44 protein-coding genes and 1 pseudogene (1 of these 45 running past the window's edge) are annotated in these 57,671 nt (G+C 42.3%); 20 read left to right on the forward strand and 25 right to left on the reverse strand.

The genetic code is table 11. The annotated features are described in order from the left end of the window. Positions 1 to 198, forward strand: a pseudogene (locus tag AC1DXF_RS20675) (IS110 family transposase); the annotation flags it as partial. A gap of 404 nt (positions 199 to 602) precedes the next feature. Here AC1DXF_RS20675 and AC1DXF_RS20680 read toward each other — a convergent pair. The 5 genes from AC1DXF_RS20680 to AC1DXF_RS20700 form a co-directional block, all read right to left on the reverse strand. After that, positions 603 to 758: a Sec-independent protein translocase subunit TatA/TatB gene (locus AC1DXF_RS20680; protein ID WP_147052303.1), complete on the reverse strand. Its 156-nt coding sequence runs from the start codon at positions 756 to 758 to the stop codon at positions 603 to 605. A gap of 141 nt (positions 759 to 899) precedes the next feature. Then, positions 900 to 2,156 (reverse strand): aspartate kinase, encoded by a 1,257-nt coding sequence (locus tag AC1DXF_RS20685; protein ID WP_477450601.1) that lies wholly within the window; start codon positions 2,154 to 2,156, stop codon positions 900 to 902. Further along, on the reverse strand, positions 2,157 to 2,966 hold the full coding sequence (locus AC1DXF_RS20690; RefSeq protein WP_477450602.1) for a DUF3298 and DUF4163 domain-containing protein: 810 nt from the start codon (positions 2,964 to 2,966) through the stop codon (positions 2,157 to 2,159). 270 nt (positions 2,967 to 3,236) lie between these two features. Next, complete coding sequence (locus AC1DXF_RS20695; protein ID WP_477450674.1) at positions 3,237 to 3,656, reverse strand: N-acetyltransferase family protein; 420 nt, start codon at positions 3,654 to 3,656, stop codon at positions 3,237 to 3,239. Positions 3,657 to 3,830: 174 nt separating this feature from the next. Further along, entirely contained in the window at positions 3,831 to 4,520 is a 690-nt protein-coding gene (locus tag AC1DXF_RS20700; protein WP_477450603.1) for a YggS family pyridoxal phosphate-dependent enzyme, read from the reverse strand. A gap of 43 nt (positions 4,521 to 4,563) precedes the next feature. Between AC1DXF_RS20700 and AC1DXF_RS20705 the strand changes: the two genes are divergently transcribed. The 8 genes from AC1DXF_RS20705 (at position 4,564) to AC1DXF_RS20740 (ending at position 11,807) form a co-directional block, all read left to right on the forward strand. Continuing rightward, the gene (locus AC1DXF_RS20705; protein ID WP_477450604.1) at positions 4,564 to 5,178 is read left to right on the forward strand and encodes a DUF4296 domain-containing protein; all 615 of its coding nucleotides are present in this window, start codon (positions 4,564 to 4,566) and stop codon (positions 5,176 to 5,178) included. Then, positions 5,159 to 7,528, forward strand: a complete 2,370-nt coding sequence (locus AC1DXF_RS20710; protein WP_477450605.1) for an endonuclease MutS2 — start codon at positions 5,159 to 5,161, stop codon at positions 7,526 to 7,528. The genes AC1DXF_RS20705 and AC1DXF_RS20710 overlap by 20 nt, the downstream gene beginning before the upstream one ends. A gap of 22 nt (positions 7,529 to 7,550) precedes the next feature. Then, positions 7,551 to 8,063, forward strand: coding sequence for a hypothetical protein (locus AC1DXF_RS20715; protein ID WP_477450606.1), 513 nt, complete (start codon positions 7,551 to 7,553; stop codon positions 8,061 to 8,063). A 34-nt stretch (positions 8,064 to 8,097) separates the two neighbouring features. Then, entirely contained in the window at positions 8,098 to 8,460 is a 363-nt protein-coding gene (locus AC1DXF_RS20720; RefSeq protein ID WP_477450607.1) for a VOC family protein, read from the forward strand. Between the two features lie 131 nt (positions 8,461 to 8,591). Continuing rightward, complete coding sequence (locus AC1DXF_RS20725) at positions 8,592 to 9,677, forward strand: SGNH/GDSL hydrolase family protein (RefSeq protein WP_477450608.1); 1,086 nt, start codon at positions 8,592 to 8,594, stop codon at positions 9,675 to 9,677. A gap of 184 nt (positions 9,678 to 9,861) precedes the next feature. Continuing rightward, a complete protein-coding gene (locus AC1DXF_RS20730) occupies positions 9,862 to 10,560 on the forward strand; it encodes a CoA transferase subunit A (protein ID WP_477450609.1) in 699 nt (232 codons plus the stop codon). Between the two features lie 163 nt (positions 10,561 to 10,723). Continuing rightward, entirely contained in the window at positions 10,724 to 11,380 is a 657-nt protein-coding gene (locus AC1DXF_RS20735; protein ID WP_477450610.1) for a 3-oxoacid CoA-transferase subunit B, read from the forward strand. Between the two features lie 142 nt (positions 11,381 to 11,522). Then, positions 11,523 to 11,807, forward strand: a complete 285-nt coding sequence (locus AC1DXF_RS20740) for a superinfection immunity protein (RefSeq protein WP_477450611.1) — start codon at positions 11,523 to 11,525, stop codon at positions 11,805 to 11,807. Between the two features lie 189 nt (positions 11,808 to 11,996). Here AC1DXF_RS20740 and AC1DXF_RS20745 read toward each other — a convergent pair whose 3' ends face one another. The 3 genes from AC1DXF_RS20745 to AC1DXF_RS20755 are packed head-to-tail and all read right to left on the reverse strand — an operon-like array spanning position 11,997 to position 14,445. Then, complete coding sequence (locus tag AC1DXF_RS20745; protein WP_477450612.1) at positions 11,997 to 12,629, reverse strand: uridine kinase family protein; 633 nt, start codon at positions 12,627 to 12,629, stop codon at positions 11,997 to 11,999. Further along, positions 12,622 to 13,659: a LysM peptidoglycan-binding domain-containing protein gene (locus AC1DXF_RS20750; RefSeq protein ID WP_477450613.1), complete on the reverse strand. Its 1,038-nt coding sequence runs from the start codon at positions 13,657 to 13,659 to the stop codon at positions 12,622 to 12,624. The genes AC1DXF_RS20745 and AC1DXF_RS20750 overlap by 8 nt, the downstream gene beginning before the upstream one ends. 21 nt (positions 13,660 to 13,680) lie before the next feature. Further along, complete coding sequence (locus AC1DXF_RS20755) at positions 13,681 to 14,445, reverse strand: DUF4905 domain-containing protein (RefSeq protein WP_477450614.1); 765 nt, start codon at positions 14,443 to 14,445, stop codon at positions 13,681 to 13,683. A gap of 95 nt (positions 14,446 to 14,540) precedes the next feature. Between AC1DXF_RS20755 and AC1DXF_RS20760 the strand changes: the two genes are divergently transcribed. Further along, positions 14,541 to 15,020, forward strand: coding sequence for a Dps family protein (locus AC1DXF_RS20760; RefSeq protein WP_477450615.1), 480 nt, complete (start codon positions 14,541 to 14,543; stop codon positions 15,018 to 15,020). A 198-nt stretch (positions 15,021 to 15,218) separates the two neighbouring features. Further along, positions 15,219 to 15,635 (forward strand): DUF6855 family protein, encoded by a 417-nt coding sequence (locus AC1DXF_RS20765; RefSeq protein WP_477450616.1) that lies wholly within the window; start codon positions 15,219 to 15,221, stop codon positions 15,633 to 15,635. Positions 15,636 to 15,656: 21 nt separating this feature from the next. Here the strand turns inward: AC1DXF_RS20765 and AC1DXF_RS20770 are convergent, their stop codons facing one another. From AC1DXF_RS20770 to AC1DXF_RS20785, 4 genes are all read right to left on the reverse strand, one after another. Beyond that, positions 15,657 to 16,328, reverse strand: coding sequence for a DUF4272 domain-containing protein (locus tag AC1DXF_RS20770; protein WP_477450617.1), 672 nt, complete (start codon positions 16,326 to 16,328; stop codon positions 15,657 to 15,659). 7 nt (positions 16,329 to 16,335) lie between these two features. Beyond that, positions 16,336 to 16,692: a hypothetical protein gene (locus AC1DXF_RS20775; RefSeq protein ID WP_477450618.1), complete on the reverse strand. Its 357-nt coding sequence runs from the start codon at positions 16,690 to 16,692 to the stop codon at positions 16,336 to 16,338. A gap of 80 nt (positions 16,693 to 16,772) precedes the next feature. Then, positions 16,773 to 17,705 (reverse strand): helix-turn-helix domain-containing protein, encoded by a 933-nt coding sequence (locus AC1DXF_RS20780; protein ID WP_477450619.1) that lies wholly within the window; start codon positions 17,703 to 17,705, stop codon positions 16,773 to 16,775. A gap of 238 nt (positions 17,706 to 17,943) precedes the next feature. Next, complete coding sequence (locus tag AC1DXF_RS20785; protein ID WP_477450620.1) at positions 17,944 to 19,032, reverse strand: DUF695 domain-containing protein; 1,089 nt, start codon at positions 19,030 to 19,032, stop codon at positions 17,944 to 17,946. A 198-nt stretch (positions 19,033 to 19,230) separates the two neighbouring features. Here AC1DXF_RS20785 and AC1DXF_RS20790 point away from each other — a divergent pair, with 198 nt between their 5' ends. The 6 genes from AC1DXF_RS20790 to AC1DXF_RS20815 all read left to right on the forward strand — a co-directional run bounded on the left by AC1DXF_RS20790 (position 19,231) and on the right by AC1DXF_RS20815 (position 27,540). Next, entirely contained in the window at positions 19,231 to 19,650 is a 420-nt protein-coding gene (locus tag AC1DXF_RS20790; RefSeq protein ID WP_477450621.1) for an SRPBCC family protein, read from the forward strand. A 421-nt stretch (positions 19,651 to 20,071) separates the two neighbouring features. Then, a complete protein-coding gene (locus AC1DXF_RS20795; protein WP_477450622.1) occupies positions 20,072 to 20,659 on the forward strand; it encodes an RNA polymerase sigma-70 factor in 588 nt (195 codons plus the stop codon). A gap of 59 nt (positions 20,660 to 20,718) precedes the next feature. Further along, positions 20,719 to 21,789, forward strand: a complete 1,071-nt coding sequence (locus tag AC1DXF_RS20800; RefSeq protein ID WP_477450623.1) for a FecR family protein — start codon at positions 20,719 to 20,721, stop codon at positions 21,787 to 21,789. 223 nt (positions 21,790 to 22,012) lie between these two features. Continuing rightward, positions 22,013 to 25,360: a TonB-dependent receptor gene (locus AC1DXF_RS20805; protein WP_477450624.1), complete on the forward strand. Its 3,348-nt coding sequence runs from the start codon at positions 22,013 to 22,015 to the stop codon at positions 25,358 to 25,360. An 11-nt stretch (positions 25,361 to 25,371) separates the two neighbouring features. Then, the gene (locus AC1DXF_RS20810; protein WP_477450625.1) at positions 25,372 to 26,820 is read left to right on the forward strand and encodes a RagB/SusD family nutrient uptake outer membrane protein; all 1,449 of its coding nucleotides are present in this window, start codon (positions 25,372 to 25,374) and stop codon (positions 26,818 to 26,820) included. Between the two features lie 27 nt (positions 26,821 to 26,847). Next, entirely contained in the window at positions 26,848 to 27,540 is a 693-nt protein-coding gene (locus AC1DXF_RS20815) for a fasciclin domain-containing protein (RefSeq protein WP_477450626.1), read from the forward strand. A 49-nt stretch (positions 27,541 to 27,589) separates the two neighbouring features. Here the strand turns inward: AC1DXF_RS20815 and AC1DXF_RS20820 are convergent, their stop codons facing one another. From AC1DXF_RS20820 to AC1DXF_RS20845, 6 genes are all read right to left on the reverse strand, one after another. After that, positions 27,590 to 29,413 carry a glycoside hydrolase family 35 protein gene (locus tag AC1DXF_RS20820; protein WP_477450627.1) on the reverse strand — a complete coding sequence of 608 codons (1,824 nt, stop codon included), beginning with the start codon at positions 29,411 to 29,413 and terminating at the stop codon, positions 27,590 to 27,592. A gap of 96 nt (positions 29,414 to 29,509) precedes the next feature. Continuing rightward, positions 29,510 to 30,859, reverse strand: coding sequence for a vanadium-dependent haloperoxidase (locus AC1DXF_RS20825; RefSeq protein ID WP_477450628.1), 1,350 nt, complete (start codon positions 30,857 to 30,859; stop codon positions 29,510 to 29,512). Between the two features lie 4 nt (positions 30,860 to 30,863). Continuing rightward, the gene (locus AC1DXF_RS20830) at positions 30,864 to 34,199 is read right to left on the reverse strand and encodes a VCBS repeat-containing protein (RefSeq protein WP_477450629.1); all 3,336 of its coding nucleotides are present in this window, start codon (positions 34,197 to 34,199) and stop codon (positions 30,864 to 30,866) included. Positions 34,200 to 34,302: 103 nt separating this feature from the next. Further along, positions 34,303 to 36,147, reverse strand: a complete 1,845-nt coding sequence (locus AC1DXF_RS20835; RefSeq protein WP_477450630.1) for a RagB/SusD family nutrient uptake outer membrane protein — start codon at positions 36,145 to 36,147, stop codon at positions 34,303 to 34,305. 10 nt (positions 36,148 to 36,157) lie between these two features. Next, positions 36,158 to 39,463 (reverse strand): SusC/RagA family TonB-linked outer membrane protein, encoded by a 3,306-nt coding sequence (locus AC1DXF_RS20840; protein ID WP_477450631.1) that lies wholly within the window; start codon positions 39,461 to 39,463, stop codon positions 36,158 to 36,160. Positions 39,464 to 39,961: 498 nt separating this feature from the next. Then, complete coding sequence (locus AC1DXF_RS20845; protein ID WP_477450632.1) at positions 39,962 to 44,068, reverse strand: hybrid sensor histidine kinase/response regulator transcription factor; 4,107 nt, start codon at positions 44,066 to 44,068, stop codon at positions 39,962 to 39,964. 531 nt (positions 44,069 to 44,599) lie between these two features. On the opposite strand from AC1DXF_RS20845, the gene AC1DXF_RS20850 reads away from it, so the two are divergent. Continuing rightward, positions 44,600 to 45,628 (forward strand): LacI family DNA-binding transcriptional regulator, encoded by a 1,029-nt coding sequence (locus AC1DXF_RS20850; RefSeq protein ID WP_477450633.1) that lies wholly within the window; start codon positions 44,600 to 44,602, stop codon positions 45,626 to 45,628. Between the two features lie 251 nt (positions 45,629 to 45,879). Continuing rightward, positions 45,880 to 48,462 (forward strand): BamA/TamA family outer membrane protein, encoded by a 2,583-nt coding sequence (locus tag AC1DXF_RS20855; protein ID WP_477450634.1) that lies wholly within the window; start codon positions 45,880 to 45,882, stop codon positions 48,460 to 48,462. Here the strand turns inward: AC1DXF_RS20855 and AC1DXF_RS20860 are convergent. The 5 genes from AC1DXF_RS20860 to AC1DXF_RS20880 all read right to left on the reverse strand — a co-directional run bounded on the left by AC1DXF_RS20860 (position 48,452) and on the right by AC1DXF_RS20880 (position 55,857). Then, a complete protein-coding gene (locus AC1DXF_RS20860; RefSeq protein WP_477450635.1) occupies positions 48,452 to 51,544 on the reverse strand; it encodes an efflux RND transporter permease subunit in 3,093 nt (1,030 codons plus the stop codon). The two genes, AC1DXF_RS20855 and AC1DXF_RS20860, sit on opposite strands and share 11 nt — an antisense overlap. 141 nt (positions 51,545 to 51,685) lie before the next feature. Continuing rightward, the gene (locus AC1DXF_RS20865; protein ID WP_477450636.1) at positions 51,686 to 52,612 is read right to left on the reverse strand and encodes an efflux RND transporter periplasmic adaptor subunit; all 927 of its coding nucleotides are present in this window, start codon (positions 52,610 to 52,612) and stop codon (positions 51,686 to 51,688) included. Between the two features lie 8 nt (positions 52,613 to 52,620). Beyond that, on the reverse strand, positions 52,621 to 53,856 hold the full coding sequence (locus AC1DXF_RS20870; RefSeq protein WP_477450637.1) for a TolC family protein: 1,236 nt from the start codon (positions 53,854 to 53,856) through the stop codon (positions 52,621 to 52,623). 79 nt (positions 53,857 to 53,935) lie between these two features. Beyond that, the gene (locus AC1DXF_RS20875; protein WP_477450638.1) at positions 53,936 to 55,183 is read right to left on the reverse strand and encodes a sensor histidine kinase; all 1,248 of its coding nucleotides are present in this window, start codon (positions 55,181 to 55,183) and stop codon (positions 53,936 to 53,938) included. Next, a complete protein-coding gene (locus AC1DXF_RS20880) occupies positions 55,180 to 55,857 on the reverse strand; it encodes a response regulator transcription factor (RefSeq protein ID WP_477450639.1) in 678 nt (225 codons plus the stop codon). Before AC1DXF_RS20880 ends, AC1DXF_RS20875 begins: the two co-directional genes overlap by 4 nt. 249 nt (positions 55,858 to 56,106) lie before the next feature. Between AC1DXF_RS20880 and AC1DXF_RS20885 the strand changes: the two genes are divergently transcribed. Further along, the gene (locus tag AC1DXF_RS20885) at positions 56,107 to 56,520 is read left to right on the forward strand and encodes an EamA family transporter (protein ID WP_477450640.1); all 414 of its coding nucleotides are present in this window, start codon (positions 56,107 to 56,109) and stop codon (positions 56,518 to 56,520) included. An 8-nt stretch (positions 56,521 to 56,528) separates the two neighbouring features. On the opposite strand, the gene AC1DXF_RS20890 is transcribed toward AC1DXF_RS20885, so the two are convergent. Both AC1DXF_RS20890 and AC1DXF_RS20895 read right to left on the reverse strand, forming a co-directional pair. Beyond that, positions 56,529 to 57,452: a HipA domain-containing protein gene (locus AC1DXF_RS20890; RefSeq protein ID WP_477450641.1), complete on the reverse strand. Its 924-nt coding sequence runs from the start codon at positions 57,450 to 57,452 to the stop codon at positions 56,529 to 56,531. A gap of 3 nt (positions 57,453 to 57,455) precedes the next feature. Further along, on the reverse strand, positions 57,456 to 57,671 hold the 3' portion of the coding sequence (locus tag AC1DXF_RS20895; RefSeq protein WP_477450642.1) for a HipA N-terminal domain-containing protein. The gene runs 108 nt beyond the window's last position; the window shows 216 of its 324 coding nt (coding positions 109–324); the start codon falls outside the window, past its right edge — the gene reads right to left on this strand; the stop codon is at positions 57,456 to 57,458.

Genomic DNA, 57,671 nt, shown 5'->3' on the forward strand with positions numbered 1-57,671 from the left:
AAAAAACAGGAACTTAACCAGGCAGCCAAAACGGCAATGCAATATGATCCAGAGATAAGGGCATATGCAGAGCGAAAAATGAAAAGTAAGGATTACGGATTGGTATTGAACAATATAAAATTCAAGCTGATCTTACGAATGTTTTCCCTGGTGAAAAGAGGCGTAAAATATGTGGAAAACTATAAAAGGGCAGCCTAAAAAATCTTTTTTGAATTAAATTTGGAATTATGCTAAACCTAGAATACGAACGAATCAGGGTGGGCTAAGCAGGAGGGGTGAGGAGAAATCTTGAGCGCCCTGCATTCCGATTGGCTGGTTTTGATGCAGGGCGTTTAAGATTTCTCTTTCGCGCCCCACTCTATGGCTCCCCTTGCTCTATCGAAATGACAATTTTTCTTTTGTTAAAAAGATGTCTCCACACGGTGAACTCAAGGCCTTATGCTAACGTAAAAACAGGGTTTACTTACAGCATAGGGCCTTGTTTGCTTATACGGATAACATTTATTATTAATACTGTAAAAGGTTCTACCGTGCTTTGTAAGCAAAAAAGGCGCATCGAGATAACTCATGCGCCTTTTTGGATTTTCCTTTTTTAAGTTAAATTATTCTTTAATCGCTGCGTCTTTTTCGGTTTTACCGTCATTAAATGCCTTTAAACCCTGGCCCATGCCGCGCATCAGCTCAGGAATTTTTTTTCCGCCAAACAATAACAATACTGCAATAATGATGAGTATTATTTCAGGTGCTCCTAATCCCATAATTTTAAGTTTTTTTGATGAATGTTTTAATTACTAACCCTTTATTAACCTAAAGGTACCAAAGCGCCATATTATTCAGGGCGTTGTATCGGCGAGGCGCTAATTTGTGCCGATGAATTGGTTGTTGGCTTCGAAAATGCCTTACCGCACCACCACTTGTGCCGTATTCCTGCTGATTTGTTCAAGAAGTATGGTCTTTCCGGCAGTTAATTCCTTCAGCGAATTTTCGTCGTAATGCCTGATGGTGATCAGCGATAAACCACTGTTGTATTTTACTTTAAACTCTTGTTTAAGGGTGTTTATCAGTTTTTCAAAACGCTCTTCATAAAAGTCAAAACAAACCGTGAAACTAAGGGCCGAGGTTTGCATTACATTTACCTTCACCTGGTTTTGGGCAAACAGACCGAAGATGCCGCTCAAATGATCTTCGGATATAAATGAGTAATCAATAGGCGAAATGGAAAGCAGCACCTGGTTTTGTTTCAGGATGATAACGGGCTTTTCAAACTTGTTGAAGCCATCTTCTTTAATCACGGTGCCGGGGGCTTCGGGATGGGTAAATGGTTTCACCAGCAAAGGTATTTTGGCGTTTTGTAAAGGCTTTATTGTTTTTGGGTGGATAACGCTGGCGCCGTAATAGGTCATCTCGATGGCTTCGGTGTAAGATAGTTCATCAAATTTTACGGTATCGGCGAAGTATTTGGGGTCGGCATTCAGGATCCCGGGAACATCTTTCCAGGTGGTAACCGATTCGGCACCTAAACAGGATGCAAATATAGATGCAGTATAATCAGATCCCTCGCGGCCCAAAGTGGTGGTAAAATTCTCTGATGTCCCGCCCAAAAATCCCTGGGTTACCACCACGCCTTTTTGCAGCAGCGCCGGAATATCCTTGCTAATGCTTGCCCGCGTTTTATCCCATTGCACAATGCCCTCGCGGTAGCTGTTATCGGTGTGGATATAGCCACGCACATCAAGCCATTGGCTTTTTATGCCGGCTTTGTTAAGGTAGGCAGATACGATACGGGTTGATACCAGTTCGCCGATGGATACTACCTGGTCGTAAATAAAATCGTAGCTATCGTGCGGCTCATCTTCAATGGCCCAGTCAATCTCCACAAAGGTGTTGGCCACATCGTCAAAAACAGGATCGTTAGTATCAAACAGCTCGTGCAAAATATCAAAGTGATATTGTTTGATGCTGTCGAAGATGCCGTGCATGTCCTCGGTTTGATCTACATAAGCTTTAGTGAGCTTCTCCAGCGCATTGGTGGTTTTGCCCATGGCCGATACCACGATAAGTAATTGTTGGCCATCGTATTGTTTAACAACATTGGCCAGATTAATAATACCATCGGCATCCTTAACTGATGCCCCTCCGAATTTAAATACAAGCATTTATTTAATATATTGACTAACCACGGTATTTGGCCGCAGTAAATGTTTAATGGACGAATAGGGGATAAACAGCTCTGTTATACCTGCAGCATAGGGCTTAATTTCATCCTGGTTGTAAACGAACTTAAGGCCTATCGGGGTAGCAGAAAAATTATAGTTCAGTGCGAATTTATTACCTTTAAAAAAATAGTCCCGCGCCAGTGATGATGTGTCGCTTAGTTTTTCATCTTTCCTGAAGATCCTTTCGGCAACAGCGTTAAGTTCGTTACGATAACCGGCAGCAAAAATATCACCAAGCCGAAGGTCTTTTTTGGCTTTAATATCCCAGTTTACAAAGGTGATTAACGCGTCCCCGTGCGCCGCGCCGCCGCGGAAAATGTAGCCGCCAATTTCGAGCGTTGTCAGGTTCGAATCCTGGTAAATTACTTTTGCATAGCTATTCAGCGTATAAAACATAGCCGACTTTGGGTCGCTGTGCCTGAAATCAGCATATAATTGCAGGAAGTTTTTGGTCATTTGCTCAACGGTGCTATCTGCCTTCTTATTTATTGAAAATAAGTTGGCAAGGTCGACGTTAATTAAATTGTTTAATGCTTTGGCACTGTCAAAAAACGGGTAACTAATTTTCACCACAGTACAACCGCTATCCGACTTGTTGCCACAATCGGCAGCCCGCTCATGAATTGTTTTATAAGTATAGGCAAGCGTGTCTTTTACCGTTTGTTTATCTTCTTTAGGTTTAACACTCCATTGGCAGGATGCAAGGGCAAATCCAACTAAAATAAAACAAAGCTTACTGATGGTTTTCATGTTAGATGTTGTTTTATATAGCTTAATAAACCAATATCGTGTTTGGTTTTACAATGGCATTGTTTTGAACGCTGGCTAAGACTCACCCGACGAGGCTTCGCCCGTCACCCTCTCTTCACCTGCGGTGGAAAGAGGGGCTTGAAAAGTAGCTAATGCGACTCATTATAAATAGCTCTCCGCCTTAAAGCCCCTCTTTCCGGCGAAGCTGAAGAGAGGGTGGCCAGCGTAGCGTAGCCGGGTGAGTCTTCGCCGCCATGCAACACCGGTTTATTAATACTGCTCCAACTGCTCTTTCGATAACGACACATTAAGCCATCCCGCTTCCAGGTTAGCCTCGTATTTTTTGTAAAAATTAATAGCCGGTTCGTTCCAGTCCAATACCTGCCAAACCATGCCGCTAAAGCCCAGCTCTTTGGCTTCTACAATCAATCTATCCAGCAAAAGCTTGCCAATTTTCCTGCCACGGTAAGCTTCCGTCACAATTAAATCTTCCAGGTAAAGGCGGCAGCCCTTCCAGGTAGAGTAGCGGATATAATAAAGCGCGAAACCTACTATCAACCCGTCAACTTCGGCCACGTAAGCCTTCCAAACAGGTTTGGCGCCAAAGCCGGCATCAATAAATTCGTCTAAAGTAACGGTTACTTCCTCCGGCGCCCGCTCAAAAAGGGCCAGCTCATGCACCAGTTCCATCAGCCGCGGGCAATCGTCAACGGTGGCAACACGCAGGGTAGCCGCCCCCGCCCCCTGAAGGGGGAGCTTTTGATTGGTATTGTTTGTTATTTCGTTAGTTTCCAATTCTGTAAGTTCTTTAATTCTTTAAGTTGTAAATCAAGCACCCGCACCACGAACCCCGCAACCCGCACCTCAATTGTTCTTCCAATGTTTCACCACCCTTGTGCCAAAAATAGTGCTGCCCAGGCGTACCATGTTGCTGCCTTGTTCAATAGCTATTTTATAGTCGGACGACATGCCCATCGATAAAATGTTAAAACTATCATCTTTTCTGAAATAGCTCACTTTTATTCCGTCAAAAAAGGTCTTCAGTTCGTAATATTCGTCTTTTATTTGCTTTTCGTTATCGGTATTGGTGGCAATACCCATTAACCCACGTATACGAACATTTTTACAAGCTGCAAATTCATCCGATCGTAACAGCTCTATAGCTTCATCAAAGCCCAGCCCAAATTTGGTTTCCTCGTCGGCAATGTAAATTTGCAGCAGGCAATCAATTACACGGTCGGCTTTTTGGGCGTGTTTGTTTATTTCCTGTAACAGCTTCACGCTATCAACAGATTGTATCATGCTTACAAAAGGCGCTATGTATTTTACTTTGTTGGTTTGCAGGTGGCCAATCAGGTGCCATTCAATATCTTTGGGCAATTGCTCCTGTTTTTCAACCAGTTCCTGTACCTGGTTTTCGCCAAATAAACGCTGCCCGGCATCGTATGCTTCCAGCACTTCGGCAGCGGGTTTTGTTTTTGATACGGCTAACAATATTACCTTGCCGGCCTCCGTTTCTTTTTTTAAGCTTTTGATATTATCTGCAATGCTCATTTATCCGTAAATTTGCTTAATTAATCAGCCGCTAAATTACAGAATGTATAAATACTTGACCTTGTTTTTTTCAGTAACACTTTTTTTGTGCGGTTGTAAAAGCGATAGTGTCCCCTCAAAATTTATCCAGCCCAAACAAATGACTGGCTTATTGGTGCAGATACACCTGATAGATGGATCGTTATATAATGGTTTGCAGGGAGGCGATAGCCTGTACAAATACGGCATGGGCAAATATTTAGATGCTTTCAGGAAATTCGATACCGACTCGGCCCAGTTCAGAAAAAGCATGCAATACTACGCCAGTGAACCCGACAAGCTGTTTAAAATATATGATTCTGTTGAGGTTAGGATAAAAACCATGTCAGATTCTGTTAACCTGGCTCAAAACAAACAACGGATGGCTACCCAAAAAGCCGATTCGCTAAAAGCCGATTCGGTAAGGAAAGCGCTCATGAGACCGAAAACCCCTGCCCAAAAAGCCGATTCGGTTAAACAAGCGAAAATACAACAAAAGGCAATCCTCCGGAGAGTAGATTCCTTAAAGGCCGATTCGTATAAAAAACAAGCAGAAGCAAGAAGAACGATGAAATCAAAAATAGATTCAGTAAAAAAATTAAAACATAGACTAAGACCTAATGCTGTACCCATTAAATAGTGTTGATAAGCTTGGGTTTACCGAAGTAAAGGAATTAATAAAAGCTCATTGCCTGAGCGAGATGGGCCAGCAAATGGTTGATAAGATACAGGTGATGAGCAATCACGACCAGATTGCCAAGTTTTTAAGCCAGGCCAACGAGTTTAAAAACATCCTGGTAAACGATGCCGCACTACCCATCCATCATTTTTTCGATATTAAATCCCTGGCCAATAAAGCCCGTATAGAGGGTGTTTTTTTGAGCGAGGAGGAGTTTTACCAGGTGCAGGCATCCCTGCAAACCGTATTTGCTGTAATAGCTTATTTTAGTGAACGGGAAGGCCTTTACCCCAATCTGGAGGCGCTGTTTGAGCACCTGCCTATTGAGAAGGCCATCCTGAAAAAGATTGACGCCGTTATTGACCCCAAAGGAAAAATCCGCCCCAATGCATCGCGCGATTTGCAGGAAATAACATCGGGCATAGCCAAAGCCGAGCAGGAAGCCCGCAAAAAGATTGACCAGATATTTAAAAATGCGTCATCGAGCGGCTGGACGGCCGATGGATCGCTCACAGTACGCGATGGCAGGTTGTGCATCCCGCTGCTGGCCGAAAACAAGCGGAAGCTAAAAGGATTTATTCATGACGAATCGGCCTCGGGCCAAACCGTTTACATGGAACCCGAGGAAGTATTTACCCTCAACAACCGCGTGCGCGACCTGGAATTTGAACGCCGCCGCGAGATAGTAAAGATCCTGACAGCCTTAACAAATGAATTAAGGCCCTACGCGCCGCTTTTGTTATCGTACCATGCCTTATTAACCAAGCTTGATTTTGTACGCGCCAAGGCCCTGTTTGCCATTGATATTGAAGGCGAAATGCCCCAGGTGGTAAACGAGCCAAAACTTAAATTATTTAATGCCCGCCATCCGCTGTTGTTCCTGAATTTTAAAAAGGAGCAAAAAACGGTGGTGCCATTGAATGTGCAGATTGACGAAGGAACACGCATCATTGTGGTATCGGGCCCTAATGCGGGCGGTAAATCTGTTTGTATGAAAACAGTTGGCCTGCTGCAAATGATGGTACAGGCAGGCTTGCTGATACCGGCTGCCGAAGCCAGCGTGATTGGCGTATTTAAGCAGATGTTTGTTGATATAGGTGACGATCAATCTATCGAGAGCGATTTGAGTACCTATAGCGCCCACCTATCCAAAATGAAAAATTTCGTGGAGCAGGCCAATGGCAAAACCCTGATACTGATTGACGAGTTTGGCACCGGTACCGACCCGCAATTTGGCGGTCCTATTGCCGAGGCAGTGCTGGAATCGCTGAACCATAAAAAGGTGAGGGGGATGGTAACCACGCATTACAGCAACCTCAAGATTTTCGCCAGCAATACCGAAGGGATAGAAAATGCATCGATGCTGTTTAATAACGTAGAGATGAAGCCCCTTTACCGGCTGGAGGTTGGCAAGCCCGGCAGCTCCTATGCTTTTGAGATAGCCCAAAAAATAGGCCTGCCGCCAAACGTACTTAACCTGGCCCGGAACAAAATAAGCGAAGGCCAGAAAAAAGTAGATACCCTGTTGGTTGACCTGGAGCGCGAAAAACGCGAGATATTTGAAACCAAACAAAAACTGGACAAGCAGCAGCGCAAGCTTAACGAGTTACAGACCGAGAACGAAAAGTTGAAAAGCTACCTGGACGAAAATAAAAAAGTACTGATACGCGAGGCTAAAGACCAGGCCAAAAACATTATCCTGAATGCCAATAAACTGGTTGAGAATACCATATCCGAAATAAAAAGCAGCAACGCCGATAAAGAAAAAACCCGCACCCTGCGCGAAAACCTGAATATTGAGCTTAAAAAGAATACAGTAAAGGTCGAGCCGGCAAAACAAAGCCTCGCAGCCGCCGCTGAGGAAGAGCTGAAGCCTGGCGACTGGGTAAAATTAACCGATTCGGAAACTACCGGGCAGGTGATAGAGATTATCCGTGATAACGTGGTAATTGCCATTGGCGATTTACGCACCGTAGCTAAAAAGAAAAAGGTGGAGCGGGTGAGCAAATCGTCGGTACCCAAAGAGGTGAGGCGTACCATGAACTCGCATACCAGCGATTTTGCTAATTTTAGTCCGGAGATTGACGTACGCGGCCAGCGTACCGAAGATGCCCTGCACAATATTGAAAAACTATTTGACCGCGCCCTGATGATGGGTTTTGGTAACCTTAAAATCATCCACGGCAAAGGCGATGGTATTTTGCGTAAGATGATTCGCCAATACCTTAAGAAGTATGACCAGGTTGATAGGTTGGAAGATGAGCACGCAGATAGGGGTGGGGACGGGATAACTTATGTTTATTTGAAATAAGTTAGTATATTTTGCAAAAGCTATGGTTAAGTATCAGTTTCTGTTATCAGCTATTTTGTTTTTCTCTTTGGGTGCTAATGCTCAACAACAGTATATAAAACCTAACGAAATAAATGTCATAAGTTTTAATACTCAAAATGGTAAGAAACTTACGGTGGCTATTGATAGCGATAAAAGATATATAGTTTACAGATATGGAACATCGGATAATTTGGAATTTGAATATCCGGGTGACTTAAACAGCAGCTTCTCTAAATTTAAATTATACCATTATGTTAGGAATGGAGGTGCCGATAATGACGGAAAGGGAATCGATCTGTTGCAGTTTGCGAACGCTGAGCATACCTATATCATATATGAGCTTTGGGAAGCAGCTGTTGGTGGTTTTGTTTATAAGAGCGGAATTACTATAACGAATAATAAAACCCATAAAAAGGTAGATATAAAAGGTGACGAAAAGACTAAAAATGGTGCTCTGAGTAACTTGTTTGATGTAAACAAGGTTCAAATATCCGAGGATAGTTTTGGGTATTGAAAAAGTTAGTATATTTTGCAAATATTATAAACCTATGGCCCTAAAAACTATCACTCCAATGTTATACACCCGGCAGGTACGGGAAACGGTTGATTATTATATCAATAACCTGGGCTTTACCTGTATTGGGTATGAAGAACGTTGGGGCTGGGCAACAGTTAGCCGCGATGATATCGAAATCATGTTTGCATTACCCAATGAGCATGAGCCTTTCGGGATGCCAAAGTTTACGGGTTCGCTGTACATTCGCACAGATAAGGTTGACGAGTTGTGGAAAGAGCTGAAAGAACATGCCATTATTTGCTATCCCATAGAAACCTTTGATTTTGGCATGCGCGAGTTTGCCATTTACGATTATAACGGCTACCTGTTGCAATTTGGTACGCCTGTTAATTAGTCATTCGCTGCGCGTCATTAGTCATTTCGCTGCGCTGTCATTGGTCATTGGTTAGCTCGGTGTTTCATAGTATTTGGCAACTTGTTTTGTGTTATCAATTTTCATAAATTAGACGGGTAAACCGGCAAAAAATGCGTAAATTATACTTTGTAGTTCTGTTCCTGGTATCTTCGGGAGCCTTATCAACTTGCCAGGCGCAAAGCCTGGTACTCAAAAGCAAGGATACCCACATCCGCTATACCGGCCGCATTAACATGACCGATGAGGCTGCGGAGTTTTACTGGACAGGTTCATCAGCCCTAATTAACTTTAAAGGTACCGGCGTATCGGCGGTGTTGCAGGACGAGCGAGGCGAAAATTATTTCACAATTATTGTCGATGGCAAGGTAACCAATACTTTACACCTGGAAAATGCCCAAAAAACGTATACCCTGGCCGAAGGCCTTCCCGACGGCAACCATAGCCTGGAACTGTTTAAACGTACCGAATGGGACAAGGGTAAAACCACTTTTGTACAGTTTATTTTGGATAAAGGCGCATCTATATTACCAGCGCCACCTGTTAAAAAACGCAAGATCGAATTTTTTGGTAATTCTATCACCTGTGGTTACGCTGTTGAAGATACTACCGGGCAGGATAGAGGGAGTGCCCCTTACGAAAACGGCTACATTAGCTATGCCGCAATAACAGCACGTCATTATGATGCCGCCTATGTGGCTACTGCTAAAAGCGGCATAGGGGTAATGGTAAGCTGGTTCCCGCTAATTATGCCCGAAATGTATAACCGCCTTGACCCAACCGACCCAACAAGCCTTTGGGATTTTACAAAATATACCCCTGATGTGGTGATTATCAACCTGTTTCAAAACGATTCGTGGATAGTTAAAATGCCTGATAATCCACAATTTAAAGAACGTTTCGGCACAAAACCACCCGAGGCTGATCAAATTATCAAAGCATACCGGGAGTTGGTGAAAAATATCCGCAAAAAATACCCTAAAGCTCAAATCCTTTGCATCCTGGGCAGTATGGATGCCACTAAAGATGGTGCGCCATGGCCGGGCTATATTGAAAAGGCAGTGGCTGGTTTAAACGACAAAGCCATTTATACCCATATGATCCCATTCAAAAATACACCTGGACACCCCAGCGCCAAAGAACAACAGGCTATGGCCGATGATTTGATTGCCTTTATGGATAAAATGGTAAAATGGTAACACGATTGACGAGATTTTATTAGATTGACAGGATTTGTAGCCTATTGGATTGTCTTAAAAAGTGCAAATTTTTTGAGGGGCGATGTTTAGTCTTTTGCTAATTCAGTTCGAAAAAAAAATCTTAATTCCTGACTCTTGATTCTTGGCTCTATTCCCGTAGCTTTGAAATAACCAATTATTGAACATGAACAAAGTAGTTAGTGGTGCCGATGAGGCCATCCGCGACATCCGGGATGGTATGACCTTGATGCTGGGTGGTTTTGGTTTATGCGGATTGCCGGAAAAATGTATAGCCGCGCTGGTAAAAAAAGGGGTGAAACAGCTTACCTGTATCAGCAACAATGCCGGCGTTGATGACTTTGGCATTGGCCTGATGCTGCAACAACGCCAGGTAAAAAAAATGATTTCTTCCTATGTTGGCGAAAATGCGGAATTTGAACGGCAGCTGTTAAGCGGCGAACTGGAGGTAGAACTGATACCCCAGGGCACGCTGGCAACCCGTTGTATGGCCGCAGGTTACGGCATGCCCGCTATTTTTACCCCAGCTGGTGTTGGTACCGAAGTAGCCATAGGCAAAGAAGTCCGCAACTTTAATGGTAAAGATTACCTGATGGAAATGGCCTTTGATGCCGACTTTGCCATTGTAAAAGCCTGGAAAGGCGATACTATGGGCAACCTCATCTATAAATCAACCGCCCGGAATTTTAACCCTGTTATGGCCATGGCCGGAAAGATAACCATTGCCGAAGTAGAGGAACTTGTTGAACCGGGTGAGTTGGATCCCGATCATATTCATACCCCCGGAATCTATGTGCACAGAATTTTTCAGGGCAGGGATTATGAAAAACGGATTGAACATAGGACAGTGAGGACCAAAGGATAACGAGCGAAATAATAATAACCCTGTCATGCTGAGGAACGAAGCATCTATTAGCGAACTTTTCTGGCGTCAAAGCATGTTGGTTAGTAGATCCTTCCTTCGTCACGATGACAAATTTTTGTTATCCTGTACTTCCTCGCATTGATATAATTAAAAAAAAGTTTTTATGCTTGACAAAAACGGTATCGCTAAACGCATCGCCAAAGAAATAAAAGACGGTTACTATGTTAACCTTGGTATAGGTATTCCAACATTGGTGGCCAATTACATCCCTGAAACCATGGATGTGGTTTTACAATCAGAAAACGGCCTGTTGGGGATGGGGCCCTTTCCCTTTGAAGGCGAGGAAGACCCTGATTTAATAAATGCCGGTAAGCAAACTATAACGATGTTACCCGGTTCGGCCATATTTGATTCGGCAATGAGTTTTGGGATGATCAGGGCCAGGAAGGTTAACTTGACTATCCTGGGCGCCATGGAGGTGTCCGAGAACGGGGATATAGCCAACTGGAAAATTCCCGGTAAAATGGTTAAGGGTATGGGCGGGGCAATGGATCTGGTTGCATCGGCAGAGAATATCATTGTAGCCATGCAACATGTAAACAAATCGGGCGAATCGAAGTTATTACCTAAGTGCACGTTGCCATTAACCGGCGTACATTGCGTAAAAAAAATAGTAACCGAATTGGGGGTGTTTGACGTTTTACCGCAAGGCGGCTTCAAATTATTGGAACGGGCACCAGGTGTAACTGTAGATGAGATAATAAAAGCGACTGCAGGAAAGTTAATAATAGAAGGGGAGGTCCCTGAAATACAGATGTAAAAAATACCCGTAATGAAGTGCAGTTTATTTAAAAAATATTCGCATCTTACGATTAAGTTATTGCGTATAAATGACAATATTTAATTAGGTTATGATAGATTATCCCGGACTGATACTAATATTCATTTTATTATCCATTACAATGCCCATTTATCTCCTGCCTGCTATTATGGCCCGCGAGAAAAATAACTTTACTTCGGTTTTGTTGTTGAATGTCCTTTTGGGATGGACAGTAATAGCCTGGATAATTTCGTTAGTTTGGGCGCTCCGCACTGATAAAGACCCGCTGCGATCATACAAACTCAATACCCACAACTGCTGCCCCAAGATAGAAGCTGAACTTACAAAATTGAGAAACCTGTTCAGGGCCGGTGTAATTACCAAAACCGATTACCACAACGAAACCAGGAAAATTATAGGAAACTAAATAATTTGAAGATTTGAGAATTTGAAGATTCGAAAATGACTAAGTAATTTGAAGATTTGAAAATGCCGGGAATATCTGATTAAATTAGGTAAATGATGTTTGTTGATCATTTTCAAATTCTCAAATCTTCAAATTTTCAAATCAAAACGGCTGTTAATCATTTTCAAATCCTCGAATTTTCAAATTCTTTTAAAAGAGCTTCTCTCTTAAATTAGCCGATATCTCTTCTGTTACCGCAATAATGTCATCTGCAACATGTGTGTTGTTGGTAATTACTTTATCGCATTCATCTTTGTAAGGCAGCAGGAACTCTTTATAGGCCGGCACAACGTGGTTTACCCATTTGTACATCACATCATCGTGCGAATAGCCGCGTTCCAGTAAATCGCGTTTAAGCCGGCGCTGCAGGGCTATGTCATCTTCGGCCTCTATAAAAATTTTCATATCCAGCATACCGGCAATCTCTTTAAAGTGCAGTATAAATAAACCTTCTACTATCAGGATTGGTGCAGGCTTTATTTCCAGTACTTTGGGGATGGCATCGGGGTTATTGAAAGTATACTCATGTTTAATGATGGGCTCTTTATTTAAAAGTTTGCCAATATCATCATGAAAGTGCCTGTCATCTATAGTTGCCGGTAAATCGAAGTTATACAGCTTGTTTTCTTCCTTGGTCATGTTATGCGCCACAGGGATATAATAATCATCCTGCGAAACAAGAGATACCTCATCAGCAGTAAAATGCTCCAGGAAACACTTCAAAAAAAAGGTTTTGCCCGATCCGCTTCCACCGGCAATCCCAACAATATAAGGTTTATTCATTCGGGCTTCCGTAGCTGATATTTACGTTAATGCGTTTATCTAAAGCGCCTAATGCGTCGGCGGTGTTCTTGGTCATTACAATGAGCACGTTTTTGGTTGCTTCGCTGTCTGTAAACCTTCCTACTACTTTTGCGTAAGTAGTATGGTTGTTCATAGGATTAGTAATTTTTATCACCGTGCCTATTGGCGCGGTACGGTGTAAAACCAATTCTTTTTTAGGATCAAGGCTGGTATCATATATCCAGGTTGCTACGCCTCTTTCATTTTTTTCGTACAGGCCAAAACGGTTGGCTTTAAATTTAGCGTCGGCACTGTCAACAGGCATCCCTGCCGAGTCTGCTTTCAATCCGTCCTGCTTGGCTACCGGCCTTTCTTCAGGTGGCATGCCGGTGCGTACTTTGATTATCTGATCGGCCTTTAAATCATCCGAGCTTAAGCTATTCAAGCTCCTGATATCTTCAACCGAAGTATTAAATCTTTTGGCAATAGCAAATATTGTTTCGCCGGCCGATACCTTATACTGTTGTACATTGTCCATGTTTACGGCAGCACCTGGTTGTGCTGTTGCCGGTGCCGGAGCAGCCGGTTTTGGCGCTGTTGCAACTGGCTGTTGAACCACAGGTGCGGGCTGTTGTGTTACAGGTTGTTGAACCGCGGGCGTTTGTACAGGTGTTTTGGTAACAGTTGGCTGCACCTGTGGCTTTTGCTGTACTACTGCCGGTTGTACAGCAGGTTTTGTTGGTTGTGTTGTTGCAGCGGTTTGCGTTTCATTAAATGGCAAATCGGTAGGTACTTTAATAGTGCCGCCAATTTTAAGCGGTGCATTGTTGTTAAACTCTATAATAGCTTTTGGGCTTACTTTATAACGCCTGCCTATGGAGTAATAATTGTCTTTTGGGTCTAATTTGTGGAGGATAACTTTTTTGCCGTTCTGGTTTTCAACACCGATAGAATCTTTGGCGGTGTGGGCAAAAAGGGATGCAGAAATGGTGATTAAGGGAGCAATCAATAAAAGGACCTTTAATTTCATAATATTTTATAATACAGTACTTTATAAATTTAAAACTATTAATTCTGACCTGTTTTTAAGATAGATCAGCTTATCATTATGTACTACAAACGCCTCGGGTTGCAATTTTTGTATATCGCTTTGCAACAAATCGTGGTAAACAATAGCGCCTTCATCGTCAAAAATATAAAGGAGCTGCTCAAGTTGCCCGGCCAAAAACGTGTGCAAAGATACAATTCTAAAATTATTGTGCTCCAGGTAATGCACGGTATTTCCGTAGGCATCAACCCCGGCCGGCAGATTCTTAAACGTTTGTGCCGGTAACGTGCGCGGGCTTAAAATGTGATTATTTAAATCGATATCAATAACAGCCTGATAGGTTCTTGCTATTCCCCCGGTTTTGATATCGGCCAGAACGAGCTTTGGGGGCTGTATTTGAGTATTGTAAACCACCGGGCCATTTACCGAAATATGATCAAAGGCCAATGTATAATTACTCCACAATGTTTTCCCGGTGCGGCCGTCAATGGCGGTCAGCCCCTTATGTGCCGGACCTTTTTCTGATTGGTAATTATGCAGCAGCAGTACTCCGTCAAATGCGGTCTCGATGCCTGTAAGCCATCGCTCGGGAGTTGTAAGCCCTTCAAAGTTTATGATTCCGCTATCCAGGCTGATTGATGTAAATGAAACCAATTTGTCGCCACTATTGCGTACCTCCAGAAATATAATATTACCTGGCCCATCAATCTCCATGCGCCACACGGGCCATTTACATTGATGTTGGATGAATGGTAGCAACTTTGTCATAAAGTGTGTAAATATGCTTAATATCTTCAAAACAGTGTTAATTTTACCAAACATTGCCGCTGCGGCGGTATTAAAAGCACTAAATCACCACTACTATGAATGCTGAACAAATTAGCTTAGAAGAAACAAAAGTAAAGCCGGTTGTCGACCATTTGAACGATCTTTTGGCAAACTACCACATCCATTATCAAAAGCTGCGCGGATGCCATTGGAATGTAAAAGGGCCAAGTTTTTTTACCTTGCACCTTAAGTTTGAGGAGTTGTATACCGCTGCTTTATTAACCATTGATGAACTGGCCGAAAGGATCCTGTCGTTAGGTAAACCACCGTATAGTACTTTTAAAGACTATATTGAAACCGCCCAAATCAAAGAAATTCAAACCATTGGTTTAAAGGATACCCTAATGGTAAAGGCCATTATTGACGACATTGCCGCCCTGATAGCCAAGGAAAGGGAGATCCTGGATATTACAGCGGAAGCCGGCGATGATGGAACCAATGATATGGTGAACCGCTTTATGCAATTCAACGAAAAAAACACCTGGATGCTCCGTTCATTTGTGAACGAGGATTAAGGTGTGAATAAAGAGAATCAAGAATTAAGAGTCAAGAATCAAGACAGAAAGCCGCTTGCATTTGTAAGTGGCTTTTTTATGGAATTTTTTTGCTGATGCGTAGCAAAACCTATAAGGGTATCTTATTATCGCCTAACTTTAAAGCCAATAGATCAGTTAATAAAATAGTAAAACAGACGTTAATTTAGCTTTGATACAATGAAAGAACAAATTGGCACTAAAGAAACCCCATTGGCCCTTAAAACACCGCCGCTATCATCAGAATATACCATGCATACCGATGTAAGAGATGGCAAAGAAGTTTTGGTATGCACCGTTGGCAAAACGGTGTTGCTGTATGATTACCGTTGCCTTGCAGATTTACACGCAATGCTTAAGCAACACGGCGATTGGATAGAACTGGGGAGCGCCGACGAACAAAAGCCGGCCAAAGAAGGTACCGTTGAAGCATGGGGGCGTTCCTCCGAAAACCCTGTTGGCGGCTGGTACGGGCTCAAGAAAGGTTTACGTGGCCGTTTTGGCATGTACATTCCGCCCCTAATGGAAGCATTGGGACTTGCCGAGGTAACGCATGAGGCAAAAGGGAATAAAATGCGGGCAAAAATAAGCATGTAAGCGCTGTGGCGTACTACGCTTTTAGGTTGAGGTATCTGTTTCGTCCCACTCTTCAAATCCGGAGAAGCGGCGAAGCCAGTTCAGCGCTTTATGCCTTTCGAAAGAAACGACGCTGTCTACCGTCGATGTGTTTGGGTTGCCGTTAAAATAAATATCTCTCAGGTAAGTGGTAACCAATTCATTAAAAAGGTTTTCGTCGATGATGATTGTTTCGTCGATATAATGCAGTTTGGTTAAAAAATCATTTAAAGGCTCGCCGACCAAAGGAATAACGGCATCAAATTCATTAAATTCCTCATCGTCTATAGGCTGGCAGGAAACCGAAAGTTTCGTAACTAATCCGAGCGACCAGGCCAATACGTAAGCCGCTTCTATTTGCCATGAAAAATTTACCAGTGCCTTTTTGTCTGTAACTTTTCCTTCAAACAATTTTGTTTCCCGTTCACTAACATGTTCCCATAGGCCCTCAGCTTTTAGCCAGTCCATGATTTTTTGACGATATTTTTCATGCTGTGCTGCAATCGAAACTGCATACAAAATGATAATCCGGCGGCCAACGTCAAAAGGTTTTGCAAAACTTTCAGGATCAAAATCAAGATAAGGCAGGTATTGTATTTTGATATCGTTGATGCCGTGATCGCTCAATCGCTTTTCAATTGCTTTTTTTCTACCAATGAATGATTTGTTTATCATAAGTAATTTATCCAAGTGGATATTTCAAATATATTAACACTAATGGGATAAGCAAAAAAGGTATCTCAATTAAAGCGGCTTTGAATTCCCCTACGTAAAAAAACATTACCACCAGGAAAAATATCAGGCCGGCATTTAAAACATTGCCTGCAACAAAAGTTTGCGGCATAAGGATAAGTATTCCGCTCAGCAGTGTCAAAAGCGATATTACTTTTAATGTGGCGGGGCTTAAATTTAATTTGCCAAACAATTCTGCTTCGGGGCCAGTGGCACCCGGTTTCATGGTTAGTCCCTGCCAGCCGTGTTTTATGCTCATAAAGGCTGCAAATATGATAAGGGCGCCGCTAATTAATTTAAGAGCCATGATGTTGCGTTGTTATAGCGCTAAACTACGCGCCATTGTCCATAACATGTTTGCAATCATCAATCAGCTATTTATCAATTTCAAATAATTTTTGCCCGTATTTCAATTGGCGATAGTGATGTTTGTTTTTTAAAGAAGTTTGAAAAGTGCGATAGCTGTTCAAATCCCAGGCTGTAGGCAATTTCTGATATGTTCCAATCGGTTTGTTTGAGCAGGATTTTTGCTTCCTGGATAAGCCGGTTGGTAATATGCTCGGTTGTGGTTTTGCCGGTGTTTTCTTTTAAAACCTTGTTAAGGTGATTACTGTGCACAGCGAGGCGGTCGGCATAATCACTAGCGGTTCGCAAGGTTATTTTTTGCTGCGGGGATGCTATGGGGAACTGCCTCTCCAACAGTTCGATAAACAGGGATGATACCCTTGCCGATGCATTGTGCGCACTGTTATAGGTGGTTAAGGGCTCCAGCTTTTGGCCGTAATGAATTACCTCCATTACGTAATTGCGGATAAGATCATACTTAAACAAATAATCGGAGCTTATTTCCTGCTGCATTTTTTTAAACATCAGCTCCAGTTCGTTTGCCTGCGCATCGGTAACCTGGAAAACCGGGTAGCCACCCGGGCGAAAGATGGGGAGTTCATCTAAAACAGCACCACTTTTTGATTGTATTAAAAAATCGCTGGTAAAAATGCAGAAGTATCCTGCCTGGTCCATATCCTGTGGCACCCAGTTATAGGGTATTTTAGGAGTAGCAAAAAGCAAAGCATTTTTGTCGATGTGGATCACCTTGTCTGCGTACTCCGCAATATTTTTTCCTCTTACCAGGCTTATCTTGTAGTAAGCCCTGCGGTTGTAGGGCATATGACCGGGGTCGTCCTTAAAACGGGGGATTAATTCTTTGAGGTCGAATACGTTAAAGTGCCCTATTTCTTTGTTGATTCCGGCCGGCAACAGCGATTCTGCATCGTCTTTCCCTACCTGTTTATAAAATTCGTCGATGGTGATAGCTTGCATAGCTGGTTGTTAAATACTAAGATAAAGGTATTAATTACCACACAATTAAACCGATTGTGATTTGAATATGATAAATATATGATGATTTTTTTGCTTAATTTATATTCAAATACTATGATTTTAAAACACGAGGCATTTGAATATAGTAAACAAAGGCTTTGCAGATATCCCGCCGTTTTGGTTGTAATTTGTCAAAATAATTCTACGTAAATTAATTGCTGTTCACAGCATGCCATAACTATCTAAACCGCTCGAATGAGCGCCAGTATTTATCTTTATAAACATCATACGTTATGTCAACCTGGCTCGAATACTTCTTTACAATACTATAAGCTACAATGGATGGTTTTCTGAAATCTTTGCAGGCAAAATATATATCCCGGGTGTTTTCAGCAGTTTGGCGGCCAATGTTCAGGTAACCGTCGAAGTCTTTCAATTCACGAAGTATATCCTTTTCAATATTATCCAACAGCTGATAGGTTTTGTTGTCGGGCATGCCGTTATTAGCTGTACCGCCGTATTTAATTTCAATACTCATAATCCAGGGGTGTGATGCTTTGCTGTCCCAGTTAAGTAAATCTGTGTTAATTATAGCCACAACAGGATTTCCATTTTCCAACGTTGCTTCAAGCCCCGAGTAGGAGTCGTCTTCAGTGTTGTGCCTTATTCCTTCGTACTTTTCGATAAATTCTTTTTCGCGCCAGGCTAAGAAATCTTTTAGTTTCGCTATTGGTACTAGTTCTTTTTCCGCCTCGCTTTTATCTATAACATTTACATTATCTATGGTTGTAGCAAAATTTAGTTCGCCAATGAAATTGTCAAGAAAAATGTATACGCCATTGATGATGTTATCTTTATTGTGTTGGGTAAGGTCGTCATGTAAAACGGTGATATCTATTTCATCAGGAAACTCATCCGAAGTATTTGCATAAAAGTGAATGTTTTTATCGCCAAATTTATAGCCGCCCATTTCGATGTATACGTTTGTAATATCTAAAGCGGGTTTCAGTGCAGTAAACTTCCAACCATTTACTTTCGGGGCGGCGTTAACAAGTTCTTCTACAAAGGGAATATTTTTGATAGCGCCATCGGCAGTCAAAACAAGTTCGACGGTATGCTCATCAAATATGCCGGTTAAAAAATAAAATCCATCTTTAAGCTCGTTAAGCTTTGGCGAAAGTTTGTCGAAAAAATCTTTGTGGATATCTCCTTTTTCTTTTACTACTTTGAAAAAAACCTTTTCATTTTTTTGAAACCAGGTCCAAAAATCTGAATAGGATCTAACAGGTTGTTCACCTCCTTTGAATATATTCTTTAGAAAATTCATGGGCTATACTTTTTTTTAATGATAGGGCAGGGTTATCGTGATAAAAAACGTTTGTTGTTGCACCAAATATAAAAACACAATCAATTATATTAAACATTTCCATCAGTAATTAACACCCGTCAATTGTCGCATTTAACTATATTCCTTTTTGAAATATTCTCCTAATTTTATCAAAAGAAAATCAATTAAATAACACAAATGGAAACAACAGCTATCACCGTAGAAGCTACAATAAATGCACCAATTGAAAAAGTTTGGGAATCATGGACTATGCCAGAGCATATTACTCAATGGTGCCATGCATCAGACGATTGGCACGCGCCCTATGCTGATAACGACGCGCAAACAGGCGGCAAATTTAAAACTACCATGGCCGCGAAAGATGGAAGTTTCAGTTTTGACTTTGAAGGCGTTTACAGCAATGTAGAACAATATAGGCTGATTGAATATGGCCTCGGGGACGGCCGGAGGGTAAAAATTGAATTTACCGCCGATGGAGATACCACTAAAGTAACAGAAACATTTGACCCCGAAACGCAGCACCCTGTTGAAATGCAAAGGGGAGGATGGCAGGCTATCCTGGATAATTTCAAAAGATATACTGAAGCCAGCCTTTAACTGTTTTTTTGCTCATTAATGCGATATGTGTTATATTTGCACAGCATGCAGATGTAAATCTTCTTGCTTGTTATTTTCCTATGGTGTAATGGTAGCACTTCTGATTCTGGTTCAGACAATCGTGGTTCGAGTCCATGTGGGAAAACTTTGAGCGGACAAAGACTAAATTTAGTCTTTGTCCGCTTTTTTTTGATACCATCGTTATAGCAAGGAAGTATTTTATCGGGCGCAGCAACTTCCTGATCTTCCCTCCGTATTCGCTTTAAGGCCCGCCTCAACAACCACTGCTTGTTCAAATTGTAAATGCAGATTAGTAATAAGCTATTATAGTTTACTTCTGCTTTGTTTTTCTCAACTAAATTTAGCGTAACCAATTATATGCATTCTCCCCTGTAAATGCACTTACAAAACCTGCTTAAAGATGTTGAACATTGATATCAAAGATCTGTTATTAAAAGTTGCGCATGATAATGATCTGGCATCTTTTAAAAAGATCTACTTTTTATATTACGAAAGGTTGTTAAAATTAGCCTGCTCCTATGTGAAGTTAACAGAGGTGGGCGAGGAGATTGTAGATGACGTTTTTGTGAAAATATGGTCGAACCGGGCCGGATTAGCAGAAGTTAATAATTTAACGGTTTATTTATATGTGGCGGTTAAAAACAGGGCCATCAATCATAATTTGTCAAATCGGATAACTTGTGTTGATATAGAATCGGTTAGTTTTGAGCTTAAGGATATGAGCGGTTCTGTTGAAGATGTGTTAATTACCAATGAACTTGCAAAAATTATTAATTACACCATACAACGGTTACCTGATGAATGTAAAATTGTATTTAAACTGGTTAAAGAGGATAGCCTGAAATACCGGAAGGTGGCGGAGATATTAAATATCTCTGTTAAAACCGTTGAATATCACATGAATAACGCGCTGAAAAGAATAGCCGCTGCAATTTCCGCCTCACCAGATCATCATAAAGGAACAATAAAAAAAGCGTCCTCAAATTAATTTCATTTTTTCACTGGGGTATTTTCATTTTCTCCTGTCCTTGTTTCTGAAGCAAAAAAATGGATCAGGACAATATTTGGACACTTGTTGGAAAAAAACTTAATAATGAGGCTACCCCGGAGGAGCTTCATCAGTTACATCAGTTGCTCAGGCAGCCCTGGGCTGATGTTTATTCCATCCAGGTATTGGAGGCCATGTGGCGGCAAAATCCCAATCAACCACCCCGTTTTATTCCCCATAAGCTTCAGCAAAAATGGGACAATCTTGAAAGTAAACTCGAAACCGGCAGCACCGGAGCCGATACATTTCAAAGCCCTGTCAACGAGGTTGCCTTCGGTCCGAAAAACATAAGGATTATTGTCAAACGTGCACTCATTGCAGCGGCCTGTTTGGTGTTTGGTTTATTATCTTTTTTTTACTGGAAAAGTTATCGGGGTGATGATAGTAAAACCTATCAAATTGTAGCAGCGGGCGGAAACATCAGCAAAATTGTATTGCCCGATGGTACTAAGGTTTGGCTTAATGCCGGCAGCGAAATTTTTTACAAAACAAATTATGGTGATGGTAATAGGGAGGTGCGCCTTGCCGGCGAGGCTTTTTTTGATGTGGTGAAGGACGCCGGACATCCGTTTGTTGTGAATACGGCTACTATGCGCATAAAAGTGCTGGGCACTGCTTTCAATGTCAGGTCGTATGCAAACGATGATGTTTCTGAAACATCGCTGATACGGGGCAGGATAGAATTAACCACAACTTCGGGCCCCGGTCAACGGATTATATTAAAACCCTCCGAAAAGTTGACCATTGTTAACAGCAAAGGGGCCAGCAGCCATAAAAGCAACGCCGTTATTACCTTAAGCACCCTGCATACCACCAAAGCCGATTCGTTGCCATCAGAAGCGCAATGGCTGGAAAACAAACTGGTATTTGATAACGAATATTTTGACGAGGTAGCCAAAAAGATGGAAAGGTGGTACGGTGTTTCCATAGCATTTAAAAATGAGGAATTAAAAGAGAAACGATTTAGCGCAAAATTCGTGGCCGAACCGCTAAACACAGCGTTGGAGGCCCTTAAAATAACCAGCAATTTTAACTTTTTAATCGATAACAAAAAGGTGATTATCTACTAACCAATAAAGCTATAACCTAAAAATATGCCTATGATAAAATTTGATCCTTAAAACTATTAAACCAAAAAAGCGGAGAATGTTGTCGCATCCCCCGCAATAATTGGTACCACAACTACGAGTCTTCTTAAACCAATAATTAAAGTAACCTAAATACTAAATTATGAAAAAAAATGCTTGCCGCACAAGTAATGTGCGGTTGCAACGCCTATTTAAAATATTACTCATGACAAAGTGTACCCTAATCCTGATTATTATATCAGCGTTTCAGGTTTTTGCAAAAGGCTACGCCCAGGATAAAATTAACATTAGCCTTCATGATGTTTCGATAAAAAAAGCGCTTACAGAAATTGAAAAAACAAGCAACTACCGTTTTGTGTACAATGATGACGCACTGAGCGAAAAGCATATTGGCAATATAATGCTTAACAATGCGTCGATAAACCAGGTGATGGACGTGTTGCTGACCAAAACAGACCTGGTATATAAACTGGGCAATAACAACCTGGTTATCATTTCTGATAAGGCATTACAGATGGCGGCCCGTCCCATTACCGGGCGGGTAACAGACGATAAAGGCGGTCCGTTGCCTGGAGTGAGCGTAAAGGTAAAAGGAGCGCAAACAGGTGTTATTACCGATATTGATGGAAAATTTACAATCAATGTGCCGGATAACAATGCGGTATTGACATTTTCGTTCATCGGCTTCACTTCGACGGAAGTAACAGTTGGCGACCGTAAAAACATCAACATCACGCTCAAGGAATCATCTACCGACCTGAATGAGGTAGTGGTGACCGGCTACGGACAATCGGTAGCAAAACGCGATTTAACCGGCGCTATCTCAACCGTAACTGCTAAACAGATTGAGGAACGCCATCCTATCAACCTGATTGATGCTTTGCAATCACAGGCATCGGGCGTACTGGTAATAAACGATTCGGGCGAGCCTGGCGCAACCGGCTCCATCCAAATACGCGGTGGCTCTACCTTTTCAAGTGCCGGCAACTCGCCCTTGTTTGTAATAGACGGTATTTTGAGCCAAAGCGCAGATAATGTGAACCCTAATGACATTCAGTCTATCGAGGTATTAAAAGATGCGGCCTCTGCGGCTATTTATGGTTCGCAGGCCGCCAATGGCGTTATTTTAATTACCACCAAGCGCGGCAAGGCGGGTAAGCCGCTTATAAATGCGCAGTATGCCCGCATTTTTGGTGTAATGGCCCACAAGCTGGAGCAGCCAAATTCAAAGGACCTGCGTGTTGAAAGAAATTTATATAATGGTAATAGTCCCGATAAACCAACTACCACAAACGACTCATTAAATGTGGTTTTTAACTCGGACAATGATAACCAGAGCGTAATTACCCAAACAGCCAAAAGAGATATTCTTGATTTTGGTGTTAGCGGCGGCGAAAAAAGTGTGCAATACTATTCAAGCATAAGGTATATTAATGATGAAGGTTTGATAGTTAACAGCTACTCAAAAACATTGCAGGCCCGTTTTAACCTGGATTACCAGGTATCGCCAAGGTTTAAATACAGCAACCGTTTATCCTTTGGTTATAATACCAACAATAATATTAACGAAGGTAACACCATTAATCAAGCCTTTCAGCGGCCGTCAAATTTAGCTTTGTATTATCCCGATGGTACCTTAACCGGGTACATTAGCGGCCGCCGCAACCAGTTATCGGTTGCATTGCTGGAGGTTAACGTTACCAATACCTACACCGGCGATTTGTTTAACCAGGTTGATTATACCATTACAAAAGATCTGCGGCTAACCAATAACTTTGATTTTGGTTTATCAACGCCGCACAATGTTTTCTTTGATCCTAAATTACTCAGCAGCGCCAACCCGCTGGTAAATGCGGGTAGGGAGAGTTTTGGCCTTAGCACCAACTGGGCATACCAGGGATTTTTAAACTACAATAAAACATTCGGTCAAAATCACTCTATAACCGCGGTGGCAGGTATAAGTGCCGAAAAAACACAAAATAACAGCTTTAAAATAGCGGGTACAAACTATGCTAACGAAACTATATATACCTCAAACGTTGCCGGCACGATAGATTTAACCAACACTGGTACCGATGCCGGGTCAACCAGCCGCGAATCATTTTACGCGCGTGCAGGTTACAACTACAAAAGCCGGTACATCATCAGCGCGGTTTACCGCCGGGACGGATCGTCAAAATTTGGTTCATCCAATCAGTTTGGTAATTTTTACGGTTCATCTGCCGCCTGGCGTTTCTCCGACGAGCCGTTTATGAACTGGTCGAAAAAATTCCTGGGCGATGGTAAGCTGAGGGTAAGTTATGGGCAGGTAGGTAATGATCGTATCCCCGCCAACTCCAACCTGCTCATTTATACTTTTGGCTCATCCTTTTATAATGCCATCAATGGCGTGGTTTTAAGCAACCAGTTTGGCAATACGCAGTTAAAATGGGAGAGTAACATACAAAAGAACATAGGCTTAGATTTGCAATTCTTTAATTCGCGCCTTAATGTAACAGCCGATTATTATCAAAAGGTAACTAAAAACCTGCTTTATCAACGCAATATCCCGGTAGAAACCGGTTTTACAAACGTGTACGTGAACGTTGGCGATGTTTCAAATAATGGCTGGGAGTTTTCGGTAAATGCGACGCCAATTGTGTCTAAAAAGTTTATCTGGAATATTAACGCGAGTTTATCAATCGAGCGTAATAAAATCAGGAGCCTCTACAATCATCAGCCATTTTTGGCCACAGCAGGAGGTGCAACCTACCTGGTTCAGGAGGGCGGCAAAATTGGCGATTTTTACGGATATAAGGGATTGGGCGTTTACCGCTACGATGCATCAAACGCCTATGATGATAATTGGAACAGGCTGACACCGGTTGATGTATCTGCCGATGGCAAAACGGCTTCGGGCTACACCCTGAACGGTAATAGTTATACGGGCACGGTGCATCACATGTATGCAGGCGGGGCATTGCTACTGGGTGGCGATATGATATTTGACAACGTTAAAAAAGATAGTGTAATTGATGCTAACGACAGGCAGATAATTGGCAATGCACAGCCGTCATTTTATGGAGCCATCATTAACACGTTTACTTATAAACAATTTAGTTTGTCGTTTACGCTTAACACCAACTGGGGGGGCGAGGCCTATGCCAGCCCAAGACAAACCTTAAATAACCTGGCAACATCGGGTATTGTAGCTGATAATAATACCACCTACAATTCATGGAAAAATCAGGGAGATATTACCAATATACCTTATATGGGCCGCAAAAATTCAACCGCGAACTTCCCGGGTACCCAAACCAGGTTTTTGGAAAACACTTCGTTTATAAGGCTTAGCTATGCAAAGTTTACCTATAACCTGCCGGCAAATATTGCCTCGCGTATTAAACTAAAAAATATTGGCGCTTATGCGTACGGCGCAAACCTGCTCACCTGGACTAATTATTCATGGTACGACCCAGAGTTTTCTTCAAGCTCGGCATTAACGCCGGGTAATGACAGTGGCCGTTATCCGCGCAGGCGCGAATTTGGTTTTGGAATAAATGTTAATTTCTAATGAACTTAATCATGAAAAAAATATTACACGTTACTTTTTTGATGCTTTCCATTGCGTTGTTTAGCTGTAAAAAGTTGTTGGATCAGCCCCCCAAAAGTCAGTTGGCCAGTAGCAAATTCTGGAAAACAGCCGATGATGCCAAGGCAGGCATTGCCGGGATATATGATGGCATCCAGGATATGTTTAACACCCAATATATTTATTGGGGCGATGGACGGAGTGATAACCTTACTTTTCACCCTACCTATAACGATGGCCTGCCGCTGTCATTAAACGTACTAACGCCTACCACCACCGGGGCCGATTGGACGCTGATATACGCGGCCATAAGCCGGGCAAATTTTGCAATAAAATATATCCCTACTATTGAGGGTATTGATCCTGTTTTATCAAAAGACTTACAGGCTCAGGCACTGGGAATAAGGGCGTATTGTTATTTTTGGCTGATAAGGCTTTGGGGAAACGTACCCGTGTGGACTGAACCTTATGAAGATTTGAGCACCGATCCTTACAAGGGCGTAACACCTGCGGCTGACATTGTAAAAAACGTTATCCTGCCCGATTTGCTTAAGGCCTATGACCTGTCTGACCATACAGCCGCCGTTGTATGGAATTTAAATTCGGGTGGTATTGCGGCCATGTTGATGGATGTTTACATGTATAACCACGATTATACCAACGCTTTGTTGTGGTGCGATAACCTGTTCAAGCTAAACCGCTATAGCCTGGAACCTACTGCCAGCTGGAAAAATAATTTTATCGCCCCAACTAATACCAAAGAGAACATCTGGAGTTTAAACTGGGATTTTACGGTTGATGGCGGCAACAAAACATCGCAGGAGATAGGTGCCGGTGACACCAACAGCGATTTTGCCGTTGACCCAGGTTTGTGGGCCTATTATACCACCACAACGGCCGATATCAGGGGCTCCCAGAGTATCGATTTTAAAGTAACTAACCACGATAAAATATTAAAGTATTATGCCCCCAACCTGGATAAGAATGGTAACCAGATTTATCCGCCTTCGCCCCAGGCTAATTTGTATTTTCCGTTATATCGCCTGGCCGACATTTATCTTTTACGGGCCGAAGCTTTAAACAGAACAGGCGACCTGGCCAACGCGCTGCTTTACCTGAATAAAGTACATACCCGGGCAGGCTTGCCAGCCTACCAGGCAAGTGATTTTGCCAATGCGGATGCTATGCTTTATGGCAGTCCTGTTAATACCAACGGGATTTTACGGGAAAGGCAGCTGGAGTTTTTCTGCGAAGCAAAACGCTGGTTTGATTTGCAAAGAAATGATATCATCATCAGCATTATGGACCCTGTGATCAGGAACAGGCAGCTGGCCAAAGGCTTTCCTTCTACCGGCTTTGGCGACCCGAGGAAGGTATTATGGCCCATTAATCAAAACGTGTTAAACGCCAATACCAGGCTAACTCAAAATCCACCTTATTAATCAGACAGCATTTTAAAACGATATCAAATGAAAAAGATGAAACAAGCATATTTATGGTTTGCGTTTGCGGGCCTTTTAATAAGTATGGCAGGCTGTAATGTGGCCGGATTGAAATTGCAGGAAAGTGCTGATTATCATCCGTACGTGCTCGATCCGCATATTGATAAAACTACCTGGCAATATATTAAGGACCGCAGCTACAACTTTACCGGGAAGGATACCATATTTAAGCTGATGCGGCAGGCCATTGAATATTCGGGGATTGATACAAACCTGTATATTAAAACCAATTGTACGTTTATACTATTGCATAACGATGCTATTTACAGAACAACCCTTGCAAATAAGGTACCTACAATTACAGCCGACTGTTACTGGGGAAAATACCTGGTAAATGGTGCGCCAGCCAAAAAGTGGAGCGATTACCCAAAAGAACAGGTAAAAAACTACCTGTTGTATTTAATTGTACAGGGAGCATACTCCTTTAACAACTTAACACCCGGCAACGTGATCGCCACTACGCTTCAGCCGTTAAATTACGATCCGTTAAATCCCACATCGGTGATGACACTGCGTGTTAACGACGATCAGAATTTTACCATGCGGTTAAATGATTTCTCAAATTCTGTTGGCTATGTAAGTGTACGAACAAGCAATATTTTGCCCGTAAACGGCGCGATACAGGTAATTGACAGGGTGCTTTTCTATCAAACTAAATAATACCTAAACTTTAATTCCTGCCGCGGCAATTTTTGCCGCGGCAGGTTATTTAAAGCTGCAATTGATCTAATACAGGTTTACTCAATCCGGATAATTGATCTTGTTGCGGTTTCAATAATTCCAGGATAACAATATCGTTATGTCCTTTTTTCAGCCATTCTGCGGGCAGGTATAGCGTTTGCTGCGGACCGATATTCCAATACCGCCCCAGGTTGTGCCCGTTTACCCAAACCACGCCTTTGCCCCAGTGGCTCAGGTCGAGGTAGGTATCTGCAACTTTGCCGAGGTTAAAGCTTCCCTTCTTAATCAGCGGCGACCGGGAATTTTGCTTAGCCGCACTAAACCTGATTGTATTTAAGCTTTTGAAGGGTAAGGAATACATTTTCCAGTGCGGTACTTCGTTGCCGGCAAAAAGTACCTTTTGGGTAATACCCTTTTTATTTTGTAACAGGTATTTACCAAAGTTGATGCGGCCAAGATTTTCGACTAAAATATCCAATGTTACTTTGCCGGCTGGCAGGGCAAGGGTTAAGCTATCCTGGTTCAACCGGCGGTCAAGCACGCCAACCGTTTTACCATTGATCATTACAACCGCGTAATCTCTTAAATCCTTAAGCTTAAGTGTGCCTGTTTTGCTTCCCTGGATGGTGCTTCTGTATAATACAAAACCATAATCCTGGCGCAGGTCTTCAAAAGTAAGCGGGGTTATGTTTGCTTTAGGAGCTGGCAAGGCGTTCAACAGGCTTAACGACTTTGCAAATTTAATTGCCCGTATACTGATAGCAGGTTTAGCCGCAGGAACAGCGGGCAGGCTTATGCCGGCGGGCAGGTATTTTTGGATCACTTCCCTGAACTTCATGAATTTAGGAGTGGCATTACCAGCCTCGTCCAGCGGCGCATCGTAATCATAGCTGCTGATTTGTGGTTCGTAAGGAGTTTCGTCTTTATAATTGGCGCCATTCATAAATCCGCGTGTTGTACCGCCATGAAACATGTACATGTTGATGGATATGCCTGCTGCCAAAACCGAGTCAAGGTGGCCGGCATATTGTTCGGCCGGTACGGTGTGGTGTTTGGTGCCCCACCAATCAAACCAGGCCGGGTACCATTCGGCAATATAGTATGGCCCTTTGCCATCATGGTTGTTGTTGATTATCTTTTTCACCTTAGCCGGATCATCCAGTCCGTTAACTGCCGGCAACAGGCCTGGTAAATGCCCTTTTACTAAATCGGGGGCAGGGTCGCAGGTATATAGCAAGCCATCGAAGCCCGCTTCTTCAAAGAATTTTTTATTGATGGATAAATATTCCTTGTCGCTGCCGTAGGAGCCATACTCATTCTCTATCTGCACCATTAATATGTTACCACCATGGTTTATTTGCAGCGGAGCCAGTTGTTTGCCTATCTCTTTAATATAGCTTTCATATTCTTTAAGGTACTGGGGCTCTTTACTGCGTACTTCTAACCCTTTTTCGTTTTGCAGCCAATACGGATAACCGCCAAATTCCCATTCGGCACATACATAGGGGCTTGGGCGCAGTATTACCCATAGTCCTTCTTCCCGGGCTATGCGTACAAATGCTGCTACATCATTATTTCCTGTAAAATCGAATTTTCCTTTTTGTGGTTCGTGAAGGTTCCAAAATACATAGGTCCCTATAGTATTCAGCCCCATCGCTTTGGCCATTTTCATGCGCGAACGCCAGGCCTCGCGTGGTACCCGGGGGTAATGCATTTCGCCCGATATCATCTGGAAGGGCTTGCCATCCAGCAAAAATGCATCATCGCCCAGCTTAAACGTGTGAGTTTGGGCAAATGTATTAATGACACTTAAAAAGGTGATAATAAATAGTGCAAGGAATTTTGGTTTCATACTGGTGTGATTAAAGCTAAGTATGTTTTATAAACAGCTTAGGTTAAGTTTATAATTTGGTTGCAGGAAAACAGGTTATAAAAAAAGGTGTTTCATTTAATGTGTTACCGACGAACTTTTAACCGGGCCTGTATATTTAGCCAACACCCATTGGCCAACTTTAACGCCTTGTATTATGCCATTATCAATTGCATCCTTAAAGTGAATGCCTCCCCAAAACCGAGACATACCGGCTTCGGTAGCGGCCTGTGTAAATGAATTGAAACTTCGGGGGGTAAGTCCATATTTTTCTTCCACGTTATCGGTATAATGAAAATTATCGCCAAAGTAATGGGTAAGTATTACTGCCGACGCCGATGATATAACAGAATGGCCGCTAATGTATTCGGGGAACGGCGGTGTTTGCAGCAGCGGTTTCCAGTTAACATCTATATACTTGCGGATGGCAGTTTCCGGGCGGACCCTGTTGGTGCGGTATTTATCGTCCCAGCAGCATATAAAACCATCCAGTAATCCCGTGGCCACCATGGTATGGATCTCCAGTGCCTTTGAAAAACCGGTTTTTGTTTGCCGGCATGCTATGCCTGTAATTCCCATCCAATGCGCCCCTGGCGAAATCTTTTTTAAACCTATCAGCATGTGCCCGTTATCCTGAACGGCAAATGGATTGCAATCCCAAAAGCCTGCTATTGTCCGTTGTTCGGTAGTTAATCCTTCCGCGCTTGCTTTGTAGTTCATAATCATGAATTTATAAAAAGCGCTGTTTTTATCGGTAGAAAAAGGTATTGGAGGATCTGGCAGGAATTGAGAAGCCGAATCAAGCGTAAGCGGACGGATGGTATTAAAATAAGGCTCAACCGGGGCCATATAAGCCGGTGGGGTAGGGTCCCAGGTGCCCTCTTTTCCAAGCGGGGTATATCTTGTATAATTACTAATCCTGTTGTATTTGTCTTTTTTAACATAAGCAAGTATCTGCTTACTGATAGCCTGCGCGTAATGTTTAGAACTGTCGATAACCTCGTCGGTAAAGCCTATCTTTTTACATGAATCCAAAAAACTCTGCTCATATTTTATCAGTAAGCTACCTGATGGCTGTAGCTTTCCCGCGGTTTCCATCATGGCTATTAAAGCACTTAACTGGTAGGCATATCCTTTAGCATAAGTCGGTTTTTTAATAGCGGGATATTCATTTAAAATACCATACATGCTTTTAACACTTTTGTCGTTTTGCGCCACAACTTCATAACCTGCAATGCAGGTATACGAAAAGAAACGTGCAGCCAAAGGAGGATTAGTTACATCATGGATCATAATAACCGTCATATGATCAATTACTTTAGTAATATCGGCGCTTGTTAATACCGGTTGCGCCTGTTTTTTATTGCAACTGTTATATAAAATAGCTGTTGTAAACAGGATAGTTGTTAAAAATGCCTTCCTTTTCATAAAATTAAAATCCTTTATAGGCTTTTACTCCCTGTTGATTGATCCCGAATAATAATGTTTGATTAATTTCTATAACGCTTCTTACGTCGCCCCATAATTTAAACCCAGATTGAAGTTGGGGGATATATTCAAAATGTCCCTTACCATCGCCCTTTAACAGTATGCCATAATTCGCATCGTACTTGCCTAAACGCAGCCTGGCCCTGTTAATGTTACCACATAAAAGCAAGTCCTGGTTACCATCATGATCATAATCAAGACCGGTTATGGTGAAAACGGGTGAAGACTGAACCTGTAAGGGTAGGGGGGATGAATGTAATTTACCTTTGCCATCACTTAAAAAATAAGTAGTGGCCAGGTTATTGGCTTGTAAATGGCCGGCATCTTTTAATTCTACAGGGGTAAATATATCTGTAAGCGTGGCATCGGCATAGCTTTTATAATCAGGAAAGCGCGGGCGCATCATACTAATCTGTTCTAAAAGCTCGTCCCTTGAAACGTACGGATAGCTGTTATGCTGAATGTAAAAGCAAAAGATAGGGTCAACTGCTCCGTTGTCATCAAAATCTTTGTAATACATTTCTGCCGGCTCATTATCGCTGGCTTTGCATTGGGTATTTAACCCCTGGTTGCCAACAATCAGGTCGGGATGTCCGTCGTGATTAAAATCTGATACCAGTATTTTATTCCACCAGCCACTACTAGGCTTATCAAAATAAGCCCTGGTATTATTTACCAGTTTCCCGTTTTCGTTAATTAATACGGTTACCGGCATCCACTCGCCCACTAAAACCAAATCCGGCTTTTTGTCTCCGTTCATATCTACCCATGCGGCATCGGTTACCATACCGATATGCTGCAGGCCTGAGTTGTATTTTACGGTTTCGTCGGTAAAATGTCCTTTGCCATCATTTATCAGGATGTAGCTTTGGGGTGTTTCGGGATACCTGCCGGGTATTACCTTTCCGCCTACAAATAGATCGGGGTGACCGTCGCCGTTAATATCTGCTACTCTTATGCAGCTTTTACTACTGCGCATTGTGGGTAATGCTTCTTTTGCTTTGGCAAAATTGCCTTTTCCATCGTTTAAATATAACCTGTCCTGCAATAAGGGATCATCAGGTGTATAATTATCATACCCGCCCGAACTCACATATAAATCCGGTTTGCCATCGCCATTGGCGTCAAAAAATGCCGCATCGGCATCGGTGCTTTTTTTATCGGCTTCAAGAGCAGGTTCTGGTTTTATATCGAATTTACCCCCTGCCTGTTGAATATATATAGTGCCCGGTTTCCCGGCGCCTCCGCCTATGTAAACATCTTCCAGGCCATCGGCATTTATATCTCCCTTTATTATGCAGGGGCCCGAGAACGACAACGGGTTTACCATAAGTGGCTGCCGTTTAAAATCGTTAAGCTTGTTTTTTTCCTGTAGGTTAGCTACCGGCGATGGAACCTCTGCAAATATAGGCTTCAGGTTTTTTAGTGCTTCAGAACCGTTAAGTGCACTTTTTTCATCCAGCGTTAGCTGCTGATTGGCTTTGATTTTTTTTACAACCTGCTGCTTGCCCTGCTGCCATACTATACGCAATGAATCAACTTCATTATCCTTACCTAGTCCGAAATGTAATATGGGCGATACGCTTGATTGAAAGCCGCGGCTTGGCATTTGTTCCAGGTATTGTTTTTTGTTTTTGGTATAAATGGTAACTTTTGCCCCTATACCCTCGGTGTTTTTGCCCGCACCATTTAGTTTGAGTTGCAGGTAGTGGTTATCTGCTTGTTTGTCTGATTCGTTTTGGTAGATGAATGCAGGCTGGTTTATATTATTAGTCACCAGGTCCAGGTCACCGTCATTATCCAGGTCGGCATAGGCTGCGCCGTTACTGTTTGATGATTGTGTAATGCCCCATGAGGCGCTGGTATTGGTAAATGTTAAATTGCCATTGTTTTTAAAAAGATAACTTTTTACCTGCGAAGATGGCATTTGTTGTACCAGGTTATAGATATCCTTACGCATCAATCTTTTATCTTTCAAAAAATCGCCCATGTATTTTACAAAATCCATGTTGGTAAAATCGCGGGTGTAGCCGTTGGTTACAAACAGATCTTTCCAGCCATCATTATCATAATCGGCAAATAAAGGGGCCCAGCTCCAATCGGTGTTTGAGATCCCTGATAGTTGCCCTATTTCGCTGAAAGTGCCGTTCCCATTGTTTATTTGCAACATGTTGCGCATATATTGGTAATAAAAGCCTGTACGAAGGCTTAAATCGAATTTTTCATAGTTATCCGGCGCAAACAGTAATTTTTGCCGGTGATTATCTTCCGGGAGCATATCAAGTGTAAAAATGTCCGGTAAGGCATCGTTATTTATGTCGGAAACATTGTTCCCCATAGAAAACTGTGAGGTATGCCCGATTGAAGATTGCAATTTATTGGTGAAGGTACCATCGCCATTGTTGATGTACATAAAATCGGGTATGGTATAGTCGTTGGATATATAAATATCCGGCAATCCATCACCGTTAATATCGGCTATGGCCGCTCCAAGGCCGTAGGTTAAATCAGAACTACTTATTCCGACTTGTTCTGTTACATTTTTAAAAACGTTATTGTCGTTTTTATATAACCGCACGCCGTTGGGCGAATTTGATTTTTTTAAGATAGCCGCCGTATTCACCTCGTCTAAAACGGGCAGTTGGATGGGGCTATGGTTTAATAAAAACATATCCAGGTCGCCATCCCTGTCGTAGTCAAAAAATACAGCTTGTGTGCTGTACCCGGCGTCTGCCAATCCATATTGTTGTGCCTGCTCTGTAAAATGCGGAACGCCATCTTTGTCGTTCCCTCCATTAATAAACAGTTGGTTCTGGCGTTTTTCGGGCCTTACATTTCCCGAATAGCACACGTAAATATCCAGTTTGCCATCGCCGTTTACATCGGCCATTGTTACCCCGGTTTTCCAGGGGCCGGGCCGGCCGGCTACATCTGCAACGGTAGTAATATCCGTAAACTGCATGTGTCCTTTGTTCAGGTACAATTTATTGTCGGTCATGTTACCGGTAAAATACATATCCAGTAAGCCATCGCCGTTCAAATCGCCTGTTGCTACCCCACCGCCATTGTAAAAGTATTCATACATCAGCACGTTGGTATTCAGGCCTTCGGTTAAAGTGTTGCTGAAATCAACATGGGTTTGTTCCTGGGCAAGTAAAGTAAATAGGGGAGTGCCGTTGTTTCCATCGGTGCCCTTATTCTCGGTTGGATGCCCGCAACTTGTTAATGCAATAATTCCGGTTAAAAGAAATTGTGGAAATAATTTTATGTAATTGTTCACCAAGGGCCGTTTAAATTTATAGGTTAAAACTTTAAAAGAATGCCGGCATTTTACCACCGGCATTCTTTAGCATAAATATATAAGAAATTTTACATCCCTTTAATTAATATCCGGGGTTTTGAACTAACTTCTTGTTCTTATTGATCTCGTCGCGGCTAATAGGCATAAAATAAACCCTATCCTTCCATGTACGGTTTTCAACTCCCGGGTCAAGTTCCTGTACCGTGTAGGTGTAAGCGTAATTATCGGTGTTATGCCTGTAAACACTTACCGATTTACCAGGCTTTAAAGTCGCCGTAATTTTCATGATCCTTACTTTGTTGCCCAGCGTTGTTGGCGCAATCATCCAACGGCGCGCGTCATAAAAACGTTGTTCTTCAAACATCATTTCCACATTGCGTTCGTTGCGGTACCGCTCTTTAAGCGCAGCGCCTGCATCGGCAATTGCCGGCATGCCCGAGCGGAAACGGATTTTATTAAGCCAGGTGCGGGCAAGGTCTTCCTGTCCTAACTCAATACATGCTTCCACATAATTGAACACAATTTCGGTGTACCTGATTAAAGGCGATGGTACTTCCGACCGGGTGTTCTGATCTACAATAGCCGGGTTAGGGTCCATAAACTTCCTGATAGCATAACCTGTACGGGTACCGTTCCAGTTTTCGATAGGGCCATTCCTGGTATCCAAACCAAAATAAGTTACAGGGCTGCCCGAACTGCCGGTTTGATAGGTACCCATTTGTATTTCATTATAAGGGTCTATCCCTGCACCATCAGATGTACGTGGTTTCCAAGGTGCGCCATCATATAAAACAGATGCATAAAAACGTGGGTCCCTGTCTGTATAAGGGGCAGCCTTTTCAGCAGCGTTGTTCCAATCGAATTTTGAGCCATCCATCATTTCATAATCATCTACCATGTTTTGAGTAGGCTCGCTCGATGTCCAGCCGTGGTATCCGTTGGTACAATTGTTCCTGCCATACCATGCACCCCATTCATCCTTGCTATTGCTGAAATAACGGGCAAACAAGATCTCTTTTTCGCCGCCATTTCTTGATAAATATGAATTTTGATAATTTGTAAATCCATCGGCAGCAGTAGCAGGGGCACTTAAATTAAGCGCATAACCATAAGTGCCGGATTTTGCCAATATAACCAATGCGGCATCCTGAGCTTTTTTCCAGCGGGCATCATGATCGCTGGTTGTATAGCCCAAATATTCGGGATGTGCATAACCGGTTAGGGTACTTATGGTTTTTAATTTTACGGGGTCATGCAAATCACTGGCTGCATACATTAACACCCGCGCCTTTAGGGCCAAAGCAGCATCACTTGTGGCACGGCCTTTTCCCAGATCTTTGCCTTGCAGTAACGGGCTTGCAGCATCCAGCTCGCTCACTATAAAATCAACACATTCTGCGTAAGTATTCCTGGCAATGGTAAAGTCAGGAGTGTTAAGCGCATAAGTAGCTTTTACAAGTGGAACGCCGCCGTAATAGCGCAGCAACTGATTATAAAAATACGCGCGCATAAAATGCGCCTCGCCCGTAAGCCTGTCTACAAGCGTTTTGTCAAGCTTAGATTTGGCAAGTTGCTCTAAAGCAAGGTTAGCCGACCTTATCCTGGCGTACATCTCGTTCCATTCATAGGTATTGTTCACCCAGCCTAAATTGTCCGGGCTTATATTCCCTTCCATTATATTCTGCTTTCCAAAATTATAGAGCGCATTATCGGTGATACAATCCATATTTTCCTGATTCAGCCCGGCATCATGCAGGCCGTTGTACAACTCTGTTACGAAGGCTTCAGAAAGATTTGGATCTGCCCAGGTGAGTTCTGCCGATGCCTGGTTCATCGGTTTTGTACTCAAGAATTCCTTCTTACATGACGCAAGCAGTACTCCCGACAGTATCGCGATTGTTGAAATATTTCTTATAAATGTTTTCATATCGTTCAAATTAAAATTTTACACTTACGCCCATATTCATGATTTTTCCCTGTATATAATACTGACCTGATGAACTGGTTGCTTCAGGATCAAATATCTTCTGGTTAGAGAATGTAAGCAGGTTAAGACCATTTACATATATGCGCAAATTGCTTATACCAACTTTTGAAGTTAGCGCTACCGGAAGGGTGTAACCCAATTCGGCATTTTTTAGCCTGATATAATTGGTATTAAGCAACCAATAAGTATTTCCGCTTGAAAAATACTGGTTATTTCTGTCAACTGTACGCGGATCTTTTGTACTTGGGTTGTCAACTGTCCAACGATGATCATAGCTATATTGCAAGAAGTTACCAATAGTTCCCGACTCTGTTTGCAGGAAGAGCTGTGCGCCTGCCGCACCCTGGAATAAAACAGTCAGGTCGAAGTTTTTATATTGTACTCCAAAATTAAAACCGCCCTGGAAAGTAGGCGTGGTGGTTTTATTGCTCCACACACGGTCATCTCCGTTAATTTTGCCATCCGGCCCAATGTCATTACCATTGGCATCCTTTTTACCATGCAAATCTTTATACTTCATGTCGCCAGGGCGAATCGTACTTGCGCCCACAGCGCTATAATCAACGGTATTGGCATCAACTTGCGCCTGGGTAGAAAATATGCCGTCATACACATAATAAAGCTGAGAGCCGATAGGCTGCCCGGTAGATTTTTGCCAGGCCGGTGCTCCAGGAATTTCGTTCCATAAATCGATCCGGTTTTTGTTGTATCCACCGTTAACTCCTACATTATAATTTACGTCACCAATCCTGTCATGGTAATTCAATTGAAACTCCCATCCCTTATTGGTTACCTTTCCATAATTTATAGGGGGTAATAGTGGGCCCGGTATTCCTGTCGCGGGTGTTGACCCAAGTGCATTCAACAATATCTGGGTGCGTTTGTTTAAAAATGCCTCAAATGTAAAATCTAATTTTCCGTTTAAGGTTGTACCATCCAATGCCACGTTGGTATTGTTGGCAACTTCCCAGGTAAAATCCGGGTTTGGTGCAACGTTTTCTGACAACGTTTGTGCGGGCGAGCCATTAATTATATATGAACCAACATTATATAATGGGAGATAGGAATATTCTGCTAATGTATTGGTGAAAGGCCTAACAACATAATCGCTACCCATTTGTCCCCACGACCCGCGCAGTTTCAAATTCTGAAAGAATGTTATGTTATTTTTAAAGAAACCCTCTTCGGAAATTCTCCAGCCGGCAGATATACCAGGGAAAAAGCCAAAACGGTGATTCTCGGGGAACATATAAGAACCATCTATCCGCCATAAAAATTCGACCAGGTATTTTTCTTTATAGTTGTAATTAACACGGCCAGAGTAATTTAAACGCGCCTTTTGCCAGCCGCTACCGTAATTCCCTATTTCTGAGTTGCCACCCCAATTTAACTGATCGATAGCAATAGAGTTGTAATATTTACGGTTGGCGCCAAATTGGCTATCGTTTGATTTTTCTTTGGTTACACCGGCAAGTAATGAAATATTATGGCTACCAAAGCTGTGGTTATAGCTTACGATGGCTTCAAGCATGCTGCTCAACTGATCATCAGATCCCTGGTTAAGATTTGCCTGGGCCGGCCCGCGGGCTACTTTAGTAAGTACGGGGGTGCCGCTTGCATCTTTGGTAACATTATCCCAACTGTATATATACCATGGTGTTTGCCAGTTTTTGGTTTGTTGCATGTATTTATCTAAAGCAACGTTGCCGGTAATTTTTAAACCTTCTACGCCAGGGATTGATATCTCCAGTTTACCGTTAGTTTGCACATAATACCTGGTGTCCTTGGCATAACCTGTTTTATTGGTGGTGATTAATACCGGTTGTTGTCCGTTTTCAATATCGGGGCCTGGTAAGCCATTTGGCCAGTAAGCCGGCCTGTAGGGGTAGCCACGCATCAGCATCCTGAATATATCACCTGCACCTCCACCGTCCGGGAAGAAACGGTTTTCCTGGCGGCCTGATACCGATACCCAGGTATTGATATACTTATTAACCTTGGCATCAACATTTAAGCGGAAATCATATTGCTTATAGCCCGTAGCCGAGTTTTTGTAGTATCCATCCTGGTTTTGGTATCCTATTGAGGTAAGGTACTTAATGTTTTCGGAACCGCCTGACAACTGGATATTTTGACGTGAAAGCGGTGACCAGTCCTTTAACGTTGCTTTAAACCAGTCGGTATTAGGGTGTCCCCAGGGATCAGAGCCATCAGCAAATTTTTGGAAATCGGATGGTTGAAAGGTAGCTGTCGTTGTAGCATTGTTATCCGGCCGGGTAAATTTTCCGGTTGTTTTAAATGCGGCAGCAGCCTGGCTCCAATAGTTCGCAGGCAAATTATACAGGTCAATTTCGTTTACCAGGGTGGCATATTCGGTTGAATTGGCCATTTTAGGAACCGTTGTAGGCCGTGACCATCCCTTATTATAGGTATAAGAAAGATCGGGTTTGCCCAGTTTGCCATGCTTGGTAGTAATCAAAATAACGCCATTGGCCGCCCTGGCGCCATAAATAGCTGCAGAAGCATCCTTCAGTACTGAGATACTTTCAACATCGGCAGGGTTTATGCGGTCGATATTGTTTTGCCCGGCAGGTGATGGAACCCCATCTATAACAACCAACGGAGCGTTATTGCCCAGGGAGTTTCTACCACGGATAAGGATGGTTGAACCATCATAACCAGGTTCGCCGCTTGCGTTCGTGGCAACAACACCCGGCATGCGTCCGGCAATGGAGTTAGAAAGGTTAACAGCGGGCGATTTTACCAAATCCTCCCCCTTAACAGTTGTAACTGATCCGGTAACGGTTACCCTTTTTTGTACACCGTAACCAACCACAACAACCTCGTTTAATCCTTTTGATGATGATTGTAGTTTTATACTAAGCACAGCTTTACCACCCACAGGGACTTCCTGCGTGGTATAGCCAATATACGATACAACTAATACTGCATTCTCGGCAGCTGTAATTGTAAACTTTCCTTTTACATCGGTTACAGCCCCTACGTTTGTACCTTTAATCAATATTGATACGCCAACCAGTGTTTCACCGGTAGTTTGATCAGTTACTGTTCCTGAAATTTTTATCGGGGCGTTTTCGTTGATATTCCCCTCGTTTGTTTTTGTAAAATTTGCTTTCTCGATTTTTGCTGCGCTGGCGTATGACAAACCAACAAATATCAATGCTATTAATATTTGACTCAGCGCAATTTTAAAGACCCTTAACAAGTTTACAGTCTTATGTAAATTGTATTCCATATTAGCTTATTTAAGTTAATTAATATTTAATGCACGCTATAAAAGCGGGATAATTGGAGGGGGTAAATTAATCTGATAATTTTCTCCCGGGTTGTGGGTGGCTGTGCTTATTTTTCTTCCATATTGCTTATTTAGGTTTTATATAAATTAATTGGTTGTATTCGGCAATGGATTACAAAAAGCAAAGCCGGATTGGTACCCTTATCAGCGTAATAAGTGATACTATCAGACCGCTTATCCTTATTAAGCTATTAATTGGATAAGCCTTTGTAACTTTTTTATGTCTAAAATAATATAGCTGTTAAACCTGCGTTTTTCAAACTGATACTACTTGTAGATAGTTATTTCAATAAAATTAAATGTGGTTAATACATTTATAGTTGGCAGTACTAAGATGGGTATAAAAAATGCCGCCGACGAGAGGTAAATTCATTCAACTTGCGGGGGTAATTGGTAAAAAGATGCTTAATATTTAAATTTTTGCTGCTTTTTAAGAAATTAACTTTTGCTGATTTTAACCTTCACAACATTCCTGGTAATATTGGCATGAAAGGGTACGCGGAATTTTTTGATGTATTCAGAAGGGTTAAGTCCGAATAGCTTGCTAAACTGTTCCCTGAAATATTTAGGGTCATTTATGCCCACCTTATAGGCAGCCTCAGAAACAGTACAATCCGTTTTAAGAAACATTTCGGCAGCTTTTCTTAAACGGATAAACCGTATAAACCCATTGGCAGATTGCCCGGAAATAGCCCTGATCCTTTTATAAAGGTTTGAGTGGCTCATGCCTACCTCATCGGCCAGGGTTTTAATGCAAAAGTCACTATCGCTTAGGTTATCTTCTACAACTTTGATGCAGGCTGCTAAAAACTCTTTATAATCTGGCGGAACTTTAAGATCATTTGATTTTAAAGTAATTTCATTGAAGAAATATTTTTGCAGGTTGTTTTTACTTTTAAGGATGCCTGCAACGCGGGCTAAAAGTAATTCCCGCTCAAATGGTTTGCTTATATAATCGTCGGCACCGCCTTCTATGCCTTTAAGTTTTATTTCGGGAGATGAACTTGCGGTTAATAACAAAACCGGGATATGGCTTAGTGTAGGGTCCTCCTTAACCCTGCTGCATAACTCTATACCGCTTATCCCTTGCATCATTACATCACTGATAACTATATCCGGCAAAAACTGGTATACCTTATCCAAACCTTCGGCACCATCCGCGGCTTCAAAAATTTCGAACTTTGCCGAGAAAATTTGTTTCAGGTATTGTCTCATCTGCGCGTTATCATCTACAATGAGCATAGATTTTGATTCAAAATCAAAAGGATCGCTTTTTTTACTTTTGGCAGCGCCTGTATCGTTATTCAGCCCCGGAACCTCTTCGTAGCTTTCAATAAGCTCGTCTAAAAAAACGGAGGTTTCAATAACATCTTCAAAAATTAAATTCGGGCTTAAATGCTCTTTTCCTTTTAACAAACAAACCTTAAACATGGTGCCTGCTCCGTTTAAACTAATATAGCTGATGTTCCCTTTGTGACTTTCGATAAACTTTTTTACAAGGTAAAGGCCAATGCCAAATCCACCATTAAGTGGCGACTCATCCTGTACCTGGTAAAATTTGTCAAATAATTTTTCACCTATATTCTCGGCAATCCCGCGTCCTGTATCTTTAATTTCAATGTTCACCAATGTTGCCGTTTGGGATATATAGCAATTTACCATCCCATAATCCGGCGTAAATTTTAATGCGTTTGATATTAAATTGAATAATACGATCTCAATTTTTTCCCTGTCGGCAAATACCTCTATGGTATCGGTTTCAGAAACAAAGTCAAACAATATGTTTTTACTTTTGGCCTGGTGGCTAAAGCATAAAAAAACCTCTTTACATAAGTTTACAATATTTAGCCTTACAATTTTAAGGCTGTCAGATTCACTCTCGGCCTTTCTGAATAACAATAGCTGATCAACCAAACTTAAAAGCCTGCGCGCGTTACGAAAAACGATACTCAAGTTGTTTGTTTCATTCTCTTTTGCTCCCGGATTAAATAATAATTCTTTAACCGGGTTGATAATCAAAGTAAGCGGTGTACGAAACTCATGAGAGATATTAGTGAAGAATGACAATTTTCGCTCATTAAGCTCTTTTTCTTTTTCGGCAGATATCTGGGCTATTTTTACTTCGTACATTAACCTGGCCTCCTTACTGCGATAGCTCAGATAGTAGTAAATAAGCGTCGCTATTACTAACAGGCAGCTTAAATAGGCCCACCATGTTTGATACCAGGGAGGCAGGATTTTTATTTTAAATGTAGCATAATTTGCAAACCAGATACCATCCTGGTTTGCCGCTTTAACCTGAAATACATAATCGCCGGGCGGCAGGTACCGGTATGTAACCGACCTTTGATTTTTTACATAGTTCCAGTTTTTTTCTAATCCTACCAGTTTATAGGCAAATTCGCTTTTTTCGGCATAAGCATAATTTAAAGCTACGTATTGTATCGAAAATACCGGCTGATTGGGGTTTAAAGTAATTTGGGTTGATTCATTGATAACGGCGCTTAATATATTGTCCTTCTGGCCAACCTCAACCTCCTTGCCAAATAGCTGTAGCCCTGTTATTAAAACTTTAGGCTTAAATAAGTTTTGTTTAACTTCTGCGGGATAAAAAACATTATAACCCTCAGTCCCACCAAAAACCATGAACTTTTTAACATTGTAGTACATGGATGATCCCGGGTTAAACTGTCCGGCCTGTAATCCTTCCGAGCTATCATAATTAATAATCTTGTCTGTTTTCGAGGTAATCCTCGATAATCCTCTATTGGTACTTATCCAAATATCGCCGGTTTCATCTTTTTGAATCGCATTTACAGTATTATCAGCTAATCCATCTTTTTCGGTATACCTTTTAAATTTTTTGTTTTTTATATCATACACAACAAGCCCATCTCCTTCGGTACCTATATAAAGGTTTTGGTGTTCGTCTAAATACAAAGCATATATAAAGTGGCTGGGCAAAAACTTTTCTGCTTCTTCCTCACTAAAATAATTAACAAACTTATTTTGTTTTTTTATATAGTATTTAAGGCTGGATGCCGATGTGCCTATAAAAAGGTTGCCATTGCTATCTGCAGCAAGTGCCCGGATATAATCTGAACCAATGTCGCTATTTTGTGGGTTGTAGTTAACAAACTTATTGCTGCCTGCCGGCAATAAGCTTAAGCCTCCTCCATTGGTGCCAACCCATAAATTATTTTTTGAATCTTCAATAATAGACCTTATATCGTTTAAACAGATACTTGTAGGGTCATTTGTTTTATGAACAAAATTAGTAAAGGAATCAGTTTTTTTATTATACCTGAATAATCCATGCGAATAAGACCCAAACCATAATGTGTTGGAATGGTCTTTATAAGCACAAAGGATATTGTTACTGGTTAAGGAGCCTTTTCGTCCGTCGGCCCTGTAATATTTTACAACCTCGCCACTCAGTTTTTTCTTATATATCCCATCGCCGTCGGTACCCATCCACAGGTATCCCTCATCATCCATACACATGCCATAATATCTTAAAAAGCTACTGCCATAATTGTCTTTCAGCTTACTTTGGAATTTTTGAAATTTTTCCGGAACGTTGCTCAATAAATAAATTCCATCGCCATAGGTACCAACCCAGATGTTTTTATCCCGGTCCTGGAATAAAGTTTCGATGGTGCGGGCGGTAATGCTATAATTATCTTCCGACCGCACCGGATCAATGGTGATATCTTTATAAGTTGACTTTTCCGCTTTGTCGAGGTTTATAGTATACAAGCCTCCATCCAGCAGCCCAACAAGTAAATTTTTATGTTCATCCTCTAAAAGCGAAAAAAAATAGTTGCTTCGTAATTTATAGGTTGACCCTAAAAAAAGGTGGAAGCTGTTTTCTTTTCTATTATAAAGTACCAGGCCTTTACTGGTTGCTATCCATATGTTATGATTATGATCTTCATAAATACAGGTAATAAGGCCCTGTGGAATCAGTTTAAGCGGGAACTGGCTGTTCAGATTTTTTAAAACGGCGCCATTCTGTGTGCTGAAAATATTGAGTCCGCCATCTCTTGTCCCTACCCATAATAACCCATAAGTATCTTCAACAACATTAGTAACTGATAAATCGCCTAATAAACCAGGCTGCTCTTTTTTAGTATAATTTTTAAACTGATGGTTTTTTATATTGTAAGAGGAGAATCCTGATGCGCCACAAGAAAACCATAGCTGTTTTTTATTATTTTCAAAAATACTGTTTACATTGTTTAGATAGGTTGACGGAACACCCGGAGGGCTGAATTTTATAAAACGCTCCTTGTTGGTATCAAACTGGTAAATCCCTCTTCTGGATGATATCCAAATATCACCCTGTGTATCCTTAAATATACATTGAACATAATTACTTGGCAGGCTATACGGATTATTAGGTTCCAATTTAAATACCTTGAAATTGGTGCCATCAAACCGGTTTAAACCATCGCCGGTAGCAAACCAGATAAATCCTTTATTATCCTGGGTTATGCCGTTGATTATACCAAAAGAAAGACCATCTTTCAATGAGTATTTCATTATTTTTTTGGTAAATAAACCTTGAGAAAAGCAAAGGGAAAGGGCAGATACTCCTACCAGGGTAAGTAATAATTTTCTCATTAAGTATTAATAACAGGTTATGAAAGGCCAGGCGATTGTGAAAGACCGCCTTACCCAAATGTAGTTTATTTAAATAAATAATACATAAAAAACAATAAAATTTAATGTGCTACGTTCGTTGCCACTTGGTATATTTCAAACCGTATTAGCTTGTAAAGGTTGACCGTTTGTAGCTGAAAAAGTTTAAAAACGATTTTTCCGGTAGCTACCGACTATTTTTGTCTATTATTTGCTATCTTGTTATCTTCGTTATCTTCGTTATCTTCGGATTAGGTTTTAGCTATCCGCGTTTAAACAAAAGGCCGGCATAACTTGCCGCGTTAACCTATATTATGCTATCAAATTCATCCAGGTTAATCGATTTATTACTCAAATAAATCGATTAACTAATAACCTTACCGATATAATTTGGATATATTCCCCTATATTTGAGATAACTAATATAACCGGGTGAAAAAGAAATTATCTATTGTTGATATCGCGAACGCGTTAAACGTATCAAAAACTACGATATCATTCATTTTAAACGGCCACGCCCAGGAAAAGCGTATCGGTGCCGACCTGGTTGAAAAGGTAATGAAATACGTGGCCGAAGTTGGGTACAAGCCCAATTCGCTGGCCAAAAGCTTGCGCACAGGTAAGTCAAATACCATAGGGCTGATGGTGGAAGATATCTCTAACCCGTTCTTCGCCAACATCGCACGTTTAATTGAAGACCGCGCGTATAAAAACGGTTACAAGATTATTTATTGCAGTACCGATAACGATACTACCAAGACCCGGGACCTTATTGGCATGTTTCGCGACAGGCATGTCGACGGTTACATTATGGCTCCCCCGGAGGGCATAGAAGAAGATATTGAATCGCTGATAAAAGATGGTATGCCGGTTGTTTTGTTCGACAGGCACCTGCCCGGGGTTAAAACCGATGTTATCGAGGTTGATAATCTTTTCAGCACCTATAATGCTACCAAACATTTAATGGATCAAGGCTTTAAAAGGATAGCATTCGTAACGTTTGTGTCGCACCAAACCCAAATGGTTGATAGGGTAAGGGGTTACCAGGATGCCATAAAAAGCGACGGACTGAAGCCCACCATTGTAAAAGAGATTGCCTTTAACCAGGATGAAGAGCAGATCATGGCCCCCCTTCGCGAATTTTTTAAAGCGAATCCCGATGTTGACGCCATCCTTTTTGGTACCAACCACATCGGTACCTGTGGGCTAAAAGTAATGCATGAACTTGGCCTTAAAGCACCTGCCGATGTAGCTGTCATCTCCTTTGATGATCATGATGTGTTTAAACTTCACTCGCCACCCATAACAGCCATAGCGCAGCCAGTTGAGGAAATTGCCGATAATGTGATAACAGTGTTGTTAGATAAGTTGAACGACCGCGCATCATCCACTAAACCACAATCAATTATCTTAAAAACTGATCTAAAGCTCAGGGACTCGTCGGAAAAAAACGCCTCCTGAAATTTTATTAACAAATACGCTTAAGCAGGATTTGCCTCTTTAGCTGTGAAATAACAACAATAGTTTAGGCATTTAACGATATATCACTAAATAAACATAATGTCATTTTTGTAATTTGTTGATTTTTATCAACTTATCAAATGGTATAGGTTTTGTAGTTTTGGCCCGTCAAACTACCTTAAGTGTTTTTTCCGGATTGTGAGTTTCAATTCGTAACTTGAACGGAGATTGGCAACAATACTTACAATATTATGTTGAAAAAATTACCATTGATCCTTCTGTTCGCCATGGGTTCTTTAGCATGCGCTGCACAAATAACCAGTAGCGCGCGTGTAGATAAAGCCCAGATGACCGGCGATAGTATTACTATAAGCGCACACCCCGAATATAATGACGTAACCGGGGTGCATCGCTGGCTGTTTGGCGAAAATTTTCGTAAAGACTGGGCACAGCCGGTTAAGCTGCCTATCATCCGGCTATCAAAATTTAAAGGAGGGCTTTCTCCATTGAAACAGGGCGGCGGGATGGAATCAAAATCGCTGCGGCTGGAAGATAAAGATGGTAAAGAATGGGTGCTTCGCAGTGTAGAAAAAGCCCCCGATAAAATACTGCCCGAAAACCTGCAGGGAACTTTCGCGGTTGATTGGATAGGAGATGAGTTTAGCGGCCAGCACCCTTATTCGGCATTGATTGTACCACCCTTGGCCGATGCAGCTCATGTGCCGCACGCCAACCCGGTGATTGGTGTGGTAGCCGATGACGTTGCTTTGGGCCAGTACAGCAAAATTTTTACAGGTTTAATTTGCCTTTTAGAAGAACGCGAACCGGCAGGGCCATCAGATAATACGATCAAGATGGAGCGCGCGCTAGTCAAGAGTTATGACAGCAGGTTGGATGGCGAAATGTTTTTGCGTGCCCGGATGCTTGACCTGTTAGTAGGCGATTGGGACCGCCATGAGGACCAATGGCGATGGGCCGGTGATATTGATGGTAAGCAAAAAGCATATTTGCCGGTGCCACGCGATAGGGACCAGGTATTTCACGTTAACCAGGGTTTGCTGCCATCCATTGCTGCGCTCCCCTGGATTAGTCCTGTTTTAGGAAATTTTACCGCCGATATCCCCAGGGTAAAGTATTCCATATTTAAAACAAAGTTTTTGAATGCCGCGCCCGATGTGCAGTTTACCTATGCGCAATGGATGAAGGTTGTTAATGACTTTGTTAAAGCCGAAACAGACGATGTTCTGGAAGCCGGCCTCAAACTCCTGCCAAAAGAAAACTACCGGCTAAGGCATGCCGAGTTGTTGGCGATATTAAAAAAACGCAGGGACAATATCCCGGCAGCCATGACCCAATACTTTTATTTTGTAAACAGGATTGTTGATATCCGTACAACCAATAAAGACGAACTGCTTACCATTACAGGCAGCCCCGATAAAACCTTGCGGGTTAAAATAGATAAACTTGATAAAAAAGACGATGTTAAAGGATCGTTTATGGATATAACCTATGATCCGGCCATCACTGAAGAAATCAGGATTTATGTTTCGGGAGGGGATGATCATATTGTGGTTGATAACAGTACATCGCCTATAAAATTAAGGTTTGTTGATAGTACCGGCCATAAAATATACGATGTCAAAAGCTCGGTAAACAACATACCTGTTTATGGCTCAAAAGATAGTGTTACTTTCACCGGCAAAACAGAGCATTTAAGTAACCGCCTGTCGGCCGATACCAATGCCACCAGGTTTAGGCCAACTAATTTATATAATGTTTGGATGCCTTTGGCAACAGCTGCCATTAATGCCGATGATGGTTTTCTGTTGGGATTGGGCTTTAAGTACACGGGGTATGATGGTTTCCGCAAGTTACCTTATTCTACCCGGCAGCAATTGATGATCAGCCATGCTTTTGCCACTGATGCCTTTAGGGTTAATTACAGCGGCGAATGGGCGCAGGTTGTTGGGAAAGCCGATTTTGTAATAAAAGCAAATATCCTGGCGCCCGATAACACCACTAATTTTTTTGGCCGGGGAAATGAAACCGTATTGGTTAAAAGTCCGGGATATCGCAGATATTATCGTGCAAGGCTTAATACATTTGAATTTGACGCCGCGTTACGCTGGCAAACCGGCAAGGGAAGCTTTTTAAGCGCCGGCCCATCCGCCCAGTTTTATCACTACAGCCCGGATGATAATATAGGCAGGTTTATTACGCAGCCGGCACTCATCAACTCTTATGACAGCGCAAGTGTAAATAAAAACAAAGGCCACTTGGGTTTGATGCTGAATTTTACGAGCAATAAACGCAATAACAACGTATTGCCATTTAAAGGATACTATTTTGAAGTTACTTTAACCGGGTACGAAGGGCTTAATGATTATTCAAAATCCTTTGTTCAAATTAAACCCGAGTTTACGTATTACCAGCCGCTGGATGCTAAAGGGAACATCGTACTATCCGACCGTGTAGGCGGAGGTATCAGTTTTGGCAAACCGGCGTTTTACCAATCCATGTTCCTGGGTGGCCAGGGAAACCTTTTGGGGTACCTGCAAAACAGGTTTGCCGGACAAAATATGTTTTTCAACAACCTGCAGGGCCGGATAAAAATTGCCGATATAGCCAGCTACATTTTACCGGGACAATTGGGCATCACCGGTTTTTACGATACCGGCCGGGTATGGGTTAGCGGCGAACATTCAGATAAGTGGCACACAGGCACAGGCGGCGGCATCTATTTTGCGCCGGCAAGCCTAACGGTATTGCAACTGCTTGCAGGGCATTCCGAAGAAGGCTGGTATCCTTATATATCGCTTAATTTCAGATTATAGATATAGCCGAATTTGCATCATGCTCTCCCGCCGGCGGTGTAAATCCATTGCGGTATAAAATGCGCAGCATGGCGGGCAGCACAATTAATAATAGCGGCAGCGCTGCTAAAAAGCCGCCTATTACGGCTATAGCCAAAGGCTGGTGCAGTTGAGCCCCCGCGCCAATACCCAGGGCTAAAGGCATTAAGGCTATAATTGCGCCTAAAGCAGTCATCAGTTTAGGGCGTAACCGGGTACTTATAGCATAGGTTACGGCATAATCTATTGGGTTATCAAGCGCACATTGTTTAAACTGAAGGAAAGTAAAAATGGCGTTTTCGCCAATGATGCCCACTATCATGATTAAGCCTGTATAGCTGCCTACGTTTAGCGGGGTGCCTGTTACAAATAAAGCTAAAAAGCTGCCTCCTATACCTAAAACTCCCAAAACCAAAATAAGCAATGCTATCCTGAACTGTTTAAAAAGGAACAGGATCACCGCGAAAACCAATAGGCTGGCTACTATTAATATAGTAAGCAACTCTTTAAAAGATTGTTGCTGCTCGGCATACGCGCCGCCATATTCAACATGGTAGCCTTGCGGCAGGCTCACGTTTTGCGCGATGGCTTTTTTAATGGCCGGTATGGCCGTACCCAAATCGGTACTATCCAGGCGAGCGGTTACAATATTTAAATTTTGCAGGTTTTCGCGGTTTATTTCAGCATCGCCCGGTTTTAGGTTTACCTGGGCCAGTTCGCTGATGGGTACCAACCTGCCATTTGGTAAAAATATGTTCAGGTTATTTATCCCGGTAACGGTTAAAGCCCGGTTGCCGGGATAAACCATGCGGATAGGGGATAGCTGTTCCCGCTCAAGCAGGGTGCCTATCACGTTGCCCTCCAACGCTGTTTGCGCTTGCAGCTGCAAACTTGCTGCGGTTATATTATACTGCGCCAGTGTTCCGTAGTGTGGGTCGATACTTACCGAGGGGCCGGCTATAACAATACCCGGCAATACATCGGCAGTACCTTTTACTTTTTCAACCTGGGCGGCTATTTGTTTTGAGAGGATGTTCAGCCTTTTAGGGTCATCTCCAAAAAGTTTAATTTCAATAGGCTCGGCACTGGTGGTCAGGTCGCCCAGCATATCGGTTATCACCTGGCCAAATTCAACTACCAGGGCGGGCTGCGTTTGGGCAATTTTATTACGCAATTCGCCTATCACCTCTTCGGTTGTTTTATCGCGCGTTTTCTTTAGCTGAATGAGGTAATCGCCCCGGTTTGGTTCGGTAATAAAGAAGCCCATCTGGGTACCCGTCCTGCGCGAATAGGTTGCAACCTCGGGCTGCTTAATAATGATCTTTTCTATCTCGCGCAGCATCCTGTCGGTTTCTTCCAGTGAGGTACCTGGCGGCGAGTTATAGTCAAGCACAATACTGCCCTCGTCCATATCAGGTAAAAAACCGGTTGCCAGGCGCGACGGAACTAATACAATAACGCCGATTAAAGCGATCATGATAATGACGGCCACATAGGGGCGAAGGATAAGGAAGGCTATCCAGCGCTGTTGTTTAACCGGGTGGGGCTGTTCCTGTTTTGCTTTCGCGATATCCTTAAATTTAGGTTTGGGTGTAAGTAACAGGTATATCACCGGCAAGCCTATCCATGTTACAAAAAACGAACATACCAGGGTAATGATCATGGTATCGGTAAGTACTTTAAAATAGGCGCCCGCCACACCACTCATCAGCACAAACGGGATGAAAATAACGATGGTACTGATAGATGACCCCAGCATGGCCGGGAATAAATAGTCAATCGCCTTTTGTACCAGGTGTCGGCTCAACTCGTGCGGGTACTCTTCATGCGTACGGTGAATTTGTTCAACCACCACAATAGCATCATCAATAATTAAACCCAATGAGGCTGCAATAGCGCCCAATGTCATGATATTAAAGGTATAGCCCAGTCCATAAAGCACCAATAAGGTTAAACCCAAGGTTACCGGAATGGTAATTAATATGGTAGCGCTCGCTTTTAACGACCGCAGAAAAATAACGGCCACAATAATGGCAAGCAGTAAACCTATCCACAGGCTGTCGCTCACGCTTTTTACCGAATCGTTTACAAAATCGGCCTGTACATAATAGGGCTGTATGGTTACGCCGCCGGGTAGTATTTTTTGTAATGCCTGTACTTTATCGACCATATCGTTTGATACCGATATTAGGTTGGCATTGGGCTGTTTAATGACGGCTATCAACACCCCATCATGGCCATTGGCATTAATACGGGTATATTCAATGCCTTCGTTTATATTAATGGTGGCAAAATCCTTTAGCCTGAGCACCCTTTTGCGGTTATTGCTGATCACCAGGTTCTCCAGCTGATCTTTGGTGTTGATGGTGGCATCGGTAACGGTGAGGTACAGCATCTTATAATCGGACAGGTAGCCGCCCGATTTAACAAAATTGGTGGTAGCCAGCGTACTGCTGATGATATCGGGCGTAATGCCAAGCGAACTCATTTTGCGCTGATCGAGGGTAAGCCAGTACTCCTTTAATTTACCGCCGATAACCCTGATCTCGGATACGCCATCAACCTGCGATAAAAATGGTTTTACGGTATAGGTGGCTATCTGCCTGAGCTCGATGGGCGATTTGGTATGGCTCTCCAGCGTATACCCGCTTACCGGCAGTATAGAAGGGTTCATCTTCTCAACCGAGATGTTAACGTCAGGCGGTAAATCGTTCTTGATCTGATCGATACTTGATTGGATGCGCTGCTGACTCAGGTCGATATCCGCGCTCCAGTTAAACAGGGCCGATATTTCGCAACTACCCCGGCTGGTTGTACTGCGCACCAATTGCAGATCGGGCACTTGTTTAATGGCATTTTCGAGCGGCTTGGTAACCGTAACCATCATTTTGTTTACCGGTTGCAAACCCTGATCGGCAATGATCTTGATTTTGGGGAAAGTAATTTCCGGGAACAGCGATGTTTGCAACCTGGAATAGGCAAACAAGCCCCCCATAATAAATATGAATAGTACCAGCCCCAAAGGCTTACGGTGCGATATGAAAAAGTTTTTACCGGCGCTCATAAATGCCCCTCCCAACCATGTCAATACAAGCCCCTCCTAAATCCTCCCCGGTAGGGAGGACTTTAAAAACAAAAAAGAGTGCAGTTAAAGTCTCCCCTCCCGGGTGAGATTTAGAGGGGGCTGCTGTTTTAGTCGTCTTCATTATTGCACAATTTTAACTTTTGCTGTATCGGTTAATCCGTAGTTACCAGTTACCACAATTTGGTCCTTTGCCGAAAATTTGGGCGTTAATATTTCAACCCTGTCGCCGGTCTCAATCCCTTTGGTTATTGGGGTTTTGACAGCAGTTGTCGGGTTAATAAGTTTCATTACCCAAAAATCCGTCTGCGTTTCGTTGGTTAATATGGCCGATTTGGGCAGCGATGAGGTATTTGATCGTAATGACCTGATGATCCGTGCCTTGGCCACTAAATTTTCGGGTATTGGATTTGCGCTGTTTACCCTGATTACCATCCCCTGTGTTTGCGACAGGGTGTCAACAGATGGCATTTCAGATGCTACCTGCCCGTCCAGCTTATCGCCGCCGGGCAAAATTAATTGTATGCCCTGGCCAATTTTAACATACCGGCGCATTTCATACGGCAGCTGCATTACAAAAGCAAAGCTCGATCGGTCGCTGATGATGGCCAGTTGCTCGCCGTCTTGCACGTAATCGCCTTTTTGGTGGGCCAATTGGGTAATATACCCGTTGCCCGGGGCTTTGATGTGGTTAACGCCCGAGAATTTAAAAGTAGTATCCAATATATTTATACTGTTGCCAATGCTTTGCGCTTCTTTGGTTTTAATCGTAAAAACGGTTGATCCTTTAGCTACATAATGCCCCAATTGGGTATTAATACCTTCAATATACCCGTTGGCATTTGCCTTTACCACATTTTTTTGTAGGAATATGGATGTAGCGCTCACATCAAAATAATCAACCATCGAACTATCGGTAACGGTGGTTACCGTCACCGGGGTTTGCGATGCCACGGCAACGTCTTCATCATCGGCAGGTTTATCGGCGCCCTTGCATGAAAACAGCAGGAGCGGCAGGCAGGCAAATAGGTATATATGTTTAAATTTCATATTTCATATTATCGGTTCCAGTAGTTTAGCTGGTTTATGAGCTGCAAATTGGTAATGTTGGTTTGTGTTTTTAAATTTTTGATGCTTAGGTAATTGTTGATGGCCAGTACCAAGTCGGCAATGCGTAAATCGCCGGTTTGCATAAGCTTGGTGTCAACCTTTATCAGGCTTTCAGAGAATTTCATTTGCTCATCAATATCGGCCAGCAATTTTTGGTTGCCATCAATTTGTTGATTTAGCTGCGCAATTTGCTGGTGGTATTGTACATCAAAAAAGGCTTTATAAGTGCGGCGTGTATCCTCTTCAAGTGATAGTTTACGGTATTGCAGCTTACGCTGGCCACCATCATATATTGGCAGGCTAAAACTAAAGCCAACACTTACACCCCAGTTTTTGTAGGGTTGCGATGCAAAATCGGAGTTGTAACCGCCATCGGCCAGTAAATTGATTTTGGGCTTGTAGGAAAAATCGACCAGGGTTTTACTATTTACCAGTTTTAGGCTATCTAATTTATATTGGCTGAAAAATATACTGTTGCTGATATCGGCCTTTACCATTTTATGCAGGCCGGGTTCCTGCAGTTCGGCATAACTGGTATCGGCCACGCCGGTTAAATAGTTAAGTGTTGCAAAATCGTTTTTATACAACATGCGCGATTGCTGCAACGCCAGTTGCTGCTGTTTTAAGGTGACCAAAAAAGTAAGGTAATCGCTTTGGTGGTACACGTTGGTACGGGTAAGTCTTTTTAGCAGCGTTTCTTCCTGGTTAAGCAGATCAATAACTTCCTGGTTAAATTTTACCTGCTGCAGATCGCCGTAGGCGGTAATGTATTGCGCGGTAATGGCCTTTTTTAAGTCTTGCTCAGATATTTTGGCGCTGTTGCTTACCGATTGCGAAAGTAATGTGATGGCCGCAAGCTGGGCGGCTATATTTTTTTTACTATCTAAGGATTGGTTTACGCCCATTAAGGCGTTTAAGGTATGCTCGTTGGTAATGGCGCCGGCATAACCAAAGCCCCCAACCACCGGCGAGTAATTACCGGCGCTTGTAGCATTTACCTGTGGCCTGTACTGGGCTCGGATGCGTAAACTATCTAACTGGTTGTTGGCAACCTGGTTGCGGAGGTCCTTTAACAGCGGGCTGTTATTTTGGGCAAGTTCTAAATAATGATCAAGCGTGTATGTTTGTGCCTTGGTGGCGGTGCAGGTAACGGCTAAAATTATAAGGCAGAAAAACCACTTCATTAACTGATAGATAAGTTCAATTTAAACATAGCTAAAGTATTGTACAAATCTGTAAAAATTTAGGATGGTAAAATTCCGTTTAAAAATCAATACTGAAGGTGTGGTATGGATTTGAATACTGGTAGTTGAGCGAAAAGTCAAAATTTCCGCAGATTTGTTTGCTGATAGTAAGGCCAAGGCCGCTGCCGTCAGAATGAGATGACTTATGGAAACGGGTAAATATTTTATCCTCGTCCAGCGGCTCATCGGTGCCGGTATTTTTAATGGTTAAAGCATCTGTGGTCAGGTCAATCACAATTTCACCGCCTGCATGATTGTGCCGTACGGCATTAATGATCAGGTTACTCAGCAAAATTTCAATAAGGTACCTGCTCCCCGAAATTTCTTTATCCTCCAACTGAGCGGTTACTGTAATTTGTTTATCCGCAAAGATATCTTCCAGCTGTATAAGCAGTTCATCAATTAATTGTTTCAGGTTGATGTTTTGCTGATCGGTAAGCAAACGGTTTTCTATTTTCACCAACAGTAATAACGATTGATTAAGCCGGCTCAACCGGGCTACAGCGCTGTACAGGTCATTAAGCAATTTACTTTGCCTGTCGTTAAAGTTTTCGGATTGTATTAAGGTATCTAATTTGGAGTTGATGACTGCAATGGGCGTAAGCAACTCGTGCGATGCGTTTTCGGTAAATGTTTTAAGCTCTTTATAATCATGTTTTGCCCTGATGGTCATGGCGGTTGCTGCCTGGTTTAAATCGGCAAATTCATCAATGCGGGTTTCAGTCTGGGTAATTTCTTTATTATCGGTGATGTTAAAAAGTTTCATCTCCTTTAAAATGGCATGGAACGGCTGCCAAAGGCGATTTAGAATAAGCCTGTTGGCAACAAGCAATACCAGCAATAAAAATAAAATTAATCCAAAGGTGATCGTGAAGATGATCTGGATCAGGTCCTCAGTTTCTACCTTCGATTCAACAATCAGGATTTTATAGTATTTGCCATTAACAGTAACAGAACTGATAAGCCCACGGCCCGCCTCAACTTCGTCCTTGTCTTTTTTATACAGGGTATCAATAAATTCGCGTGTAACGGAATTGGGTGTAGCCTGGGTAAAGCTTATTTGCTGATCTTTAGAGTCAAAAACCTGGGGGAGATGTTTGTTGAGCTTTACGTAATCAAAAACCTCGTCTTCCTCTACCTTTAAAGATTTATCAGCCTGGTCAATTAATATCCAGCTGATGGCCTGGTAGTATATAATGCCGGTTATCAGCATCACAACTATGGTGGTAATGATGTTTACCCGGTTATATAAGGTAATGAGTTTCATTGCCCTGCAAATTTATAGCCCATGCCATACGCCGCCTGTATATAGTCGTTGGCACCGGCCTCTACCAGCTTTTTGCGGATGTTTTTAATATGCGAGTAAATGAAATCGAAATTATCCGCTAAATCGATGCCATCGCCCCAAAGGTGCTCGGCTATGGCATTTTTTGATACTACCTTACCTTTGTTGGCAATAAAATAAATGAGCAGGGCAAACTCTTTACGGGTAAATTTAAGGGGCTTATCATGCACGCTCACCGTTTTAGCCTGCAAATCGATACTGATTTCGTTAAAAACAAGCAGGTTGCTGCCGTTATACATTTTGCGCCTGATAATGGCCGATACCCTTGCCTTAAGCTCCGACAGGTGGAAGGGCTTTACCAGGTAATCATCTGCGCCCAGATCCAAACCCTGCAAGCGATCGTCGAGAGAATTTTTTGCCGATATGATGAGAACGCCGTCTGTATGGTTATTTTCTTTTAACCGTTTTAGTATATTAATTCCGTTACCGCCGGGGAGGGTAATATCAAGCAAAATACAATCGTAACTGTACATTTCTATTTTGGCCATTGCAGCAGGGTAGTTAACGGCGGTTTCGCATATATTACCAGCCTCGGCAAAGTACTCTTCAATACTCTCGCGCAGACCCTCTTCGTCTTCAATGATTAGTAGCTTCATTTTATGTTATAGGTTGTACGTTTTAAGTTGTACGTTGCCTATTCATTATAATATGCAACTATGTAAAGTTAGTAGCCCAATTTGTATACATTTTGGATTCGACCAGATTTACTACAGCTTTATCAAGCAAATTAGCTCATTATTTGTTAATAATTTGCAAAAACGTACAACGTATAACTTTCAACGTACAACGTACAACTTTCAACGTACAACGTATAACTTTCAACGTACAACTTAAAACCCAAAGCCATGTGGTGGATTTACGCTCTATTATCGGCATTGTTTGCCGCGCTAACTGCAATTTTTGCCAAAATAGGCATTAAAGGAGTTGATACCGACCTGGCAACCGCTATTCGTACGGTGGTTATTTTGATACTGGCCTGGGCCATTGTGTTGTTTAAAGGCAGTAACCAGGGCATAAATGGTTTAACCAAAACCAACTGGACCTTCCTTATTCTATCCGGCTGTGCTACCGGCCTTTCCTGGATTTGCTATTTCAGGGCTTTGCAACTGGGCAAGGTATCGCAGGTGGCACCGGTTGATAAGTTAAGCGTGGCGCTGGCTATTGTATTGGCCATAGTATTTTTAGGCGAGCCGCTTACGTTAAAGAATGGGATAGGTGCCTTGTTGATTATTGCCGGGACTTTGGTGCTGATATTTTGAGCTGTTGGTTATACCAATATTTTTTGTTTATCTGCCCAAATCCTTTTGTATTGATCCTTTTCCGCATCTCCTAAAAACGATGCGTCAATCATGTCAGTGACCTTTTTATTCATTGATGAAAATTTAGCCATACTATTCAACAAGGCCTTTTCAGGAATCAAGAGACTTTTGCCTAATATTTCAAAATCTTTAATTGTAATCTTTCTTTTTTTTGCATTCAGTGTTAGTGCCAATTCCTCATCATCTGCAGGGTTTAAAAGGTTAACGTTTAGCAAATCGTAGGCAGGGCTTAAACAGATGCCGGTATTTGTATGCAGCAACGAAAAGTTTTTAAGATGCATATCGTTATTACCCGTCAGGTAGCAGAATAAAACCAATTCAAAGTAGTTAAGCGCATCTAAACCCGTGTTGGCGCAGTACTTTAAAACCAACTTTCCGGCTTTTTCATACGAGCCTTTATATTTGTTTTCAGTCAGGAATTCAGATAACTGGCAAAAATCTTCTACGTGAATTTTTTTTCCTTTAACCCGGTCAAATCTTTTCGCAAGGTAAACCATGTTTCCGTCGGTTGCCTTCAATAACGTATGACCGCAAACCGGTATTTTAAATAACGAGGCAAGGTGCATCGTCAGGTCTTCCGTTTCGGGCATAAACGGATATTGCTCTTGCTGTGGTTTCAGGATGTATTCTCCCCAAAGACCAACTATGGTAAGCCTTGTACTACCATCGCTTTTTTGCAACGAAACAGAGAGTTTTGGTTGCACTCCTGTTACAGCAATCCTTTTGTTAATGGTTTGTTCGGCCAATTCTTTTAGTAACTGGTTGTTTAATTCCAGCACAGGTGGTTTAAGCGTTCCGAAGAATTTTTTTGAACACTTTTCATGGTATCCTGTATCTCCAGCATCCTGATAACAAAACCAGCAATTTGCCATAATTTATTCGTTTTCGGGGATAATGGTTACCGCGCCAATGGTATCCCTGCATGTAAGCAATAATAATTCAAAACGATCATTTCTTTTAACTTTCCAATGGTCGATTGCCAGGTTCAGCAGCCAACCTTCGGGTATCAGGCCGTCAAAAAAAGCGAACAATACTTTATTGGTATACTTTTCATTTGATAATGGTAACGTCAGGCTGATAGGTTTAGCAGC

The organism is Mucilaginibacter sp. P2_A5, from assembly GCF_056404995.1.

Excerpts from the sequence above, each read along its gene's own strand:
- AC1DXF_RS20845 (WP_477450632.1), bottom strand. The coding sequence starts at position 44,068 with ATGAAATACTCATTGAAAGATGGTCTTTCTTTTGGTATAATCAACGGC.
- AC1DXF_RS20800 (WP_477450623.1), top strand. The coding sequence starts at position 20,719 with ATGGATCAGGACAATATTTGGACACTTGTTGGAAAAAAACTTAATAAT.
- AC1DXF_RS20780 (WP_477450619.1), bottom strand. The coding sequence starts at position 17,705 with ATGCAAGCTATCACCATCGACGAATTTTATAAACAGGTAGGGAAAGAC.
- AC1DXF_RS20720 (WP_477450607.1), top strand. The coding sequence starts at position 8,098 with ATGGCCCTAAAAACTATCACTCCAATGTTATACACCCGGCAGGTACGG.
- AC1DXF_RS20865 (WP_477450636.1), bottom strand. The coding sequence starts at position 52,612 with ATGAAATTTAAACATATATACCTATTTGCCTGCCTGCCGCTCCTGCTG.
- AC1DXF_RS20765 (WP_477450616.1), top strand. The coding sequence starts at position 15,219 with ATGAAAGAACAAATTGGCACTAAAGAAACCCCATTGGCCCTTAAAACA.
- AC1DXF_RS20885 (WP_477450640.1), top strand. The coding sequence starts at position 56,107 with ATGTGGTGGATTTACGCTCTATTATCGGCATTGTTTGCCGCGCTAACT.
- AC1DXF_RS20835 (WP_477450630.1), bottom strand. The coding sequence starts at position 36,147 with ATGAAAACATTTATAAGAAATATTTCAACAATCGCGATACTGTCGGGA.
- AC1DXF_RS20815 (WP_477450626.1), top strand. The coding sequence starts at position 26,848 with ATGAAAAAGATGAAACAAGCATATTTATGGTTTGCGTTTGCGGGCCTT.
- AC1DXF_RS20825 (WP_477450628.1), bottom strand. The coding sequence starts at position 30,859 with ATGAAAAGGAAGGCATTTTTAACAACTATCCTGTTTACAACAGCTATT.
- AC1DXF_RS20690 (WP_477450602.1), bottom strand. The coding sequence starts at position 2,966 with ATGAAAACCATCAGTAAGCTTTGTTTTATTTTAGTTGGATTTGCCCTT.
- AC1DXF_RS20750 (WP_477450613.1), bottom strand. The coding sequence starts at position 13,659 with ATGAAATTAAAGGTCCTTTTATTGATTGCTCCCTTAATCACCATTTCT.
- AC1DXF_RS20740 (WP_477450611.1), top strand. The coding sequence starts at position 11,523 with ATGCCCATTTATCTCCTGCCTGCTATTATGGCCCGCGAGAAAAATAAC.
- AC1DXF_RS20870 (WP_477450637.1), bottom strand. The coding sequence starts at position 53,856 with ATGAAGTGGTTTTTCTGCCTTATAATTTTAGCCGTTACCTGCACCGCC.
- AC1DXF_RS20680 (WP_147052303.1), bottom strand. The coding sequence starts at position 758 with ATGGGATTAGGAGCACCTGAAATAATACTCATCATTATTGCAGTATTG.
- AC1DXF_RS20710 (WP_477450605.1), top strand. The coding sequence starts at position 5,159 with ATGCTGTACCCATTAAATAGTGTTGATAAGCTTGGGTTTACCGAAGTA.
- AC1DXF_RS20725 (WP_477450608.1), top strand. The coding sequence starts at position 8,592 with ATGCGTAAATTATACTTTGTAGTTCTGTTCCTGGTATCTTCGGGAGCC.
- AC1DXF_RS20795 (WP_477450622.1), top strand. The coding sequence starts at position 20,072 with ATGTTGAACATTGATATCAAAGATCTGTTATTAAAAGTTGCGCATGAT.
- AC1DXF_RS20810 (WP_477450625.1), top strand. The coding sequence starts at position 25,372 with ATGAAAAAAATATTACACGTTACTTTTTTGATGCTTTCCATTGCGTTG.
- AC1DXF_RS20880 (WP_477450639.1), bottom strand. The coding sequence starts at position 55,857 with ATGAAGCTACTAATCATTGAAGACGAAGAGGGTCTGCGCGAGAGTATT.
- AC1DXF_RS20790 (WP_477450621.1), top strand. The coding sequence starts at position 19,231 with ATGGAAACAACAGCTATCACCGTAGAAGCTACAATAAATGCACCAATT.
- AC1DXF_RS20745 (WP_477450612.1), bottom strand. The coding sequence starts at position 12,629 with ATGAATAAACCTTATATTGTTGGGATTGCCGGTGGAAGCGGATCGGGC.
- AC1DXF_RS20700 (WP_477450603.1), bottom strand. The coding sequence starts at position 4,520 with ATGAGCATTGCAGATAATATCAAAAGCTTAAAAAAAGAAACGGAGGCC.
- AC1DXF_RS20860 (WP_477450635.1), bottom strand. The coding sequence starts at position 51,544 with ATGAGCGCCGGTAAAAACTTTTTCATATCGCACCGTAAGCCTTTGGGG.
- AC1DXF_RS20735 (WP_477450610.1), top strand. The coding sequence starts at position 10,724 with ATGCTTGACAAAAACGGTATCGCTAAACGCATCGCCAAAGAAATAAAA.
- AC1DXF_RS20715 (WP_477450606.1), top strand. The coding sequence starts at position 7,551 with ATGGTTAAGTATCAGTTTCTGTTATCAGCTATTTTGTTTTTCTCTTTG.
- AC1DXF_RS20755 (WP_477450614.1), bottom strand. The coding sequence starts at position 14,445 with ATGACAAAGTTGCTACCATTCATCCAACATCAATGTAAATGGCCCGTG.
- AC1DXF_RS20840 (WP_477450631.1), bottom strand. The coding sequence starts at position 39,463 with ATGGAATACAATTTACATAAGACTGTAAACTTGTTAAGGGTCTTTAAA.
- AC1DXF_RS20775 (WP_477450618.1), bottom strand. The coding sequence starts at position 16,692 with ATGGCTCTTAAATTAATTAGCGGCGCCCTTATCATATTTGCAGCCTTT.
- AC1DXF_RS20820 (WP_477450627.1), bottom strand. The coding sequence starts at position 29,413 with ATGAAACCAAAATTCCTTGCACTATTTATTATCACCTTTTTAAGTGTC.
- AC1DXF_RS20785 (WP_477450620.1), bottom strand. The coding sequence starts at position 19,032 with ATGAATTTTCTAAAGAATATATTCAAAGGAGGTGAACAACCTGTTAGA.
- AC1DXF_RS20770 (WP_477450617.1), bottom strand. The coding sequence starts at position 16,328 with ATGATAAACAAATCATTCATTGGTAGAAAAAAAGCAATTGAAAAGCGA.
- AC1DXF_RS20730 (WP_477450609.1), top strand. The coding sequence starts at position 9,862 with ATGAACAAAGTAGTTAGTGGTGCCGATGAGGCCATCCGCGACATCCGG.
- AC1DXF_RS20875 (WP_477450638.1), bottom strand. The coding sequence starts at position 55,183 with ATGAAACTCATTACCTTATATAACCGGGTAAACATCATTACCACCATA.
- AC1DXF_RS20855 (WP_477450634.1), top strand. The coding sequence starts at position 45,880 with ATGTTGAAAAAATTACCATTGATCCTTCTGTTCGCCATGGGTTCTTTA.
- AC1DXF_RS20805 (WP_477450624.1), top strand. The coding sequence starts at position 22,013 with ATGACAAAGTGTACCCTAATCCTGATTATTATATCAGCGTTTCAGGTT.
- AC1DXF_RS20705 (WP_477450604.1), top strand. The coding sequence starts at position 4,564 with ATGTATAAATACTTGACCTTGTTTTTTTCAGTAACACTTTTTTTGTGC.
- AC1DXF_RS20685 (WP_477450601.1), bottom strand. The coding sequence starts at position 2,156 with ATGCTTGTATTTAAATTCGGAGGGGCATCAGTTAAGGATGCCGATGGT.
- AC1DXF_RS20695 (WP_477450674.1), bottom strand. The coding sequence starts at position 3,656 with ATGGAACTGGTGCATGAGCTGGCCCTTTTTGAGCGGGCGCCGGAGGAA.
- AC1DXF_RS20760 (WP_477450615.1), top strand. The coding sequence starts at position 14,541 with ATGAATGCTGAACAAATTAGCTTAGAAGAAACAAAAGTAAAGCCGGTT.
- AC1DXF_RS20890 (WP_477450641.1), bottom strand. The coding sequence starts at position 57,452 with ATGGCAAATTGCTGGTTTTGTTATCAGGATGCTGGAGATACAGGATAC.